The 48,844-nt window shown below is 65.8% G+C and carries 43 protein-coding genes; 25 read left to right on the top strand and 18 right to left on the bottom strand.

The genetic code is table 11. The features are described 5' to 3' along the window. Window positions 1-181: 181 nt before the first annotated feature. From QX010_RS31300 to QX010_RS31280, 5 genes are all read right to left on the bottom strand, one after another. Complete coding sequence (locus tag QX010_RS31300; RefSeq protein ID WP_315801345.1) at window positions 182-547, bottom strand: hypothetical protein; 366 nt, start codon at window positions 545-547, stop codon at window positions 182-184. A 192-nt stretch (window positions 548-739) separates the two neighbouring features. Then, on the bottom strand, window positions 740-1,402 hold the full coding sequence (locus QX010_RS31295; RefSeq protein ID WP_316183463.1) for a sulfite oxidase-like oxidoreductase: 663 nt from the start codon (window positions 1,400-1,402) through the stop codon (window positions 740-742). 26 nt (window positions 1,403-1,428) lie between these two features. Continuing rightward, window positions 1,429-2,751 carry an MFS transporter gene (locus tag QX010_RS31290; protein WP_315801343.1) on the bottom strand — a complete coding sequence of 441 codons (1,323 nt, stop codon included), beginning with the start codon at window positions 2,749-2,751 and terminating at the stop codon, window positions 1,429-1,431. Window positions 2,752-3,150: 399 nt separating this feature from the next. After that, window positions 3,151-4,572 carry an amidase gene (locus QX010_RS31285; protein ID WP_316183462.1) on the bottom strand — a complete coding sequence of 474 codons (1,422 nt, stop codon included), beginning with the start codon at window positions 4,570-4,572 and terminating at the stop codon, window positions 3,151-3,153. A gap of 79 nt (window positions 4,573-4,651) precedes the next feature. Continuing rightward, a complete protein-coding gene (locus QX010_RS31280; protein ID WP_316183461.1) occupies window positions 4,652-5,428 on the bottom strand; it encodes an SDR family oxidoreductase in 777 nt (258 codons plus the stop codon). Window positions 5,429-5,596: 168 nt separating this feature from the next. Between QX010_RS31280 and QX010_RS31275 the strand changes: the two genes are divergently transcribed. Next, window positions 5,597-6,670, top strand: a complete 1,074-nt coding sequence (locus QX010_RS31275) for a tartrate dehydrogenase (protein ID WP_316183460.1) — start codon at window positions 5,597-5,599, stop codon at window positions 6,668-6,670. 404 nt (window positions 6,671-7,074) lie between these two features. On the opposite strand, the gene QX010_RS31270 is transcribed toward QX010_RS31275, so the two are convergent. The 3 genes from QX010_RS31270 to QX010_RS31260 all read right to left on the bottom strand — a co-directional run bounded on the left by QX010_RS31270 (window position 7,075) and on the right by QX010_RS31260 (window position 10,425). Continuing rightward, the gene (locus QX010_RS31270; RefSeq protein WP_316183459.1) at window positions 7,075-7,986 is read right to left on the bottom strand and encodes an NAD(P)-dependent oxidoreductase; all 912 of its coding nucleotides are present in this window, start codon (window positions 7,984-7,986) and stop codon (window positions 7,075-7,077) included. Between the two features lie 229 nt (window positions 7,987-8,215). Then, window positions 8,216-9,466, bottom strand: coding sequence for a Zn-dependent hydrolase (locus tag QX010_RS31265; RefSeq protein WP_316183458.1), 1,251 nt, complete (start codon window positions 9,464-9,466; stop codon window positions 8,216-8,218). Continuing rightward, a complete protein-coding gene (locus QX010_RS31260) occupies window positions 9,463-10,425 on the bottom strand; it encodes a LysR family transcriptional regulator (protein WP_315801337.1) in 963 nt (320 codons plus the stop codon). The genes QX010_RS31265 and QX010_RS31260 overlap by 4 nt, the downstream gene beginning before the upstream one ends. Before the next feature lie 113 nt (window positions 10,426-10,538). On the opposite strand from QX010_RS31260, the gene QX010_RS31255 reads away from it, so the two are divergent. From QX010_RS31255 to QX010_RS31230, 6 genes are all read left to right on the top strand, one after another. Then, complete coding sequence (locus tag QX010_RS31255) at window positions 10,539-11,357, top strand: putative hydro-lyase (RefSeq protein ID WP_316183457.1); 819 nt, start codon at window positions 10,539-10,541, stop codon at window positions 11,355-11,357. Between the two features lie 96 nt (window positions 11,358-11,453). Further along, window positions 11,454-12,698, top strand: a complete 1,245-nt coding sequence (locus tag QX010_RS31250) for an ABC transporter substrate-binding protein (protein WP_316183456.1) — start codon at window positions 11,454-11,456, stop codon at window positions 12,696-12,698. A gap of 155 nt (window positions 12,699-12,853) precedes the next feature. Further along, the gene (locus QX010_RS31245; RefSeq protein ID WP_316183455.1) at window positions 12,854-13,732 is read left to right on the top strand and encodes a branched-chain amino acid ABC transporter permease; all 879 of its coding nucleotides are present in this window, start codon (window positions 12,854-12,856) and stop codon (window positions 13,730-13,732) included. Beyond that, entirely contained in the window at window positions 13,732-14,739 is a 1,008-nt protein-coding gene (locus tag QX010_RS31240; RefSeq protein ID WP_315801333.1) for a branched-chain amino acid ABC transporter permease, read from the top strand. Before QX010_RS31245 ends, QX010_RS31240 begins: the two co-directional genes overlap by 1 nt. Further along, on the top strand, window positions 14,736-15,467 hold the full coding sequence (locus tag QX010_RS31235; protein WP_316183454.1) for an ABC transporter ATP-binding protein: 732 nt from the start codon (window positions 14,736-14,738) through the stop codon (window positions 15,465-15,467). Before QX010_RS31240 ends, QX010_RS31235 begins: the two co-directional genes overlap by 4 nt. Further along, entirely contained in the window at window positions 15,451-16,155 is a 705-nt protein-coding gene (locus QX010_RS31230) for an ABC transporter ATP-binding protein (RefSeq protein ID WP_316183453.1), read from the top strand. The genes QX010_RS31235 and QX010_RS31230 overlap by 17 nt, the downstream gene beginning before the upstream one ends. A 429-nt stretch (window positions 16,156-16,584) precedes the next feature. On the opposite strand, the gene QX010_RS31225 is transcribed toward QX010_RS31230, so the two are convergent. The 6 genes from QX010_RS31225 to QX010_RS31200 all read right to left on the bottom strand — a co-directional run bounded on the left by QX010_RS31225 (window position 16,585) and on the right by QX010_RS31200 (window position 22,275). Next, the gene (locus QX010_RS31225; RefSeq protein WP_316183452.1) at window positions 16,585-17,487 is read right to left on the bottom strand and encodes an ABC transporter permease; all 903 of its coding nucleotides are present in this window, start codon (window positions 17,485-17,487) and stop codon (window positions 16,585-16,587) included. A gap of 1 nt (window position 17,488) precedes the next feature. Beyond that, window positions 17,489-18,424, bottom strand: coding sequence for an ABC transporter permease (locus tag QX010_RS31220; protein ID WP_315801329.1), 936 nt, complete (start codon window positions 18,422-18,424; stop codon window positions 17,489-17,491). Window positions 18,425-18,508: 84 nt separating this feature from the next. After that, window positions 18,509-19,798: a PotD/PotF family extracellular solute-binding protein gene (locus QX010_RS31215; protein ID WP_315801328.1), complete on the bottom strand. Its 1,290-nt coding sequence runs from the start codon at window positions 19,796-19,798 to the stop codon at window positions 18,509-18,511. Window positions 19,799-19,831: 33 nt separating this feature from the next. Next, window positions 19,832-20,869 carry an ABC transporter ATP-binding protein gene (locus QX010_RS31210; protein WP_316183464.1) on the bottom strand — a complete coding sequence of 346 codons (1,038 nt, stop codon included), beginning with the start codon at window positions 20,867-20,869 and terminating at the stop codon, window positions 19,832-19,834. A gap of 510 nt (window positions 20,870-21,379) precedes the next feature. Beyond that, complete coding sequence (locus QX010_RS31205) at window positions 21,380-21,592, bottom strand: hypothetical protein (protein ID WP_316183451.1); 213 nt, start codon at window positions 21,590-21,592, stop codon at window positions 21,380-21,382. 5 nt (window positions 21,593-21,597) lie between these two features. Further along, window positions 21,598-22,275: an aldolase gene (locus QX010_RS31200; RefSeq protein WP_316183450.1), complete on the bottom strand. Its 678-nt coding sequence runs from the start codon at window positions 22,273-22,275 to the stop codon at window positions 21,598-21,600. Window positions 22,276-22,404: 129 nt separating this feature from the next. On the opposite strand from QX010_RS31200, the gene ltnD reads away from it, so the two are divergent. The 11 genes from ltnD (at window position 22,405) to QX010_RS31145 (ending at window position 38,760) form a co-directional block, all read left to right on the top strand. Beyond that, window positions 22,405-23,319: an L-threonate dehydrogenase gene (ltnD, locus tag QX010_RS31195; protein WP_410051995.1), complete on the top strand. Its 915-nt coding sequence runs from the start codon at window positions 22,405-22,407 to the stop codon at window positions 23,317-23,319. A gap of 22 nt (window positions 23,320-23,341) precedes the next feature. Beyond that, the gene (gene otnI, locus QX010_RS31190; protein ID WP_315801324.1) at window positions 23,342-24,124 is read left to right on the top strand and encodes a 2-oxo-tetronate isomerase; all 783 of its coding nucleotides are present in this window, start codon (window positions 23,342-23,344) and stop codon (window positions 24,122-24,124) included. Further along, window positions 24,121-25,398, top strand: a complete 1,278-nt coding sequence (otnK, locus tag QX010_RS31185; protein ID WP_316183448.1) for a 3-oxo-tetronate kinase — start codon at window positions 24,121-24,123, stop codon at window positions 25,396-25,398. The genes otnI and otnK overlap by 4 nt, the downstream gene beginning before the upstream one ends. 267 nt (window positions 25,399-25,665) lie before the next feature. Further along, window positions 25,666-27,693, top strand: a complete 2,028-nt coding sequence (locus QX010_RS31180) for a methyl-accepting chemotaxis protein (RefSeq protein ID WP_316183447.1) — start codon at window positions 25,666-25,668, stop codon at window positions 27,691-27,693. 542 nt (window positions 27,694-28,235) lie between these two features. Then, window positions 28,236-29,939: a methyl-accepting chemotaxis protein gene (locus QX010_RS31175; protein WP_315801321.1), complete on the top strand. Its 1,704-nt coding sequence runs from the start codon at window positions 28,236-28,238 to the stop codon at window positions 29,937-29,939. A 159-nt stretch (window positions 29,940-30,098) separates the two neighbouring features. Beyond that, window positions 30,099-31,613 (top strand): ABC transporter substrate-binding protein, encoded by a 1,515-nt coding sequence (locus QX010_RS31170; protein ID WP_410051996.1) that lies wholly within the window; start codon window positions 30,099-30,101, stop codon window positions 31,611-31,613. 386 nt (window positions 31,614-31,999) lie between these two features. Beyond that, entirely contained in the window at window positions 32,000-33,706 is a 1,707-nt protein-coding gene (locus QX010_RS31165; RefSeq protein WP_316183445.1) for a methyl-accepting chemotaxis protein, read from the top strand. Between the two features lie 470 nt (window positions 33,707-34,176). After that, window positions 34,177-35,868, top strand: coding sequence for a methyl-accepting chemotaxis protein (locus QX010_RS31160; RefSeq protein ID WP_316183444.1), 1,692 nt, complete (start codon window positions 34,177-34,179; stop codon window positions 35,866-35,868). Window positions 35,869-36,215: 347 nt separating this feature from the next. Next, window positions 36,216-37,181, top strand: coding sequence for an MBL fold metallo-hydrolase (locus tag QX010_RS31155; RefSeq protein WP_316183443.1), 966 nt, complete (start codon window positions 36,216-36,218; stop codon window positions 37,179-37,181). A 39-nt stretch (window positions 37,182-37,220) separates the two neighbouring features. Next, a complete protein-coding gene (locus tag QX010_RS31150; RefSeq protein ID WP_316183442.1) occupies window positions 37,221-38,309 on the top strand; it encodes a tetratricopeptide repeat protein in 1,089 nt (362 codons plus the stop codon). 112 nt (window positions 38,310-38,421) lie between these two features. Continuing rightward, the gene (locus tag QX010_RS31145) at window positions 38,422-38,760 is read left to right on the top strand and encodes an antibiotic biosynthesis monooxygenase (protein WP_316183441.1); all 339 of its coding nucleotides are present in this window, start codon (window positions 38,422-38,424) and stop codon (window positions 38,758-38,760) included. Between the two features lie 15 nt (window positions 38,761-38,775). On the opposite strand, the gene QX010_RS31140 is transcribed toward QX010_RS31145, so the two are convergent. Next, complete coding sequence (locus tag QX010_RS31140) at window positions 38,776-40,287, bottom strand: acetyl-CoA acetyltransferase (protein ID WP_316183440.1); 1,512 nt, start codon at window positions 40,285-40,287, stop codon at window positions 38,776-38,778. A gap of 179 nt (window positions 40,288-40,466) precedes the next feature. Here QX010_RS31140 and yghU point away from each other — a divergent pair, with 179 nt between their 5' ends. The 3 genes from yghU (at window position 40,467) to QX010_RS31125 (ending at window position 43,406) form a co-directional block, all read left to right on the top strand. Continuing rightward, window positions 40,467-41,342 (top strand): glutathione-dependent disulfide-bond oxidoreductase, encoded by an 876-nt coding sequence (yghU, locus tag QX010_RS31135; RefSeq protein ID WP_316183439.1) that lies wholly within the window; start codon window positions 40,467-40,469, stop codon window positions 41,340-41,342. Window positions 41,343-41,871: 529 nt separating this feature from the next. Further along, window positions 41,872-43,071 (top strand): molybdopterin-dependent oxidoreductase, encoded by a 1,200-nt coding sequence (locus QX010_RS31130; protein ID WP_316183438.1) that lies wholly within the window; start codon window positions 41,872-41,874, stop codon window positions 43,069-43,071. A gap of 5 nt (window positions 43,072-43,076) precedes the next feature. Then, window positions 43,077-43,406 carry a cytochrome c gene (locus QX010_RS31125; RefSeq protein WP_410051476.1) on the top strand — a complete coding sequence of 110 codons (330 nt, stop codon included), beginning with the start codon at window positions 43,077-43,079 and terminating at the stop codon, window positions 43,404-43,406. Window positions 43,407-43,426: 20 nt separating this feature from the next. Here the strand turns inward: QX010_RS31125 and QX010_RS31120 are convergent, their stop codons facing one another. Next, window positions 43,427-44,038, bottom strand: a complete 612-nt coding sequence (locus QX010_RS31120; protein WP_315801310.1) for a flavin reductase family protein — start codon at window positions 44,036-44,038, stop codon at window positions 43,427-43,429. Window positions 44,039-44,219: 181 nt separating this feature from the next. Here QX010_RS31120 and QX010_RS31115 point away from each other — a divergent pair, with 181 nt between their 5' ends. Continuing rightward, window positions 44,220-44,510 (top strand): hypothetical protein, encoded by a 291-nt coding sequence (locus tag QX010_RS31115; protein WP_315801309.1) that lies wholly within the window; start codon window positions 44,220-44,222, stop codon window positions 44,508-44,510. Between the two features lie 69 nt (window positions 44,511-44,579). Here QX010_RS31115 and QX010_RS31110 read toward each other — a convergent pair whose 3' ends face one another. Beyond that, on the bottom strand, window positions 44,580-45,413 hold the full coding sequence (locus QX010_RS31110; protein WP_315801308.1) for an alpha/beta hydrolase: 834 nt from the start codon (window positions 45,411-45,413) through the stop codon (window positions 44,580-44,582). Window positions 45,414-45,581: 168 nt separating this feature from the next. Next, entirely contained in the window at window positions 45,582-46,361 is a 780-nt protein-coding gene (locus tag QX010_RS31105) for an SDR family oxidoreductase (RefSeq protein WP_315801307.1), read from the bottom strand. A gap of 177 nt (window positions 46,362-46,538) precedes the next feature. On the opposite strand from QX010_RS31105, the gene QX010_RS31100 reads away from it, so the two are divergent. From QX010_RS31100 to QX010_RS31090, 3 genes are read left to right on the top strand one after another with little or no spacing between them, the layout of a single operon-like run. Beyond that, window positions 46,539-47,333, top strand: coding sequence for an enoyl-CoA hydratase/isomerase (locus QX010_RS31100; protein ID WP_316183436.1), 795 nt, complete (start codon window positions 46,539-46,541; stop codon window positions 47,331-47,333). Continuing rightward, window positions 47,330-48,319 (top strand): phosphotransferase family protein, encoded by a 990-nt coding sequence (locus QX010_RS31095; RefSeq protein ID WP_316183435.1) that lies wholly within the window; start codon window positions 47,330-47,332, stop codon window positions 48,317-48,319. Before QX010_RS31100 ends, QX010_RS31095 begins: the two co-directional genes overlap by 4 nt. Beyond that, window positions 48,319-48,696: a DUF6285 domain-containing protein gene (locus QX010_RS31090; RefSeq protein ID WP_315801304.1), complete on the top strand. Its 378-nt coding sequence runs from the start codon at window positions 48,319-48,321 to the stop codon at window positions 48,694-48,696. The genes QX010_RS31095 and QX010_RS31090 overlap by 1 nt, the downstream gene beginning before the upstream one ends. The last annotated feature ends 148 nt before the right edge of the window (window positions 48,697-48,844 follow it).

The following is a 48,844-nucleotide window of genomic DNA, read 5'->3' as shown; positions in this document are numbered from 1 at the left end:
ATTTGGCGATGCTCAAGATCGCAGAAGAATCCACGCCATGCGCCTTGTCCAGCCTGCCTGAACCGGACAGCCGTGGGGTTGTCCCGGCCATGACGGAGTAACTAACTAGCCAGCTCGCGCGTTGCGACGTTGGGCTGTTGCCAGCCTAGATCCGCGATCAATCTCACCAGCCCCGCCACGATCACTCGCGCTGAGGCAGCAGCTCGATCACCTGCTCACCGTTCCGGATCGCTGTCGGCAGGTCCTGCGCGACGAGATCGGCAATCCATCGGACCAGCTCGGGAAGAGCTTCGTCCTTCGCCTGCCGGCGGAGTGGGGGCAAGTCGCGCTCGTGCGCTGTGCCCACTTTGATGTTGAGACGCTCATATGGAATGTCGCCGTCCGGCGGCCGATATCGCGCATCGAACAGACGCCGGCCGTGGCTGCGAACGAGGTGGATGCGAATGCCGCCAAGATCTCGTGCGGTCAGTGCGGCCAGGATGACGCTCGGCTTGAGAAGGTACCCATAGCCCTTGGGTATTTTGCCGGTTTCTGAGGTGAACTCCATGTTGTGTCTCTGGCACGTTCGGATATCGCGGTGGCCGCGCTTCGGTGCGGAAGCGATAACATGTAGTCCGTAGGGTGGGCAAAGCGAAGCGTGCCCACCATTCTTTTCTTTTTTGCGGGGCGAGGGTGGGCACGACGCTTCGCGTCTTTGCCCACCCTACGGCTCCGTTGGCCTGGCTTGAGCGGAGCCCGATCACTCCGAATAGCGCTGCTCGGCCCAGGGATCACCGCGGTTGTGATAGCCGCGCACCTCCCAATAGCCGGGTTTGTCGGAGTCGAGAAACTCGATCGCCTTCAGCCACTTTGCGCTCTTCCAGAAATACAGATGCGGCACCACGACCCGCACCGGACCGCCATGCTCCCTGGTGAGCGGCGCGCCGGACCAGCCGTGCGCGAGCAGCGCATCCTCGGCGGCGAAATCCTCCAGCGTCAGATTGGTCGTGTAGCCGTCGTAGGAATGCAGCACGACGAAATCAGCGCCGTCGCGCGGCCGGCAGGCGGCAAGCAGGTCGCGCGTCGCAAGCCCTTCCCATCGATTGTCGTAACGCGACCAGGTCGTCACGCAGTGAATGTCGGATGTGAACTGGCGCTGCTCCTGGGCGCGGAAGGCAGTCCAGTCCCAGAACAGGGGATTTTCCACCGCGCCGTAGACGTCGAGCCGCCAGCGCTCCGATGTGACCGACGGCGTCAGGCCGAGATCGAGCACCGGCCAGTCGCGGGTCAGGTGCTGGCCCGGCGGCAGGCGCTGGTCGTCGGGCCTGATGATGCGGCCGGTCAGGAACTTGCCTTCGCGCGCCCAGCGCTCCTTGGCTCGGCTCAGCTTGCTCTCGGGCGGCAGCCCGGACTCGTCAGCCATCGGCACCCCTCGTCAGTTCGCCTTGCTCATTCGTGCCTGTGCATCGCCGACGCATGCTTGGTATCGCGCATGGTCGCATAGATGAGCAGCGACAGGAAGATCACGCTTGTGAGATAATAATAGAACCAGGTCTCGTGCCCAATGCTCTTGAAGTAGAGCGCGATCGCCGGCGCGGTGCCGCCGAACAGCGAGACGGTGATCGCGTAGGGCAGGCCGACACCGAGCGCACGGACATTGGTCGGAAACAGCTCGGCCTTCACCACCGCGTTGATCGAGGTGTAGCCCGCCGTGAAGATCCAGGCGCCGCAGATCAGCAGGAAGGCCGTGAACGGCTCCTTGGTGCCCTTCAGCACGGTCAGAATCGGGATCGTCGCCAGCGTGCCGGCGACGCCGAAGAAGATCAGCAGCGGCTTGCGGCCGATGCGATCGGAGATCGCCCCATAGAGGGGCTGCAGCACGCAGGCGAACAGCAGCGAGCCGAAGATCACCATCGTGGTCTGGTCCGCTGTCAGGCCGACCGAGAGTTTCACGAAGGTCTGCATGTAGGTGGTGAAGGTGTAGAATGCGGCGGTGCCGCCCGCGGTCAGGCCGACCACCAGCAGGAGCTCCCGCGGATATTTGAACAGCGCGGTGATCGAGCCGGAAGGGCCGACGGTCTTCTTGGCCTCGACGAACGCCTCGGTCTCGTGCAGGTTCCGCCGCATCACCGCGACGAAGATCGCGAGGCCGGCACCGATTGCGAACGGAATGCGCCAGCCCCAGGCCCGCAATTCGTCCGGGGTCAGGAACACCTTCTGCAACAGCAGGAGCACGATGATCGCGGTGAGCTGGCCGCCGATCAGCGTGACGTATTGGAAGCTCGAATAGAAGCCGCGATGCCTGGCGTCGGCGACCTCGGACAGATAGGTGGCGCTGGCACCATATTCGCCGCCGAGGCTGAGGCCCTCGATGACGCGGGCGAGCGCCAGGATGATCGGCGCGGCGATGCCGATGGTGGCATAGGTCGGCGTCACCGCAATGATCAGCGAGCCGAAGCACATGCAGAGCACCGAGACCGTCAGCGACAGCCGCCGGCCGTGGTGATCGGCGAGATAGCCGAACAGCCAGCCGCCGAGCGGGCGCATCAGGAAGGTCGCGGCGAACACGACAGCGGCGTTGAGCTGCTCGACCACCGGGTCCTTCGATGGAAAGAAGGCCGGCGCGAAATACAATGCGAACGCCGTATAGGCATAGAAATCGTACCATTCGACCAGGTTGCCGGCCGAGCCGATCAGGATCGCCTTGATGCGGCGCTCGACGTCGGCGAGCGACGTGGTCTCGGTGGCAGGCTCGATCGCCTGGTCTGTCATATCCGGTCTCCGGCAAGCGTGATTTGCGGCCCTTCTACGGCAGCCGCAGGGATTGCCAACAGACGATAACGGACATGGGTCCCATGTTCAGCGCATGGAACTCTGGGCCGATCAAAGCAGAACTGCCGCCCTCATGGTGAGGGGCGCTGCTCCGCCTCGCTGGGAGAACCATCAGGCCAAGGTTCGGGGCCTCGCCCTTCGAGACGCTCGCCTTCGGCGAGCTCCTCAGGGTGAGGGGGAAGGTCATGCCGGGAAGAGCGAACTGTGCAGGCCAGCGAGAATCTCAACCCTCATGGTGAGGAGCCCGCCGAAGGCGGGCGTCTCGAACCATGAGGCCAGCGCCCGGGCCTCACCCTTCGAGACGCCGCTGCGCGGCTCCTCAGGGCGAGGGGGAGCATTTCACCTCGGCGCGCGCGGATCGATCGGCGTGGAGCTGGCGACTCCCAGCACGTCCTCGAGCAGCTTGGCACTCGCCAGCAAACCGGCGTCGTTGCGCGGCCGCGCGATCACCTGCAACCCCACCGGCAGGCCCGACGCGGTGAAGCCGCATGGCAGCGACAGCGCCGGGCAGCAGGCGAGCGTGATCGCGTAGACGATGCCGAGCCACTGCACGTAGTTGTCGAACTTCTGTCCGGCGCATTCGGCGACGTAGCGGTTCTCGACAGGGAAGGGCGGCACGATGGTCGCCGGCGCCAGCAGCAGGTCATAGGTCTCGAAGAACTTGACGGCGCGAGCGGTCATCGCCACGCGCTGCGCTTCGGCGCGGGTGATCTGCGCGACGGTGAGCTTCAGCCCTTCCTCGATGTTCCAGATCACTTCGGGCTTGAGCAGGTCGCGCTTGGTGCGCAGCAGCTCCTGCTTGCTCATCGCGAAGTCGAGCGCGCGCAGCACATGGAAGCATTCATGCGCCTCGCTGAAATCCGGATGCGCCTCCTCGACGATGACGCCGAGCTCGGAGAAACGCTGCGCCGCCTTGCGGGTGACCGCGATCACTTCGGGGTCGACTGGCGTGATGCCGAGATCGGGCGAATAGGCGACGCGGATCGGCTTCTTGCCGGAGCGGGCCGCGGTGAGGAAGGAGGTCGCAGGCGAGGGCAGCGAGATCGGGTCGGCGGCGTGCTCGCCGCTCATCGCGTCGAGCAGCAGCGCGAGGTCCTCGACATTGCGGGCCATCGGGCCCTGGACGCCGAGATTGCGGTCGATGGCGACGGCCGGCGTATGCGCGACGCGGCCGAAGCTCGGGCGCAGGCCGACGATGCCGCAGAAGCTCGCGGGGTTGCGCAGCGAGCCGCCCATGTCCGAGCCGTGCGCCAGCCACGCCATGCCGGTCGCAAGCGCAACCGCTGCGCCGCCCGACGAGCCGGCGGCCGAGCGCGACGTATCCCAGGGATTGCGCGTCGCACCGAACACCTCGTTGAAGGTGTTGGCGCCGGCGCCGAACTCCGGCGTGTTCGACTTGGCGTAGATCACGCCGCCATTGGCTTCGAGATGCTCGACCAGGAGATCGGAGTGTTCCGGAATCCGGTCCTTGAAGATCGGCGAGCCCTGCGTGGTCAGTACGCCCTGGACGTCGGTGAGATCCTTGATCGGCACGGGCATGCCGGCGAGCAGGCCGCGTTCAGAGGCCTTCTTCTGCATCAGCGCCTTGGCGTGATCGCGCGCGCGATCGAAGCACAGCGTCGGCAGCGCATTCACCTTGCCGTCGACGGCCGTGATGCGCGCTTCCAATGCATCGAGGCAATCGAGCGGGGTGACCTCGCCGGCCTTCAACTTGTCGACGACGGCGCAGGCGGTCTCGCGGATCAATCCCTGGTCGGCCAAAGCTTGGTTCTCCTGATTGGAAGCATCCCGGCGCTGTGTCGTAGACCATGTTTCGCCGGACGTGGAAAGGTCGCCGCGATCAACCCCACCCTGCACTGATGCCGCCATCGACGGTATAGATCACGCCCGACGTATAGCCGGCGCGGTCGGAGGCCAGGAACGCCATCAGGTCGGCGATCTCTCGTGGATGCGCGGGACGCCCGAGCGGCAGGCCTTTCTGGAATTCCGTGTAGCGGCTCTCGTCGCCGAACTGCTGCTTGGCGCGGGTCTTCAGCAAAGTGACGTGGCGGTCGGTGCCGACCGGGCCCGGATTGATGCCGACCACGCGGATATTGTCGGCGAGGCTCTTGGAGCCGAGCGCGCGGGTGAAGGCCATCAGCGCGGCGTTGCCGGCGCTGCCGCAGATGTAGTTGAAGTCGAACTTCTCGCCGGCCGCGCCGATGTCGTTGATGATGACGCCCGCGCCGCGCGCCTTCATGTCAGCATAGACAAGGCGCGTCAGGTTGATGAAGCCGAACACCTTGAGGTCCCAGGCGTGCCGCCACGTCGCCTCGTCGAGCTTGTCGATCGGCCCGCCCGGAATGTCGCCGGCATTGTTGACGAGGATGTCGATGTCCGCGGCCTCCTGAGCGAGCCGCGTGACATCCTCGGATTTGCGCAGGTCGACCACATGCGCGGCCGCATCGATCTGGTGCTTCGAGCGGAGCTGCTCGGCCAGCGCCGACAGCCGGTCGGCGCTGCGCGCCGCGAGCCGGACGTGGCAGCCTTCCTCGGCGAACGCTTCGGCCGCCGCGGCGCCGATGCCCTTGGAGGCGCCGGTGATGAGAACGCGCTTGCCGCGCAGGTGAAGATCCATGGACACTCTCGCTGAAGGGGAGGAGACCGGATTGTCTTGTGCGATTGTCTTGCGCGTCAGCCATGCGGTCAATCCCGCACCGCAGCGTTGCGCTTCCCGGTCGTTTGGTCCATTCAGGCGATCGACGATTTCAGCCGGAACACGGCGCAACACGCAAGGATCCGCTCGATGAGCAAGAAGCCCTATCGCATCGCAGTCATTCCCGGCGACGGCATCGGCAAGGAGGTCATGCCCGAGGGCATTCGCGTGATCGAGGCGGCCGCCAAGAAGCACGGCGTCGCGGTGCAGTTCGATCATTTCGACTTCTCGAGCTACGACTATTACGAGAAGCACGGCCAGATGATGCCGGACGACTGGAAGACGCAGATCGGCAGCCATGACGCGATCTATTTCGGTGCCGTCGGCTGGCCGGCCAAGATCGCCGACCACGTCTCGCTGTGGGGTTCGCTGATCAAGTTCCGCCGTGAGTTCGATCAGTACGTCAACCTGCGCCCCGTGCGCTTGATGCCCGGCGTGCCGTGCCCGCTGGCGAACCGCAAGCCGGGCGACATCGATTTCTGGGTGGTCCGCGAGAACACCGAGGGCGAGTATTCGTCGGTCGGCGGCCGCATGTTTCCTGACACCGACCGCGAGTTCGTCACGCAGCAGACGGTGATGACCCGCACCGGCGTCGACCGCATCCTCAAATTCGCTTTCGAGCTGGCGCAGTCGCGGCCGAAGAAGCACCTGACCTCGGCCACCAAGTCGAACGGCATCTCGATCACGATGCCGTATTGGGACGAGCGCGTCGAGGCGATGGCCAGGAACTATCCGGGCGTGAAGTGGGACAAGTACCACATCGACATCCTCACCGCGAATTTCGTGCTGCATCCGGACTGGTTCGACGTCGTCGTCGGCTCCAATCTGTTCGGCGACATCCTGTCCGATCTGGGACCTGCCTGCACCGGCACCATCGGCATCGCGCCGTCGGGCAACATCAATCCGGAGCGCAACTTCCCGTCGGTGTTCGAGCCGGTGCACGGCTCGGCGCCTGATATCGCGGGGCAGGGGATCGCCAACCCGATCGGCATGATCTGGTCGGGCGCGATGATGCTGGAGCATCTCGGCGAGAAGCAGGCCGCACAGGCGATCGTCGGCGCCATCGAGCGGACGCTGGCGGAACGGACGTTGCGCACGCGGGATCTGGGCGGGAATGCTGATACCGAGGCGTGCGGCAAGGCCGTTGCGGAGATGGTGGATTAGTTAGGCGCCGCTGATTATTGTCGCCCCGGCGAAGGCCGGGGCCCATAACCACCGGCCGTTGTTATTGAGCAAGGCGTCTGCCACCGTTCGCTACTGATAGATCACGCGGTATGGGTCCCGGCTTTCGCCGGGACGACAGCGGTGGTTGGAGTGATAGCTCGTGCAACAAGCCGCCATTGCGAGGAGCGCAGCGACGAAGCAATCCAGGGCCGTCGCGGGACTCTGGATTGCGTCGCTTCGCGCGCAATGACGGAGAGAGCCGTAGGGTGGGCAAAGGCGCGGCCTGCATCTCCATACGAAGTCGCGGTGGCGCCGTGCCCACCGTCTTGCCGCGGCCGCGCTGATCGACGGTGGGCACGCTGCCGCCTGGCGGCTGCTGCTTTGCCTACCCTATGCGTTCACAACTACGACTTCGCCACGCGGCGGCAGTGCTCCCACGCGGCGTGGATCAGATTCTCGCTCGCTTCCGGCGTGCGGAACGCCGAGTGCGCGGACAGCGTCACGTTGGGGATCGTGGTCAGCACGTGACCGGCGGGCAGCGGCTCGGTGTTGAAGACGTCGAGGCCGGCGTGGCGGATGTGGCCGGAGCGGAGGGCGTCGATCATCGCGGTCTCGTCGACGATTGCCGCGCGGGCGGTGTTGACGAAGATCACGCCGGGGCGCATCTGCGCGATGCGCTCGCGCGACAGGAAGCCGCGGGTCTCGTCGTTGAGCAGGAGATGTAGCGAGACGACGTGGCTGTTCTGGAGCAGCGTCTCGAGTTCGACGAACTCCACACCGGGATGGCTCTTCGGCGAGCGGTTCCAGGCGATCACCTTCATGCCGCTGCCCGAAGCGATGCGCGCGACTTCCGCGGCGATGCCGCCGAAGCCGATCAGGCCGAGCGTCTTGCCGGTGAGCTGCATGCCGTCGTCACGCAGCCAGTTGCCGGCGCGCATCTCGCGGTCCATCTGTGCGATGCCGCGGGCAGAGGCCCACATCAGCGCGATGGCGGCTTCGGCAACCGCGGTGTCGCCGTAGCCCTTGATCAGATGCACGGTGATGCCGAGCTCGGCGAGCTCCTCCGGGTTCATGTAGCTACGTGCGCCGGTGCCCAGGAAGACGACGTGCTTGAGCCCCTTGCATTGCCTCGCGACGTCGGTCGGCAGCGCGGTGTGATCGACCACGCCGATCTCGGCGCCGTCGAGGATCGCCGGCCAGTCCTCCGGCTTGATGTCGGGGTCGAGATGCACGCGCATCTCGGGATCGCCGGATTTGCGCTGCCGCTCGAAGATCTCGGCAAGCGAGTCGTTGGCGTCGATGAAAACTCCGCGCACGTTTTGAATCTCCTCTAGGAAGCGGACGAAACGGCTGCGCAGGCGGAGGTGCACTCCCTCCCCCCTTGTGGGGGAGGGCTGGGGAGGGGGGCGGCCCCGGGCGACACTGCCCGTGGGGACCCCCACCCCCAGCCCCTCCCCGCAAGGGGGAGGGGAGCTCAGTGTGCCCGCGCGAATTAGATCGGGGAAGGATAAATTCGAATAGGACCGAGTGTGAACTAACAGCCCGTCACGACGCCACGCCGGCCAGCGACAGCACCGTGTGCAGCAGCACGTTCGCGCCAGCGGCGCAGTCGGATTGGGTGGCGTCCTCGAGCTCGTTGTGGCTGATGCCGTCCTTGCAGGGGACGAACACCATGGCGGCCGGCATGATGGTGTTGAGGTTGCAGGCGTCGTGGCCGGCGCCGGAGGTGATGCGGCGGTGCGCGTAGCCGAGCGTGCCGGCGGCGCGCTCGACGGCGTCGACCAGCTTGGGATCGAAATGGGTCGGCGGCTTGCGCCAGACCTGGTCGATCGCGATCTCGACCTTGCGCTTCTTCGAAATCTCGCCCGCAGCCGCGCGCAGGCTGGCATCGAGCGCCTCCAAGGTGTCGGCATTGGCGCTGCGGCAATCGATGGTGAAGGCGATCTCGCCGGGGATGACGTTGCGCGAGGGATTGGCGATGACGGCCTCGCCGATGGTGGCGACCGCGTTCGGCCCGAGCCTGATCGCGATCTGCTCCAGGGTCAGCGCGAACTCCGACAGCGCCAGCAGTGCGTCGCGGCGCAGCGGCATCGGGGTCGAGCCGGCGTGGCTCTCGAAGCCCGTGACCTTGCCGTCGTACCAGAACACGCCCTGGCCGTGATCGACCACGCCGATGGTCTTGTTCTCGGCCTCCAGGATCGGGCCCTGCTCGATATGCAGCTCGACGAAGCCGGAGAATTTCTGCGTGCCGACCTTGGCCTCGCCGCGATAGCCGATGCCGTCCAGCGCTTCGCCGACGGTCGTGCCGTCGGCATCCTTGCGCGACAAGATGTCCTCGACGGTGAAATCGCCGACATAGGCGGCAGAGGCCATCATCGCCGGCGCGAAGCGCGAGCCTTCCTCGTTGGTCCAGTTGACGATGCACAGCGGCGCGTCGGTCTCGATGCCGGCGTCGTTGAGCGTGCGGATCACCTCGAGCGCGCCGAGCGTGCCTAGGATGCCGTCGAACTTGCCGCCGGTCGGCTGCGTATCCAGATGCGAGCCGAGTCCGACCGGGGCCTTCGACATGTCACGCCCCTTGCGCAGGGCGAACATCGAGCCGAGCGTGTCGACATGGACCTCGAGCCCGGCCTCCTCGCAGGCCTTGCGAAACCAGTCGCGGACCTGCTTATCCTCCTGGCTCAGGGTCAGCCGGCGCACGCCGCCCTTCGGCGTGGCGCCGAACCTGGCGGTCTCGTGGATGCTGTCCCAGAGGCGGGCGGAATCGATCTGCAGATTGGTGACGGCGCGGCTCATGCTTGAATTCCCTGTACTCCGGCATCCTGTCCATCGCGCGCCGCGACGGCGGCGTCAACCGACGCAGAGGGATGGCTGGCCGTCTGCGCCGTCCTCGCTGCGAGCTCGGCGACGCGTTCGATCGCGACCATCTCGGGCGACGACAGCCAGCTCGCGGTGAAGGTCAGCGGCGGAATCCGTAAATCCGTCTGCAGCTCCTGCAGGCGGCCACGCTCGATCTCATGCGCCACGATCGCCGCCGGGATCACGGCGACGCCGAGGCCCTCGACCGCCATGTGGATCACCGTCGCCAGCGAGGCGCTGGCGTGCAGCCGCATCGGCGGCAGATGCGGGCGGTTGAACAGCGAGCGCACATTGTCATAGGGCTGGGTGTTGCGCGGAAAGGTGATGATCGGGAAGCGCGCCATCTGCTCGGCGGTGACCACGCCCGTGCCGAAGCCGAGGGCAGGGCTGGCGAGGAAGCTGATCGGATAGTCGCACAGCACGCGGCTGCGGATGCCGGACTCGGACGGCGCGCCCAGTGCGAAGGCGAGCTCGATCTCCTGCGCGAGCAGGCGCGCGTGCAGGTTCGGCGTGACGTCGACCTCGATCTCCAGCGACAGGTTCGGATAGCTCTCGTTGACGCTCTTGATCAGCCGCGGCAGCCAGTCGTGCACGATGGTCTCGGCCACGCCGAGCCGGAGCACGCCGCGCATCGCCGAGCGGTCGCCGACCTCGGCCAGCATTTCCGCGCGCAGGCCGATCAGCTTCTCGGCATAGACCAGCATCTGCCGTCCGCTGGCCGTCGGCGACGCCACGCGATGATCGCGGTTGAGCAGCTTGACGCCGAGCTCGCGCTCGAGCTGGGCGATGCGCTGGGAGATGGCCGGCTGGGTGGTGTTCAGGCGCTGCGCCGCGCCGCGGAAGCTGCCGAGCTTCACCACCCAGAGAAAGGTCTCGATGGAACGGAAATCCAGCATCGCGCCCCGCTCGGATCAATTTGTTTTATCGATCCTGATTAAAAACGAAGATTAGACTTTATAGCATGGCTGATGTTCAGTGAGTTTGTCGAGATATTAGGCAAGTGGCACAAATGACTGTTTCTGCGGCACTGCAGCAATCAGCGGGCGAGACAGACCTTCTCCCGAGCCATCAGGCCCGCCTGGACTATCGCACCGGCAAGGGCTGGAGCACCGCCGGCGTCGCCAATGGCTTCGTGCAGGGCAATCTGGCGATCCTGCCCGAGCAGTACGCCGGCGCCTTCCACCGGTTCTGCCAGCTCAATCCGAAGCCGTGCCCGATCATCGGCATGTCCGATCCGGGCAATCCTCATATTCCGGCACTCGGGGCCGATCTCGACATCCGCACCGACGTGCCGCGCTACCGCGTCTGGCGCGACGGCGAGATGGTGGAGGAGCCGACCGACCTGATGTCGCATTGGCGCGACGACCTCGTCACCTTCGTGCTGGGCTGCTCGTTCTCCTTCGAGGAAGCGCTGATGGCCGACGACCTGCCGATCCGCCATATCGAGCAGGGCTGTCGCGTGCCGATGTATCGCACCAACATTGCCTGCACGCCGTCCGGGCCGTTTGCGGGACCGATGGTGGTGTCGATGCGTCCGTTCAAGCCGGCGCAGGCGATCCGCGCCGTGCAGATCACGACGCGCTTTCCGGCCGTGCACGGCGCGCCGGTGCATCTCGGTCTTCCCGAACAGATCGGCATCGCCGATATCAACAAGCCGGACTACGGCGATCCGGTGCCGGTCGGCTCAGACGAAATTCCCGTTTTCTGGGCCTGCGGGGTGACGCCGCAGGCGGTCATCGCCGCGGCCAAGCTGCCCTTCGCCATCACCCACGCGCCGGGGCTGATGCTGATCACCGATCTCAGGAACAAGGATCTCGCCGTCCTCTAATCAGGCAGCCTTTAATCAGGCAGTCTTGCTGCTTATTGAGCCTTTACCACCGATCTCAACCGCTTCATCGATGCGCTTTCATCAGAGGATCTTGCCATGACCATCACGCGCCGAAACGTCCTGCTTGGAGCCACCGCTGCCGCCGCGCTCGGCCCGATCGCCGCCCGCGCCCAGACCTCGGAAGTGAAGATCGGCGTCATCTATCCGTTCTCGGGCGCCAGCGCGCAGATCGGCGTCGACGCGCAGCGCGCGTTCGAGACGGCGGCCGAGATCATCAACGGCAAGTATGATTACGACCTGCCGCTCGCGCGCACCGAAGGGCTGCCGGGCCTCGGTGGCGCCAAGATCAAGCTGGTGTTCGCCGACCACCAGGCCGACCCGCAGAAGGGCCGCGCCGAGGCCGAGCGCCTGATCACCCAGGAGAAGGTCGCCGCCGTCATCGGCTCGTATCAGAGCGCCGTCGCGGTGACCGCGAGCCAGATCTGCGAGCGCTACCAGATCCCGTATCTCTCCGCCGACAACTCCTCGCCGAGCCTGCATCGCCGCGGCCTGAAGTATTATTTCCGCGCCGCGCCGCATGACGAGATGTTCTCGCAGGCGATGTTCGATTTCTTCGACATGATGAAGAAGAAGGGCACCAAGATCGAGACCTTGGCGCTGTTCCACGAGGACACGATCTTCGGCACCGATTCCAGCAACGCCCAGCTCAAGCTCGCCCAGGAGCGCGGCTACAAGGTCGTCGCGGACATCAAGTACCGCGCCAACTCGCCGTCGCTGTCGGCCGAGGTGCAGCAGCTGAAGGCCGCCAACGCCGACGTGCTGATGCCGTCGAGCTACACCACCGACGGCATCCTGCTGGTCAAGACCATGGCCGAGCTCGGCTACAAGCCAAATGCGATCGTGGCCCAGGACGCCGGCTTCTCGGAGAAGGCGCTGTATGACGCGGTCGGCGACAAGCTCGAGGGTGTGATCTCGCGCGGCTCGTTCTCGCTCGACCTCGCCGCCAAGCGGCCGATGGTCGGCAAGATCAACGACATGTTCAAGGCGAAGTCGGGCAAGGACTTCAACGACTACTCGTCGCGCCAGTTCATGGGCCTGATCGTGATGGCGGATGCCATCAACCGCGCCAAGTCGACCGACGGCGAGAAGATCCGCGACGCGCTCGCCGCCACCGACATGCCGGGCGAGGCGACCATCATGCCGTGGAAGCGGGTGAAGTTCGACGAGAACGGCCAGAACAACGACGCCGATCCGGTGCTGCTGCAATATGTCGGCGGCAAGTTCGTCACCATTTTCCCGGCCCAGGCCGCCGTGGCGGAAGCCAGCTGGCCGATGAAGTAACGAAAACCGGCCCGCCGGGCCGGGTGTTCGTGAGATCGTGGCGGAGCATCGGTCATGCTTCGTCATTGCGAGGAGCGCAGCGACGAAGCAATCCAGGGGCCTCAAGTCAGGTCTGGATTGCTTCGCTTCGCTCGCAATGACGGGGAGCAAGTAAAGTGACAGCAGAAACAATCATCCAAAGTCTCGCCAGCGGCCTGTTGATGGGCCTGCTCTATGGCCTGATCGCCGTGGGGCTGGCGCTCATCTTCGGCCTGATGGACGTCGTGAATTTCGCCCATGGCGAGTTCCTGATGATCGCGATGTATGCGAGCTTCTTCCTGTTCGCCTATTTCGCGCTCGATCCGCTGCTGGCGGCGCCGCTGGTCGCAGCCGCCCTGTTCGTGTTCGGGGCGGTGGTCTATCTGCTGATCGTCAGATTTGCGGTCAGGGCCAAGGCCAACACCGGCATGGTGCAGATCTTCTCCACCTTCGGTCTCGCCGTCCTGATGCGCGGCGTCGCGCAGTATTTCTTCACCCCGGACTATCGCAGCATTCCGCACTCATGGCTGGGCGGCAAGACGATCTCGATCGCCGGCATCTACCTTCCGCAGCCGCAGCTGGTCGGTGCTCTCATTGCGATCGCGGCCTTCGCCGGCCTGTATTTCTTCATCCACCGCACCGATTTCGGCCGCGCGCTTGAGGCGACGCGTGAGGATGCCGGTGCGGTGGCGCTGGTCGGCATCGACAAGAACAAGGTGTTCGCGCTCGGTTGGGGTCTTGGTGCGGCGCTGGTCGGACTCGCCGGTGCGGTCATGTCGATCTTCTTCTATGTGTTCCCCGACGTCGGCGCGTCGTTTGCGACCATCGCCTATGTCACGGTGGCACTCGGCGGCTTCGGCAGCGTGTTCGGCGCGTTCGCCGGCGGCATCGTGGTCGGTCTCGTCGAGGCCACCACCACCTTGATCATGCCGCCGTCGCTGAAGACGGTCGGCATCTACGGTGTCTATCTCCTCGTCGTCTTCATTCGCCCGCGCGGCCTGTTCGGATCCATCTGATGGACAAGGTATTCATTCAACGCCGGCGGCGCGACCTGATCGTCGCGGCATGCCTGGCACTGCTCGCGACCCAGGTGCCGCGCTACGTCACCGATGTGTACATCCAGAACATGATGATCATGACCCTGATGTATGCAGCGCTGTCGCAGAGCTGGAACATCCTGTCCGGGTATTGCGGCCAGATCTCGCTTGGGCACGCGCTGTATTTCGGGCTCGGCGCCTACGTCACCGCGCTTCTGTACACCAAGTTCGGGATGCTGCCCTGGTTCGGCATGTTCGCCGGCGGGCTGCTGTCGGCGGTCATCGCGATGGCGCTCGGCTATCCCTGCTTCCGACTGGGCGGACACTATTTCGTCATTGCCACCATCGTGATCGCGGAGATTGCGCTCGTGCTGTTCCAGAACTGGGAATGGGCGGGAGCAGCGCTCGGCATCACGATCCCGCTGTCGAAGCAGGATAGCTGGCTGACCCTTCAATTCGCCAAGGACAAGCTGCCTTACTTCTACTTCGCGCTCGCTCTGGCCTGCGTCGCCTGGTTCGTGACCTGGTGGCTGGAGGACTCAAAGTGGGGCTATTGGTGGCGGGCCGTGAAGGACAATCCGGTCGCGGCCGAGAGCTTGGGCGTTGTCGTGTTCAATTCCAAGATGGGCGCGGCGGCCGTGTCGGCGTTTCTCGTCGCCGTCGGCGGCGGCTTCTATGCGATGTACGTCACCTACATCGATCCCGAGAGCGTGATGGGCTTCCAGTTCTCGCTGCTGATGGCGCTGCCCGCCGTGCTCGGCGGCATCGGTACCCTCTGGGGCCCGATGCTCGGCGCCGTCATCCTGATCCCGCTGACCGAGCTGACGCGCTCCTATATCGGCGGCTCCGGCCGCGGCGTCGACCTGATCGTCTATGGCGGCCTGATCATCGCGATCTCGCTCGCCCGGCCGCAAGGACTCGTCAGCCTGTTCTCCCGCAAGCCGAAGCGGGGTGCCCAGCCGGTCAGAGAGGCGGTGGCGTCATGACCGCGCTGTTGGAAACGCGCAACATCACCCAGCGCTTCTCGGGACTGACCGCCAATTCGGAAGTCTCGATCTCGGTCGGGCGCGGCGAGATCGTCGGCCTGATCGGGCCGAACGGCGCCGGCAAGTCGACCTTGTTCAACCTGATCGCCGGTGCATTCAAGCCGACCGAAGGCCAGATCATCTTCGACGGCGAGGACGTCACGGCGCTGCCCGCGGCAGAGCGCTGCCAGCGCGGCATCGGCCGCACCTTCCAGGTGGTGAAAAGCTTCGAGAGCATGACGGTGATCGAGAACGTCATCGTCGGCGCGCTCGTTCGCACCACCAATATGCGCGAGGCGCGGCGGAAGGCACATGAGGTGCTGGCCTTCTGCGGGCTCGATGCGCGGGCCGACGTGCTCGCGAGCGACCTCGTGCCGTCGGAGAAGCGGCGGCTCGAAGTGGCGCGCGCGCTCGCGACCGAGCCGAAGCTGCTGCTGCTCGACGAGGTGCTGACCGGCCTGACCCCGGTCGAGTCGCAAAAGGGCGTCGAGCTCGTGCGCCGCGTGCGCGACACCGGCATCACGGTGCTGATGGTCGAGCACGTCATGGAGATCGTGATGCCGCTGGTCGACCGCGCCATCGTGCTCGATCTCGGCAAGGTGCTGATCGAAGGCAGCCCCAAGGACGTCGTCCGCGACCCCAAAGTCATTTCCGCCTATCTTGGAGACCGCCATGCTGTCGGTGCGTGACGTCACCACCGCCTATCAGGGGCTGGTTGCGATCTCGAACGTTTCGATCGACGTCGAGAAGGGCGAGATCGTCTGCGTCGCCGGCGCCAATGGCGCGGGCAAGTCGACGCTGCTGAAGTCCATCGCCGGCGCCGAGCGGCCGCGCGCGGGCAGCGTCACCTTCGATGGCAGCCGCATCGACGGCATGGCGCAGCACCTGATCACGGCCAAAGGGATTGCCTATGTGCCGGAGAACCGCCGGTTGTTCCCGCGGCTCTCGGTGCGCGACAATCTGCGGCTTGGCAGCTATCTCTATCGCAGCGAGGCCAATCGCGAGCAGCCGCTGGAGTTCGTGTTCACGCTGTTCCCGCGCCTGTCCGAGCGGCTCGAGCAGCGTGCGGAGACCCTGTCCGGCGGCGAGCAGCAGATGCTGGCGATCGGCCGCGCGCTGATGACCCGGCCGCGGCTCCTGATGCTCGACGAGCCGTCGCAGGGCATCATGCCGAAGCTGGTCGACGAGATCTTCCAGGCCGTCAAGCGCATCCGCGACGCCGGCATGACGGTGCTCATCGTCGAGCAGCGCATGGCGGAATGCCTGGAGATCGCAGATCGGGCCTACATCCTGCAGACGGGTCGCGTGCTGATGCAGGGGACATCAGCGGAGATCAGCGGCAACAAGGATGTGCGGAAGGCGTATCTGGGGCTTTGAGGCAATGACCTCGTAGGGTGGGCAAAGCGCCGCCGTCAGGCGGCGCGTGCCCACCAGCGGTGCCGATGAGGAAAGACGGTGGGCACGGCGCGGGAGATGGCGTCGTAAATCATCGGAGACTTTGGCGCGCCTTTGCCCACCCTACGCACCGAGCAAAGTCGCGAGACGACGGCGCTGCGAGATACAGCGCCCTCGCCCCTTGTGGGAGAGGGCATGTACGGCCCATCCACGTACGCGGTTGGGTGAGGGGTATCTCTCCGCGAGTGTCGCTCATAGAGAAAAACCCCTCACCCAACCGAGCTTGCTGCGCTGTCCTATATGCCCTCTCCCACAAGGGGCGAGGGCGCATTCACAGGCACCGCGCTCGCTGCTTGTTGTCAAGCTTTGCCACGATGAGTTCGATCGTGACTGCTTTTCGGCGCTGAACTTCTACACCATCCCCTTGCCGGCATCCGAGCCCTGCCGGCGCTGCCGCGCCTGCAGCACCAGAATCACCGACAATGCCGCGAAGATCACCACGAACGACACCGCCGAGGTCAGCGTGCCCAGCGCGTAGATGTCGGGCTTGGTCACCGTCGTCGTCAGGCCCTGCAACTCCAGCGGCAGCGTGTTCACCGAGCCGATCGCCTGGCTCGAACGTGCGAGCTCGTCCCAGGACAAGGTGAAGCCGAACAGGCCGATGCCGACCACGGAGGGCAGAATGATCGGCAGCACGACGTGGCGGAAGGTCTGCCAGGGCGTGGCGCCGAGGTCGCGGGCGGCTTCCTCCAGACGGCCGTCGAAGCGGTTGAAGATCGCGAACATGATCAGCAGGCCGAACGGCAGGGTCCAGGTGAGATGCGCACCTAAGCCCGAGGTGAACAGGCCCATGGCGGTGGTGTAGCCATCGGCGAGCCAGCCCAGGCCAAAGTCGGCGCCGTGCTTGTTGACGAAGTCGTCGATCAGCCGGAACTCCAGCGCGATGCCGAGCGAGGTGATGATCGACGGCATGATCAGGCTGGCGATCGCGGTGTAAAACAGCACCGATGCGCCGCGGAACGGCTTGCGGAACGCCATGCCGGCGGCGACCGACAGCACCACGGTGATGACCATCACGACGAGGCCGAGCGCCAGCGAGCGCTTGAACGCGGCGCCGATGTCGACGATGCCGCCGCCGGAAAACACCTTGCCGAACCAGGTCAGCGACACGCCGTTCATCGGAAACGTCAGGCCGCCGTCCGGTCCCTGGAACGACAGGATGTAGATCGCGATCATCGGCCCGTACAGGAACAGCACGTAGGCCGAAAAAAACGCGGCGAGGATGTAGAAGGAGCGAGGGCGCTTGTCTCCCATCTCAGAGCTCCTTGCGCACGTCGACGATCCGCGTCAGTGCGGAGATGATGATGATGGTGATGCCGAGCAGGATCACGGCATTGGCCGCGGCGGCCGGGAATTGCAGCGCCGACAGCCGGGACTCGATGATCTTGCCGGCGGAGGCGATCTGCTGGCCGCCCATCACGCCGATGGTGACGAAGTCGCCCATCACGATGGTGATGACGAAGATCGAGCCGATCACGATGCCGGGCTTCGCCAGGGGAATGATGATGTTGACCAGCGTCTGCCAGCCCGACGCACCGGCGTCATAGGCGGCCTCGATCAGGCGCTTGTCGATGCGGATCATCGAATTGAAGATCGGCACCACCATGAAGAAGGTGAACAGGTGCACCAGCGCCAGCACCACCGAGAATTCCGAGAACAGCAGCCATTCGACCGGCTTGTTGACCACGCCGGCGCCGATCAGCCCCTGGTTGACGAGGCCGTTGCGGCCGAGCAGGGGAATCCAGGCGATCATCCGGATCACGTTGGAGGTCCAGAACGGGATCGTGCACAACAGCGACAGCACGATCTGCCAGGTCTTGCTGCGGACGTGGAAGGCAAGGAAATAGGCGACCCAGAAGCCGATCATCAAGGTCAGGCCCCAGGTCAGCAGGCAGAGCTTCAGCGTCTTGAGATAGGTCTTCAGGATCGTGCACAGCTCGGGCAGGTTGGCGACGCAGCCCTCGAAGGTGTCGGTGTAGCCGCGGAAGCTGAACGCCGGGATCATCTCGTATTCGTTGTAGTCCCAGGCGCTGACGACGACAACGAGCACGAGCGGCAGCAGGAAGAACAGCGCAAACACCAGCATCATCGGGCCGGCCTGCAGCCAGGCGATCGAGCGCATGGTGATCTTGCGCAAGGCGCTCTCCGCGGGCGCTACGGTGTCGGGCGAGTTGTCGATCGTCACGGCCACGGGGATACCTGTCGTCCGGTCGCGAATGAGCGCTTAGAAAGCCTGCCGCGCCCACGATATCATGGGCGCGGCAGTATTCTCACATCAGGCGGCGATGAACTCGTTCCACTTGCGGACCATGTAGTCGTTCTCGTCCATGACGGCGTTCCAGCAGACGACGGCGCCCATGCGATCGTCGTAGGAGCCGCCGTCGCGCACCGCGCCGGCCTTCTCCATCAAGGTGCCATCCGGCGCCTTGATGTCGGCCTTGGCCGGCTTGCCTTCCATCCAGTAGCCCCACTCGTCCTCGGTCATGTTGGCCTTGGCGGTGGAGAGTACGGCCGAGTAGTAGCCCTGGCGGTTGAGATAGGCGCCGGCCCAGCCGGACAGGTACCAGTTGACGAACTCATAGGCCCAGTCGAGCTTCGGTCCGCCGGCCACCGCCTTCGAGACGCAGAAGCCCGAGGCCCAGGAGCGATAGCCTTCCTTCAGCGGCTGGAAGGTGCAGGCGATGCCCATCGAGCGCACCTTGGTGACGGCGGGCGACCACATCGACTGGATCACGGTCTCACCCGAGGCCATCAGGTTGACGGACTCGTTGAAGTCCTTCCAGAACGCGCGGAACTGGCCGGCCTTCTTGGCCTCGGTCAGCACCTTCATGGTCAGGTCGATCTCGGCCTTGGTCATGTTGCCCTTGTCGGCATATTTGTACTGGCCGGTCGCCTCGACGACGAGGGCGGCGTCCATGATGCCGATTGAGGGAATGTTGAGGATCGAGGCCTTGCCCTTGAATTCCGGGTTGAGCAGCTCGGCCCAGGAGTTGATCGGGCGCTTGATCAGGTCGGGGCGGATGCCGAGCGTGTCGGCGTTGTACACGGTCGGGATCAGCGTGACCCATTCGGTCGGGGTGGCCGAGAAGGTCTTGGAGTTCGGCCCGTCGAGATAGAGCACCTTCCACGGCGCGGTGCCCTGACCGCCGATCTTCTTGCCGTTGGGCAGCTCGCCCTTGGTGAACACCGGCGTGATGTTGTCGAACTCCTTGATCTTGCGCGCATCGAGCGGAAAGATATTGCCCGACGGCACCAGCTTCTTGAGCGAGAAATACTCGGTGTCGAGCACGTCGAACGAGTTCGGCTGGGTGATGACGCGCTTGGTCACGTCGTCCGTCGTCGCCGTGATGTATTCGATCTTGATGCCGGTGTCGGCGAGGCACTTCTTGGAGATCTCGTCGCCCTCGTTCACCGCGGTGCCGAGATAGCGCAGTACCTTGGCATCGGCGGCGTGGACGTAGGGCGCGCTGAGCAGCGTGCCCGAGCCGGCGAGACCGGCGACGCCCGCCGCGCCCTTGAGCAGCGAACGGCGGCTGATGGATGTTGTCTTCGATCGATCGGTCATGATTATCTCCTTGGGAAAAGCAGGCAAACGAAATCAGGCGACCAGCTCGGCAGCCGGCGTGGCTGTTGCGGCGGGGCGGGAAGTCAGGGCATCGGCGAGCGCCGGATTCCAGGTCACGACGACGCGCTCGCCGATCACGTGGGTCTGTGCATCGAACTGATCGTCGCTGAGCTGCGCCGAGATCTCGGGGCCACCGTCGGTGGCGACCGCGACCAGCACATAGGTGCCCTGATATTCGATCTTGCTGATCGTGCCCGACACGGCCGGACCGTCGACCGCGGCATTCGGCGCCTTGAGCTGGATGCGGTCGACACGCACGGCGAAGGTCTCGCCGTTCAGCGGAATCACGTTGTGGCCGCCGATGAAGCGGGCGGCGAACTCGGTGCGCGGGTGATTGAAGATCTCGCGCGGGCTGCCCTGCTGCTCGATGCGGCCGCCATTCATCAGCACCACGAGATCGGACAGCGCCATCGCCTCGTCCTGGCCGTGGGTGACGTGGACGAAGGTGAGGCCGAGCTCGCGTTGCAGCCGCTTCAGCTCGGCGCGCATGCGCAGGCGCAGGAAGGGGTCGAGCGCCGACAGCGGCTCGTCGAGCAAGAGGATCTGTGGCGAGGTGATCAGCGCGCGGGCCAGCGCCACGCGCTGCTGCTGGCCGCCGGACAGCTGCGCCGGCAGGCGGCCGGCATAGCTCTGCATGTCCACCAGTTCGAGCAGCTCGCGTGCCTTGGCGTGGCGCTCGGGCTTGGAGACGCCTTTCATCTTCAGCGCAAACGCGACGTTGTCGATCACCGACAGATGCGGAAACAGCGCGTAGGACTGGAACATCATCGCCGTGCCGCGCGCGGCGGGCGGCAGCTCGGTGACGTTCCTGGCGCCGACGATGATGTCGCCCGATGTCGCCGATTCATGGCCGGCGATCATGCGCAGGGTGGAGGTTTTGCCGCAGCCGGACGGGCCGAGCAGGCAGCAATAGGAGCCGGCGGGAATCCGCAGGTCGATTGCGTCCACGGCGGTGACGTGACCGTACATCTTCGTCACCTTCACCAGTTCCAAGCTCGCGCCCGCCGCCATCCGCCCTCCGTCGCCCTGTCCCTTATCGGTCATGATCGCAGCTCGCTCCGTCGCGCGGCCGCGATCCGACCCGTCTGACGTCTGCAACGGATATGCCAAGGGCCGCCGCGGGGGCGGCGCAGCCCGGGACGATTGCGCGTTGGGGGAGATGTGTATGCAATGCTCGAAAGGGCAATCCGCGGTCCCGGCGTCAGCCCGCTCGGATCCGCCGCCGATCCGGTCAAACGGCCGCGCCCACGCCGATGTGGAAGCATTTTGCCCTGTCCTTTCGTGGCTCGGGGCGTGCCATACGAAGGGGCTGCAATCGATGGTGGACGAGCGGGGCGCATCCTCGCGCCACGGCAGTGATGGGCTGCCGGTGCCGTCCTTGTTCGACCGATCCATCCCTGATGGCTGCCGCAGCCGCACTTTGCCCGAATATTAGGCATCGTTGTCCTCCTGAGGCAAGGCAGCTTGATGAGCGACAAGGCGGCGCAGGCTCCGCCGTATGCAAGCCGGGTTGACGGGACGCTAGACCCGCCGTGCCCGCGATCTGGCCTGCGCGGCGGCCACCAGCATGCGCTCGGCGATGCCGCGCAGCTCGCTGGCCGCGATCGGATCAGAGGCGGCGAACGCGTCATAGGAGTCGGCTGCGATCGGAAACCAGCGATAGAAGCGGGCCTCCTCATAGAGCACCTGGACGGCGGCATCGATCTCGGCCGGCGTTGTTGCGAAATAGTGCATGCCCATCATCCGCCGGTGGGATCAGTGTGATGATCGCTGTGAGGCAGGGTGAGGCCGAACACTTTGACCAGATCGTCGACCTGCTGCGGCGACAGATGACGCGGGTTGAGCCCGCGCAGCAACAGATAGAGCTTTGCGGTCTCCTCGAGCTCCTCCATCGCGAACACGGCGGCTTCCAGCGTGTCACCGGACACGACGGGCCCGTGATTGGCGAGCAGCACGGAGGCGTATTTGCCGGCGAGACCCTTGATGGCATCGGCGACCGCGGGATCGCCGGGACGATGATAGGGCACCAGCGCGGTCTGGCCGCAGCGCATCAAGTAATAAGGTGTCAGCGGCGGCAGCACGGCGCGCGGATCGATCTCCGGCAGCATCGAGATCGCGACCGAATGCGTCGAGTGCAGGTGCACGACGGCGCGCGCCGCGTCGCGCGTCTGGTACAGCGCCGTGTGCAGCGGCACCTCCTTGGTCGGCGCATCGCCCGAGACCAGCTTGCCCCGCGCATCGAGCCGCGACAAGCGGGCCGGATCGAGGAAGCCGAGCGAGGCATTGGTCGGCGTCACCAGCCAGCCGCCATCGTCGAGCCGCACGCTGATGTTGCCGGACGATCCCGGCGTCAGCCCGCGCTCGAACAGCGAGCGACCGAACCGGCAGATGGCCTCGCGAATCGCAGTTTCCGCCACTGGTCTTTCCTCGCATGTCGCTGTTTTGCCGCTTTGTCTCACGCTTTGGCAACGCGGCCAAGCCGTGATACCCAGAGTGCAGTCCGGGGCAACCGGACGTCTCCGGGAAACGCTTCAGGGATCTGCCACATGCCGTCGCCATCGCAATTGAAAGTCGCCGTGATCGGGCTCGGCTCGATGGGGTATGGCATGGCGACCTCGCTCAAGCGCGCAGGCTTCGAGGTGACCGGATGCGATGTCTCGGCCGATAGCGTGGCGCGCTTCGTTGCCGAGGGCGGCAAGGGTGCGAAAACTCCCGCCGAGGCGGCGCGAGGTGCCGACATCGTGGTCAGCGTCGTCGTCAACGCGGCGCAGACCGAGGCCATTCTTTTTGGTCCTGGCGGCGCGGCCGAAACCATGCCGAAGGAGGCCGTCTTCGTCTCCTCCGCGACCATGGATCCCGACGTCGCGCGGCGGCTGGCGAAGCAGCTCGAAGCCACCGGCCGGCACTACCTCGACGCGCCGATCTCCGGCGGCGCGCAGCGCGCCGCGCAAGGTGAGCTGACGATCCTGGCCTCGGGCAGCGCGGCTGCGTTTGCCAAGGCGCGGCCGGCGCTCGATGCGATGGCGGCCAAGCTCTACGAGCTCGGCGATGCCCCGGGGCAGGGCGCCGCGTTCAAGATGATCAACCAGCTGCTCGCCGGCGTGCACATCGCCGCCGCCAGCGAGGCCATCGCCTTCGCCGCCAAGCAGGGGCTCGATATCCGCAAGGTCTATGAGGTCATCACCGCCTCGGCCGGCAATTCCTGGATGTTCGAGAACCGCATGCCGCATGTGCTCGACGGCGACTACACGCCGCGCAGCGCGGTCGAGATCTTCGTCAAGGATCTCGGCATCATCCAGGACATGGCGCGCAACCACCGCTTCCCGGTCCCGGTCTCGGCGGCTGCGCTGCAGATGTTCCTGATGACGGCGGCCGCCGGCATGGGCCGCGACGACGACGCCTCTGTGGCGCGGATGTATGCGCAGGTTACCGGCACGAAATTGCCGGGCTCCTCCAAGTAACAGCACGACGAGTTCTTGCACCATGCCCCGCTTCGCCGCCAATCTCTCGATGATGTTCACCGAGCATCCGTTCCTCGATCGCTTTGCGGCGGCCGCCAAGGCCGGCTTCACCGCAGTGGAATTCCTGTTTCCCTATGATCATCCGGCCGAGGAGGTCGGCAAGCGGCTTGATGACAACGGCCTGACTCAGGCGCTGTTCAACCTGCCGCCCGGCAATTGGGATGCCGGCGAGAAGGGCTTTGCCGCACTGCCGCACCGTTTCGATGATCTCAAGGCGAGCCTCGAGACGGCGCTGCCTTACGCCAAGGCCACCGGCGTGAAGCGGCTGCATCTGATGGCCGGCATCGCCGATCGTCATGATGCGAAAGCCGTGGAGGCGTACACCAAGTCGGTCGCCTGGGCGGCGGAGTTCTTCGCGCCCCACGGGCTCGATGTCGTGATCGAGCCGATCAATTCGCGCAACGTGCCCGGCTACTTCCTCAACGATTTCGGCTTCGCCCGCGATCTCATCCGCGAGCTGAAGATTCCCAATCTCAAGCTGCAGTTCGACATCTATCACTGCCAGATCATCCACGGCGACGTCACGATGCGGCTGCGCGAGATGATGGACATCATCGGCCACATCCAGATCGCCAGCATTCCCTCGCGCAACGAGCCTGACAGCGAGGAGCTCAACTATCCGTTCCTGTTCGCCGAGCTCGACCGGCTCGGCTATGCCGGCTTCGTCGGCTGCGAGTACAATCCGCGCGGTCGCACCGAGGACGGGCTCGGCTGGTTCGCGCCCTACAAGGGAGTGAAGCCGTGACCTTGAAGCTCGGCTGCATCGCCGACGACTACACCGGCGCCTCCGACCTCGCCAATACCCTGACCCGCGCCGGCCTGCGCACGGTGCAGACCATCGGCGTGCCGGCTGATGACCTCACGCTGCCGGAGGTCGATGCCGTCGTCGTCTCGCTGAAGAGCCGCTCGATCGAGGCGTCGCTCGCCGTGGCCCGCTCACGCGAGGCCGATACATGGCTGCGCGCTCGGGGCGCTGACCACGTGCTGTTCAAGATCTGCTCGACGTTCGACTCCACCGACGCCGGCAACATCGGCCCTGTCATGGATGCGCTCGCCGGCGATGCCGGTGACGCGATCGTGCTGGTGACGCCGGCTTTCCCGGAGACGAAGCGGACCGTCTATCAGGGCAACCTGTTCGTCGGCTCCGTGCCGCTCAACGAGAGCCCGCTCAAGGACCATCCGCTCAACCCGATGCATGACGCCAACCTGGTACGCGTGCTGGCGCGCCAGAGCCGGCGGAAAATCGGCCTGGTCGATCTCGCCGCCGTCGTGCACGGGCCCGAGGCGATCGGCCGCCGGCTGCAGGAGCTGGCCGGGCAGGGCATGGGCGCGGCGATCGTCGACGCCGTCTTCGATGCCGACCTGACCGCGATCGGTGCGGCCGCCTTGAAGAGCCGGGTCTCCGTCGGCGCGTCCGGCATCGGGCTCGGGCTGGCACGCGCGCTGGTCGAGACCGGGCAGGTTCATTCCCACGGCTTGGCGCATCACGCCGATGCCCCCGTCGGCGGCCTGGCCGCCTGCCTCGCCGGCAGTTGCTCGCAGGCGACCTTGCAGCAGATCGCGCAGGCCGAGACCATCATGCCGGTGCTGCATCTCGATGCGGCGGGCCTGGTCGCAGGCCCGGACGAGGCGCGGCGAGCGCTCGCCTGGGCGCGTGAGCGCGTCGCCAAGGGACCCGTGCTGATCGCCTCCAGTGCGACGCCGGATCAGGTCAGCGCGCTGCAATCCAGGCACGGCCGCGAGGCGGCGGGGCACGCGATCGAGCAGGCAATGGCCGATCTGGCCGCGGGGCTGATCCAGGCCGGCGTGCGGCGGTTGATCGTCGCAGGTGGCGAGACCTCCGGCGCCGTCGTCGACAGGCTCAGGATTCCCGGCTTCCTGGTCGGTCCGGAGATCGCGGCCGGCGTGCCGGTGCTTCGCGCGATCGGCGCCGAGGCGGGCGACATGCTGCTGGCGCTGAAGTCCGGCAATTTCGGCGGTCCGCAGTTTTTCGCCGATGCGCTCGGGCTGTTGCGCTAGCTGCGCATCGGCTGCGTGAGCGTGTGCCGGATTCTGGAACGACGCGCAGGGCCTCGGTGCCGATTACATCATCTGCTTAGTTTGTGAGCCGTCGCTCGGCGCGGCAGCGCCGTCGTGCCGCCGTAAGCATCGGGGCGCACACAGAAAAAGCAGATGTTTTTTGCGTGTAATGCCCGATAACTCCCGTAAATTAACGGTCTCTAGGGACCTCACCGCTATACCTCCAGTACGGACCGTCGCGTGACGCGTCCATCTGTGGGTAGGGCAATGAAACTGAATCGGATCGGCTACAAACTCGGGCTTGCTGGCGCCATCGGCGCGTCTCTCGCGGTCGGCATGATCGCTAACCAGTTGATGGCGGAAAGAGCGGTCAACCATGCCAATCAGCAGGCCGAGCGCGCGCGGCGCGTGGTCGAGAGCGTGCTGTCGGCCAGCATCAACATGCAGCAGACCCAGCTCGGCGGCCGTTCGGCGCGGCTGGCGCGTGCGCCGGCCGAGGCAGAGAAGGCAGCCGCCGACATTCAGCAGTTCTCGACCGCGATGGTGACCGACATCGACGCCGCGCTCGGCAACGTATCGACCGCCGACAATCGCGCCCGGTTGACCCGGATCAAGGAGCTGATGACGAGCTATGCCGCGGGAGCGGTCGATCTCGCCGAGGCGCAGAAGAAGTTGTTGACGCAGATCGAGAAGCGCAGTGCGGTCTCCAACGAGTGGAACACCAGCCTGAAGGCGCTGCTCGCCTCGCCGTCGCTGCCGAACCTCGCCTTCCGCGAGCGGGTCGAGCGCCAGCTTCACGCCGCCGATGCCAAGTTGAACTACATGCGGTCGCAGGCGTGGCGGTTCGGCATGACTGGCGACGCCGCAACCATCCTGACCGTGAAGCAGACGGTGCCGGGGCTGAAGAGCTCGCTGACCGACGCTCGCATGCTCGCCGACAACCGCGAGATCCAGGCCACGATCACCAAGCTCAATGGCCTCGCCTCCGACTTCGTCGCCGCGAACGACGAGGTGGTGAAGACCGAGGGAATCAAGGAGGCCGTGCTGCGCGACCGCACGCTCATCTATCTCGGCGAGGCCGGCGAGCTGATGTCCTCCGCCATCCAGGACGCGCGCGCGCGCAACGCGAGCGCCCGGTTCGAGGCAGACCAGGTCGCCGCGCAGGCGAGCTATATCACGCTGTTTGTCGGATTGGCGGTTCTGTTGTCGGTGATCGGTTCGGTCGTGTTCTCGTTCCTCGGGATCGCGCGGCCGCTGACGCGGCTCAACGCGGCGCTCGGCGAGATGGCGCGCGGCCGCATCGACATCGCCATTCCCGGCGCATCGCGGGGTGACGAAATCGGCGATCTCGCCAAGACCGTCACGGTGATCCGTGGCAATGCCGAGGAGAAGGCGCGCACCGAGGCCGAGGAAAAGAGCGCGCTGGATGAGGTCGCGGCGCGCCAGCGCAAGGCCGACATGCAGCGGCTGGCCGAGCAGTTCGAAGCCGCGGTCGGCGAGATCGTGAACACCGTCTCGTCGGCCTCGAGCCAGCTCGAGCAGTCCGCCACGACGCTGACCCAGGCCGCGACGCGCTCGCAAGGCTTGACGACGGCGGTTGCGTCTGCCTCGGAGGAAGCCACGACCAACGTCCAGTCGGTGGCGTCTGCGACCGAGCAGATGGCCTCGTCGGTCACCGAGATCAGCCGCCAGGTGCAGGAATCGGCGCGCATCGCCAACGACGCCGTCGGCCAGGCCCGCACCACGACCGGGCGCGTCAGCGAGCTGTCCAAGGCCGCCACCCGCATCGGCGACGTCGTCGAGCTGATCAACACCATTGCCGGCCAGACCAACCTGCTGGCGCTCAACGCCACCATCGAGGCGGCGCGCGCGGGCGATGCCGGCCGCGGCTTTGCGGTCGTCGCCTCCGAGGTCAAGGCGCTGGCGGAACAGACCGCGAAGGCCACCGGCGAGATCGGCCAGCAGATCTCCAGCATCCAGGTCGCGACGCAGGAGTCGGTCAGCGCCATCAAGGAGATCTCCTCTACGATCGAGAAGCTGTCGGAAATCTCCTCGACCATCGCAGCCGCCGTCGAAGAACAGGGCGCGGCGACGCAGGAGATTTCGCGCAACGTCCAGCAGGCGGCGCATGGCACGCAGCAGGTCTCGTCCAACATCGCCGATGTCGAGCGCGGCGCGGCCGAGACCGGGTCGGCCTCGGCCCAGGTGCTCTCAGCGGCACAGGCGCTGTCCGGCGACAGCAATCGTCTCAAGCAGGAGGTCGCGAGCTTCCTCGGCTCGGTGCGGGCGGCATAACGCTGGGCCGCGGAAGCGGCCAACTCCTGGTCGCGCAGGGGATTGGAAGGCCGGAGCATCGAACGCTCCGGCCTTTTGCGTTTTCTGACCCGACGTTTTCTGACCCAACAGAGACACTCCGCGGCCCCGTTGCCTGCGGCTTTTCTGTTCGCGTTGCATTTGCGCCGGCAAAACTAACCTGCGTAGTCAATCTGCGTTTTTAACTTGTGTTAAGAGTCGGCGTGTAGGGTCTGGTCATTCGCGGCCAACGCGCAGTCGGGCTCCACGGGCAAACGGTGCTTCTCTCACGTGGTCGCACCACATGAGACGACGCGTCGCACGGCCAGGCCGGAGCGCGTTACCGATCTGGACGGGCAACGATCATTTTCGATCGCTGCTCCGTATTCGTACGGACATCGTCTTAACCAGACTTAATATTCGGTTCCGTAGCTTCCACGCGTGGGCTGCGGGCCCGTTTGCGTGCATACGAGGGCGAGCCCACGCCCGTCGCCGTGATCTGTCCCCGAGCGCCCCAAGCATGAGTTGCGCCCGTGGAGACTGACATGTCGTTTGCAATGCCTCATCGCCTCAAGCTCACCATCGGTATCAAGATCTATGCCCTGATCGGTCTGAGCTTCCTCGGCCTGATCGGTCTGACCGCCTTCAATTCCCGTGAGCTCGCCGCGGGCCTTAAGCAGCAGAAGCAGCTCGAGCTGCGGCATCTGACCGAGCTCGCGCTCGGCATCTTTGCCGAAGAGCATGCGGCCGCGCAGAAGGGGACGATCTCGGTCGCTGACGCGCAGAAGCGCGCGCTCGAGCGCGCCTCCCAGCTGCGCTATGGCGGAAACGAGTATTTCTTCGTCACCGACATGACCGCGAAGATGCTGATGCATCCGATCTCGACCAAGCTGGTCGGGCAGGATGTCGCGGACATGAAGGATCCGAATGGCAAGAAGCTGTTCATCGAGATGATCGACGTGGTCCGCCAGCATGGCCGCGGCTTCGTCGACTACGATTGGCCGAAGCCCGGCTCCGAGACGCCGCAGCCCAAGCTCACCCATGTCGCCGGCTTCGCCCCCTGGAATTGGCTGGTCGGGACCGGCGTCTATATCGATGACCTCTCGGCGCAGGCCTGGGCCTCGACGCGGCAGTCGTTGATGGCGGCCGGGATCGTGCTGCTGGTCCTGCTCGTCGTGTCGACGATCGTCGGGCGTGGCATCACCAGCCCGCTGCATCGCATGACCAGCGCGATGAAGAGCCTCGCCGGCGGCCGTCTCGACGTCGAGGTGCCCGGCGTGGGACGCGGCGACGAGATCGGCGAGATGGCCGGCGCCGTCGAGGTGTTCAAGAGCAATGCGGTCGCACGTCACGCGCTGGAAGCGGAGCAGAAGGAAGCCGAGCAGCGGGCGCTGGCCCGCCGCAAGGCCGACATGCACAAGATGGCCGACGATTTCGAAAGCGCCGTTGGCGAGATCGTCGAGACGGTCTCGTCGGCTTCGTCCAGACTGGAGGTCTCGGCGGATACCTTGAGCAAGACGGCGGTCCGCGCCGGCGAGCTCGCAACCACGGTGGCGGCTGCGTCGGAGGAAGCGTCGACCAACGTGCAATCCGTCGCCTCGGCCACCGAGGAGATGACGTCCTCGGTCACCGAGATTGGCCGCCAGGTGCATGAATCGGCGCGCATGGCCAACGAAGCGGTCGAGCAGGCGAAGAAGACCAACGAGCGGGTGAGCGAGCTGTCGCGGGCGGCGAGCCGCATCGGCGACGTGGTCGAGCTGATCAACAGCATTGCCGGGCAGACAAATCTGCTGGCGTTGAACGCCACCATCGAGGCGGCGCGGGCCGGCGAGGCGGGGCGGGGCTTTGCCGTCGTCGCCGCCGAGGTCAAGGCGCTGGCGGAGCAGACCGCCAAGGCGACCGACGAGATCGGCCAGCAGGTGGCCGGCATCCAGACGGCGACGCAGGAATCGGTCGCGGCGATCAGGCTGATCTCCGGCAGCATCGAACGGCTGTCGGAGGTGTCCTCGACGATCGCAGCCGCCGTCGAAGAGCAGAACGCCGCGACCAAGGAAATCTCGCGCAACGTGCAGCAGGCGGCTCACGGCACGCAGCAGGTCTCCGTCAACATCACTGACGTGCAGCGCGGCGCCACCGAGACCGGCTCGGCCTCGACCCAGGTGCTGGAGGCGGCCCAGGGGCTGTCGACAGACAGCAACCGCCTCAAGCGCGAGGTCAGCCGCTTCCTGGAGACGGTCCGCGCGGCCTGACAGACCTGCGGCGATCTCATCAGCTCACAACGATCCGACCAACATGTTTCAACGAGTTCGAATCCCGACATGATGACCTTCCTTGACCTTCGGGCCCGCCACGAGATGATGAGCCGGACGCGATCGTTCGCGACTTCCTCGGCGATCATCTTCACCCTCATGCTCACGACCTCTGTCGGGGCCGCGCCTGGCGACAACCTTGCCGTCGTGCGCGACCTCGGCGGCAGGATCGGTCCCGCCATCGGGGCGGCCCTTGCCTGCAGCGATATCCCTCGGCCGCGGATCCAGGCCATCATCGGCAAGTTCCAGGCCGTCATCCGCGAGGCGTCGAACAACGACGGCGATCGCAACGAGCTGACGCGCCAGTTCGACCGCTCCATCGCCGACGGTCGCGCGGCCGTGGCGAGTGGCCGCCAGGACTGCCGGCGGGCCGAGCTCCAGCTTGCCGACATCGAGCGATCGACGGGCACACCGGCGATGGCGGCCGGCGCGCTGCGGGACCCGACGCTCTCCGTCGCTGCGACGGGGGCAACGAGTGCCGTGGCTGCTTCGGCGGTTCGCGGCATCACGGAGCGCGACATCACGTTCGGCAGCGTCTTGCCGCTGTCGGGCGCGAACAAGGAATCGGGCCGCCTGCTCAAGGTGGGCATCGAAGCCGCATTCGACCGCGCCAACGAAGCTGGCGGGGTCAATGGCCGAATGCTCAGGCTCGCCGTGGCCGATGACGGCTATGATCCGAACCGCACGCTTGATGCCATGAAGCAGCTCTACGAGAAGGAGCGCGTATTCGGCTTCGTCGGCAGTTTCGGGACCGCGACGGCGGCCGTCGCAATTCCATATTCGCTGGAGCGTAGGATGCTGTTCTTCAGCCCCTACACCGGCGCGAACGTCTCGCGTCATGATCCGCCGGACCGCTACGTCTTCAACTATCGTCCGAGCTATTCGGAAGAGGCCGATGCGCTGGTGCATTACCTGGTCAAGCTGCGCCGCGTGCCCCCACGACAGATTGCGCTGTTCGCGCAGGACGATTCGTTCGGCGATGCAGGCTTTGCCGGCGTTGCAAAGGCGTTTCGCGTCCTCGGCCTCAACGACGCGGCGATCCTGCGCGTCAACTACACCCGCAACACCGTGGATGTGGAGCCCGCGATCAATCAGCTCAAGACCCAGAAGGTGCCGGTCCGTGCGGTCATCATGGTCGCGACCTCGCGCGCGGCCGCCAAGTTCATCGAGAAGGCGCGCGACGCGCTGCCCGGCGTCCTCTTCGTCAACGTGTCGGCGGTCGGTGCATCGGCGCTTGCCAACGAGCTCATGCTGCTCGGCCCACGCTACGCAGCCGGGGTGGTCGTGACCCAGACCGTTCCCGCCGTTTCCGGCTATTCGAGCGTGGTGCTCGACTACAAGGCCGCGCTGGCGAAGCATTTCCCCGGCGAACCGCCGGACTACACCTCGCTCGAGGGCTACATCGAGGCAAGCATCCTGGTTCAAGCCTTGAAGCAGGCCGGTCCGCAGCTCGATACCGAGCGGCTGATCGATACGCTGGAGTCGATGCGCAACATCGATCTGGGGCTTGGCGCCTCGCTCAACTTCGGCCCCGCCGAACATCAGGCCTCGCACAAGATCTGGGGCACCGCGCTCGACGAGACCGGCGCCTATCAGCCGATCGAGCTGGAATGATCCGCGGCGCGGGGGAGCGCGAGATGAAGCAACTTGCCGGCGCGCCCTCGAAGCGACGGGCTCGCGGATCGTCGGCGTGCGCGTCCTCTGCCTCCGGTGAGTTCGAAGCCTCGGTGAAGATCCCCGACCCTCGGTGGCCGAGCGCTCGCAGCGGTTGGCCACTACCGTGGCTGTCTATCGGGGCGAGCGCGCGGCGGGGAAAAATACCGTCCGCGCGTATCATTTGATCCGAATTTTTACGGTCGAGAAAATTAAGATTTTTTTCGATTCAAGCGCAACAAGGTCGGCTCACCCAACATCACCGGTGATGCAGGAGCGACTTCGATTGCGTCCTCGACGTAGTCTCGGCTTCGTTTGACGTCATCGGCCTTCATGAGAGGTTGTAGATGTCGTTTCTTTCGCGCTTTCGCGTCCTGACTAAGATTCTTACGATCGTGCTCCTGCTCAGCGCCATGATGGGTGCCCTGAGCTACATCGCCGCCGGTGCATTGCGCGATCTCAACGAGAACGCCGAGCGAATGGCGCGGGCTGCTCGGCGCTCGATGCTGGCCGCGCGAGCCAACACGAATGTGGCGTCCATCGTCGGCGCTGAGTTCCGTAGCGCACTCGATCCTCGCGACGACAACCGCAACGCAGCGCATCACATCATCGACGAGCAGATGAAGGCGTTCAAGGAACGGTTGGACGAAGTCTCAAAGACGAATGACCAGGAAACCCAGGCGATGCTCGGCGGCGTTCGAGACGCATTCGCAGCCTATCAGATAAGTATCGGCAAGACGCTGGCCGTGGTGGAGGCGGCGTCCTCCAACCAGATCAGCGACTCCGCTCAGAAGTTGCTCGAAACGGTCAAGGCCAGTGATGCCGTTGCCGAGACGCTCCGAGCCAAGATGCGGGCAGTGGCCGAGCAGGTAGATCACCGCGTCGAAGAATTGGCCAAGTCGTCGGCTGATGAGTATGTCGAAACATCACACAGGTTGATGGTCCTCTCCGCCATCAGCATCATCGCCGGTCTGTCGCTCGGCTTCGTCATCGGCCAGTACGGCATTGCCAAGCCGATGCGCGCGCTGGTCGCCGTGCTGCAGCGCATGGCAAAGGGAGAGGAGGTAGCCATCTACGGCGAGGGCCGCGGCGACGAGATCGGCGATACGGCGCAGGCCGTCAACCAGATCAAGGTGATGCTGGCCGAGAAGGCGCAGCAGGAGGCCGAGGCCAAGATCGCGATGGACAAGCTGATGGCCGAGAAGCGCCGCGCCGAGATGCATCAGATGGCCGACGGCTTCGAGCAGGCCGTCGGGCAGATCGTCGGCACCGTGTCGCATGCCTCGACCGAACTGGAGGCGTCGGCCACGTCGCTGAGCTCGACCGCCGCGCGCTCGCAGACATTGGCGACCACGGTCGCCGCCGCCTCCGAGGAAGCCTCGACCAACGTCCAGTCGGTCGCTTCCGCTACCGAGGAGATGGCCTCCTCGGTCACCGAGATCAGCCGGCAGGTGCAGGAGTCCGCGCGCATGGCCAGCGATGCCGTCGACCAGGCGCGGCGGACCAATGATCGCGTCGGCGAATTGTCGAAGGCCGCGACCCGCATCGGCGACGTCGTCGAGCTGATCAACACCATCGCCGGCCAGACCAATCTGCTGGCGCTCAATGCGACCATCGAGGCCGCCAGGGCAGGTGAAGCCGGCCGTGGTTTTGCCGTGGTCGCCTCCGAGGTGAAGGCGCTGGCCGAGCAGACCGCCAAGGCCACCGGCGAGATCGGCCAGCAGATCGGCAGCATCCAGACAGCGACGCAGGAATCCGTTGGGGCCATCCGCGAGATCTCCGGCACCATCGAGAAGCTGTCGGAGATTTCCTCGGCCATCGCCGCCGCGGTGGAGGAGCAGGGCGCGGCGACGCAGGAGATCTCGCGCAACATCCAGCAGGCATCGATCGGCACGCAGCAGGTGTCGTCCAATATCGCCGAGGTGCAGCGCGGTGCCAGCGAGACCGGCTCGGCGTCGTCCCAGGTGCTCTCGGCGGCGCAGATGCTGTCCGGCGACAGCAACCGCCTCAAGCTCGAGGTCGGACGTTTCCTGGACACTGTGCGCGCCGCCTGATCCCGGCGGACAGATCCCAACGAGACCAGGGCGTAGCCGGGAGGCCGCGCCCTTTTTCGTGGGCCGGTCGGCGCGGAAGGCGGGCGAGTCAGTCGGCCAGTCGCGCTCGACCACCGATCGCCTCGGCGAGCTGTCGAGGGCCGCGACCCGCATCGGCGACGCGCTTCCCGCAAACGGTTCGCGCCGCCTGAGATCCCGAGCGGCCAGGAGCGCAACGATCTGTGCGCTCCGTCAACGGCGGCAACATGGATGCGCCGTTCTGTCTGCACTCGTGTGGCGACACACCGGCTACAGGTCTTGCGCGATTTGCAACTGCCATCAATGAGCGCCAGCGCCCGTATTTCAACGGTGGCGGCATTTTATCTTAGGTTAATCGGCGACTGCGACGATCGATGCATCTCTTGCAACAAAATTAGTCATGCCAGTGCCGGCACGGCTCACGGCCATCATCGTCGATTGAAAGACTCGCCATGCGTAAGAATTTGCCCGTCACCAACGTCGAGTATCCGATCACGGATGACACGCTGATCGTGTCCAAGACCGACACGAAGGGCAAGTTGACCTTCTTCAACCAGGATTTTGTCGACGCGGCCGGCTTCACCGAAGCCGAACTGATGGGGCAGCCGCACAACATCGTGCGCCATCCCGACATGCCGCCTGAAGCCTTCGACAATCTCTGGACCACGCTCAAGGCCGGCCGTCCCTGGGTCGGCGCGGTCAAGAACCGCCGCAAGAATGGCGACTATTACTGGGTGCTGGCGACGGCGTCGCCGATCTGCAAAGACGGCCAAGTCGTCGGCTACACCTCGGTGCGCACCAAGCTGCCCGCCGACCAGCGCGCCGAGGCCGAGCAGGTCTATGCGGCGATTCGCGAAAAGCGGCCACATGGTTACAAGATCGACGACGGCATCGTCCGCCGCCGCTCGGTGTTCGACCATCTCTCGATGTTCGCCGGCACGATCGCGGCAAGGCTGCGAACGCTGGTTGGATTGCAGACACTGTTCCTGCTCGTGCTTGGCGTCATTTCGTTCGGGGAGGGCGGGCTCGCCGGAATGACCGCCGTGGCGATTGCTGCCGCTGGTGTCGTGCTGTGCGGCCTGGTCGGGCTGCGCACGATGAACGTGATCGTGGCGCCGCTCGATCATCTGAACGAGACGATGGAAAGCATCACTCAGGGCAAGCTCGACACCCGCATGCGCATCGAGCGCGACGACGAGATCGGCCGCGCGCTGCGTAACCTGCAGACCGTGCAGACGATGGTGCGGTTCAACGCCAGGGAGCTCGGTGAGCAGGAGCGGCGCGCAGCCGCCTCGCGCAAGCGGGAGATGTCAGAGCTTGCCAACAGTTTCGAAGGCGCCATTGGCAACATCGTCAATACGGTGTCCTCGGCCTCCAGCGAGCTCGAGAGTTCGGCCAATTCGCTGTCGAGCACCGCCGTGCGGGGGCAGGAGCTGTCCACCACCGTCGCCGCGGCCTCCGAAGAGGCGTCGGCCAACGTTCAGGCCGTCGCCTCGGCGACCGAGGAGCTCACCTCGTCGGTCCGTGAGATCAGCCGCCAGGTGCAGGAGTCGGCGCGCATCGCCTCCGATGCGGTCGAGCAGGCCCGCCGCACCAATGATCGCGTCGGCGAGTTGTCGAAGGCGGCGACCCGCATTGGCGACGTCGTCGAACTGATCAACACGATCGCCGGGCAGACCAATCTGCTGGCGCTCAATGCCACCATCGAGGCCGCACGGGCGGGCGAAGCCGGCCGCGGCTTTGCCGTCGTCGCCTCCGAGGTCAAGGCGCTGGCCGAACAGACTGCAAAGGCGACCGGCGAGATCGGCCAACAGATTTCCGGCATCCAGGGGGCCACGCAGGAGTCGGTCGGTGCCATCAGGGAGATCTCGACGACGATCGAGCGGCTGTCGGAGATCGCCGCGACGGTGGCGGCCGCGGTCGAGGAGCAGGGCGCCGCAACCGCCGAGATCTCGCGCAACATCCAGCACGCCGCCGCGGGTACACAGCAGGTGTCCGCCAACATCGCCAACGTCCAGCGCGGCGCCAGCGAGACCGGCGACACCTCGGGGCAGGTGCTCAGCGCCGCGCGCCAGCTCTCCGGCGACAGCAACCGGCTCAAGCAGGAGGTCAGCCGCTTCCTGCAATCCGTTCGCGCCGCCTGATAGGCATGACGAAGCGGGCGACAGCGGCCGAGATGGGCCGCTGTCCCATTCGATCATCGAACGACACAGCCTGCCGATAGCCGTACGCAGAACCGATGGCGCCCCCGGCGAGCCGCGCCGGCGCGGAACGCACATGCCTGCGCCGTTCGTCAGGCGGCGCCCCGCTCGACGGGATCATCCCCGACCGTTGCAGACTCCCCACACCTGACGCCCCGGCCAGAAAGGCCGTTGTCGCGCCATAATCCCGCTAAGGTGCAGAGGTTAACTTGTGTTAGATATTTATTCAACCAGCGGTACATTTAGTGGCAGGCAATGTGATTGCGAGCGGCCCTTCGCGCAGGACCTTGGTGCTATCGGCCGCGACGGCCGCGGCCGCCCTCGGTCTCGATGCGGGGCTTGCCGTCGTTGCCGCCAAGCCGCGCCGCCGCACTGAGGATCCCACGCCCGGCTATCGCCGGATCACGATCGGCGAGGCCGAGGTGATCGCCCTCTATGACGGGATCTGGGAAAAGCCGCACGAGGCCGGCTTCATCGGCAACGCCAGCATCGGCGACGTCAAGCAGGCGCTGCACGCCGCAGGCCTGAGCTCCGCCTTCGTCCCGATCCCGATCTCCACCTTCGTGGTGCGGCTGAAGGGCAAGACCGTGCTGTGCGATGCCGGCGGCGGCGGCCAGGTGCAGGGCTACAATTCCGACTCGATCTTCATTTCAGGTCGCATGCTGGACAATCTGAAAGCAGCCGGCATTCGCCCGGAGGACATCGACACCATCCTGATCTCGCACTTCCATCCCGATCACATCTTCGGACTGCTCGGCGAGGACACCAACGCGCCGGTGTTTCCGACCGCCGAGATCATCGTGGCCGCGGCGGAATACAAGTTCTGGACCGACGCATCTCTGACCAGCCGGCTGCCCCCGTGGCGGCAGTCGTTGGCGCGCCGCATCCAGAGCGTGATCCCGGGGTGGAAGAACGTGCTGCCGGTCGAGGGCGAGGACGAGGTGGTGCCGGGCATCCGCTTCGTCAGCGTCCCCGGACATACGCCGGGGCACACCGCCTTTCATCTCAGCTCCGGATCGGAGCAACTGATGATCTCGGGCGACACCGCCTATGTGCCGGCATTGTGCCTGCGCCATCCGGAATGGCACGGCGCCTATGACCAGGACGGCCCGGCTGCCGAGGTCAGCCGGCGCAGATTGCTCGATCGTATCGTTGCAGAAAAGATGTTGGTTTGTGGATCTCATTTTCCGTGGGCCGCGTTTGGCAGGCTCACCCGCGATGGCGCCCATTATGCGCTCGACCTGCTCCCCGCGTGATCCCGAACCGGCCTCGGTAGAGAGGCACGGGATCGCACCATGAAGACGCATTACGAGGTGCTCGGCGTATCGCCGCGGGCCGATCTCGACACGATCAAGCGGGCGTTCCGCCTGGCCGCCAAGGCGCACCATCCCGACCTCCGGGGCGGCGCCGATGCGGCGTCGGAGCATCAGCTCAAGATGATCATCGTCGCCTACAACGTGCTGCGCGACCCTGGCCTGCGCGCCGAATACGACGCCGATCTTGCCGCCGAGCGCGATCGCGTCCGCCGCGAGCGCTGGGACGCCATCCTGCAGTTCACCGCGGCGACCGCCGTGCTCAGCGCGATCCTGATCGGCCTCGAGATTCTGCTGTTGCCCTCCGCCGGCGACTGGATGAGCAGGCAGGCGACGCGCTCGATCGTGACACCGTCGCCGCAGGCCCGATCCGCGCCGCAGCGCAAGGTCGCAGGTGAGACCATCCCGGCGCCTGCCGTCCAGGATGCGACCGGAGCCGTGCTGCCGGTGCAGCCCCCGGCGATGGAGGCGCCTGCGCCGCAAGCCGCAGAGCCGGTCGTCCCGGCCGAACCGATGACCGCCGCATCCCTGGTGAAGCGCGCGATGGACCGCAGCCGCCAGGGCGATGTCGAAGGGGCCGTCGCCGATCTCGACGAGGCGATCCGGCTCGCGCCCCGCAATGCCGATCTCTATCGCTACCGCGCCAGGGATCTGGTCCGCATGGGCCGCTTCGACCGGGCGCTTGGCGATTATGAGCGGGCGATCCGGCTCGATCCGAACAATCCGATGCTGTTTCACGATCGTGGACTGGCGTTCCAGCGCAAGGGAGATCTGGACGAGGCCCTCGTCGATCTCGACCACGCCGTGCGCATGGGCTTCAACGATGCCGCGACGTACAGCGACCGCGGCGCGGTGTGGCTGGAAAAGGGGCGCTACGACCGCGCGCTCGCCGACTTCAACCAGGCGCTCAAGCTGGATCCGGAATCGGCGGTTGCGGCCGCGCGGCGGGATGAGGCCGTCGCGCTCAAGCGCGACCAGCAATTGGCGGGCGACAACAGCTCGCCCCCGGCGGCTGCGGAGACCACCGGCACGGTGCCTGCCGACGTGAAGCCCAGGCGAAGTGGGCGCTGACCGCCGGACCGTGATCTGCGCGCCGACATCCAGGACGCGGTGAGCAGCGTTGTGCTCACACCCGCCGGCGCGACCGTTCCCCCCGCGACGGGGTGCGATCCAGGAGCGCGCCATGAGCGTCTACGTGTCCGTCACCGGCTTCCGCCCGCACCGCGGCCTCACTCGGCTGGCGCGATTCTGGTGGCACACGCTGCGCGCCGTCCGCCAGGCGCGCGCCGCTCCCGGAAATCTGCGCGTCGAGCTTCGTCCGGTGAATGGCATCTATCACACGCTGACGGTCTGGACCGACGAAGCCAGCATGCGCGCTTATGTCAGGAGCGGCGCGCACCGGCGCGCCATGATCGGCTTCCGCAACCTCGGCGGCGGCCGAACGCTCGGCTTCGTGGCGGAGCGCGATCCTGATTGGGATACGGCCTATGCACGCTGGCAGCACGAGGCGCGGGAGGTGTGAGGTGACGGAAGTGGACTAATTCGCCCGCCACTCCGGCACGCCATCGGCGGCCATCGTGATCGTGCCGAGCAAGCCGACCGGCGACCTGTCCTGATCCATCAGCCGCGCCAGCGTGGCTGCGTCCTGCGCCGGCACGCGCGCCAGCGTGCGCGCGTCCTGCTCGGTGCGCAGCATCACCACGCCATGCTCGACCTCGCCGTTGCGATCGAACAGCGCGGTGAAGCTCTCGACCCTGCCGCCGCCGCTGGCCTCGCTGACGAACTCCGGCGCGACGGCGCGGTGCCGGTCCGCCTCGGCCTGCACGCTCACCTCCTGTGACAGGGACGACGGCGGCTCGCGCGAGATCACCAGCGCATGATGCTTGGTGACGAAGCCGCCCTGGCCGTACAGCAGGCCGCGCTTGGCGCCGCCGCGCAGCCGCCGCACCATCGCGCAGGCGGCATGCGTCATGTAGGTGTTGAGCGGCGCGCCGAAGAAGGTCAGCCCGCCGGTGACGGTGGGCTCGACGTCGGCGCCGAGGCCGAGGGTTCGCCGTGCCATCTTCGGCACGCAGGGAAAGCAGCTGTAGAGCTCGATGGCGTCGAACGCGGCGCCGCTGCCACCGGCGATGTTCATCGCGGCCCGCAATACAGCGTTCTGCGGATGGCTCTCGGCGAACTGGTCGCGCGTGAGATAGTCGCGCGGATCCTCCGCCGATGCGCCGCCGAGCGGATAGATCATGCGGTTGTCGGCGATGCCGGCGGCGCGCGCCTTGGCGAGGCTGGTCAGGATCAGCGCCGCGCCCATGTTGACCATGGGATTGGCGACCATCAGCTTGGTATAGGGCCAGGCGATCGGGCGATTGTCGGCCGACGGCGTCGTGATCTCGTCGGGCGCGAAGTGCCGCTTCAGCCAGGCGTTGGGATTGTAGGCGGCGACCGCCGAAAAGCGCGACCACAGCTCGCCGGATTCGGCGAGCGCCTGCCGCGGCGTCTGGCCCCATTTTGCCGCGCTCGCGACCTCGTAGAACGGATAGACCGAGACCGGACGGAACACGCCGAGCTTCACCGCCAGCGGCTTCTGGAAAGCGGCGCCGCGTTTCGGCTCCTCGACATCATGGGCGAACGGCGTCCACGGCAGAGTGATGCCGGCACGCTCGGCCTTGGTCGCGGTCGATTGCGCCTCGGCGCCGCAGACCACGGCGACCTCGCATTCGCCGCGCGCGATGCGCAAGGCGGCCTCGTGCAGAAAGCGGATCGGGCTCTCGCCGCCGACCGGACCATAATGGCAGTGCGCCGGCGCGACGCCCAACCGCTGCGCGAGAAGCTGCTCGGGGGCGCGGTAGCGCCAGCTCAGGAAGTTGACGACGTCGAGCGAGCCGGTGTCATGGACGAGCTTGGCGCCCGCGTCATTTTCCGCGCGGCGGATCGCCTGTTCGAGCAGCGCCAGCGGCTCCAGACCGTCGCGAATGTCCTTCGGGCGATCGACGATCTCGCCCACGCCGACGATCACGGGAATGCGGTCGGGGGGCAGGGTAGTTGCAGTCATCGGCGTTTCCAGGAACGGGCCCATGACGGACCGTCATTGTTGTCTTGTCTCCGTTCTGTCATCGCAGGTTCGACCGCGCAATGCAGAAAATGCTGATGGCGCCCGCGCGCGGTGCGGCTTCCGCTCGACGGTATATGCGCCTAAAACGCTCGCTCCTGACGCTCATGCCGGAGTCTGCCGTGTCCGAACAGAACAGCTATGTGCCGCCCAAGGTCTGGACCTGGAACAAGGCCAGCGGCGGCCGCTTCGCCAACATCAACCGGCCGATCGCAGGTCCGACCCACGAGAAGGAATTGCCTGTCGGCCGTCATCCCTTGCAGCTCTATTCTCTGGGAACGCCGAACGGCGTGAAGGTCACCGTGATGCTCGAGGAGCTGCTGGCGCTGGGCCACAGCGGCGCCGAATACGATGCCTGGCTGATCCGGATCGGCGAGGGCGATCAGTTCGGTTCGGGCTTCGTCGCCATCAATCCCAATTCCAAGATCCCGGCGCTGCTGGATCGCAGCGGGCCCGAGCCGATCCGCGTGTTCGAGTCCGGCGCGATCCTGGTCTATCTGGCCGAGAAGTTCGGCGCCTTCCTGCCGACCGAGCCGGCCAAGCGCGCCGAATGCCTGTCCTGGCTGTTCTGGCAGATGGGCGCCGCGCCGTATCTCGGCGGCGGCTTCGGCCACTTCTATGCCTATGCGCCGACCAAGATCGAATATGCCATCGACCGCTTCGCGATGGAGGTCAAGCGCCAGCTCGACGTGCTCGACCGCCGTCTCGCCGAAAGCGAGTATCTCGCCGGCCCCGACTACACCATCGCCGACATCGCTGTGTGGCCGTGGTACGGCGCGCTCGCCAAGGGTTTGCTCTACGAAGGCGGCGAATTCCTCTCGGTGCAGGACTACAGACACGTCCAGCGCTGGACCGACCAGATCGCGCAGCGCACCCCGGTGAAGCGCGGCCGCATGGTCAACCGCGTCTCCGGCGATCCCAAGAGCCAGCTCCACGAGCGCCACGACGCCGGCGATTTCGACACCAAGACGCAGGACAAGATCGGGCAGGGCGGGTAGTTCGGTCGTCGTGTCGTAGGGTGGGCAAAGGCGCGCCTTCCATCATTGTTGGCGTTCACATCTGTGCGACGCGCCGTGCCCACCGCGCTCCCTCACATCAACCGCCGGTGGGCACGCGCCGCCTGATGGCGCCGCTTTGCCCACCCTACGGACGTCAGCCGCTCATCCGGGCTACAAATCCGCGACGATCCAGGCACCCGGGCTAACACCCGTCATTGCGAGGAGCGCAGCGACGAAGCAATCCAGAGTCGACGCGGGACTCTGGATTGCTTCGCTCGCAAGGACGACGCGACCCACTAACCGCCCCTTTCGCCGGCACGACTCGCGTGCGCGCTCCGTCGCCCGCGCGCGGTCTTCATTTTTGCCGCAGTGCGATGAATCGCGATGGTTTGATCTCTGACATCACGTCTTTTCTTGTCACGAGAGAATCGTGCAACAATCATCTGGCGCCGCAATGCATGCCGTGTGCTGACCAACTCGTCCCGAGGTGATGACCCCTGGCGAGAACCACCACTCCGGAGGGAGACCCATGATCGACAGACGTGATCTGCTCAAGGGAGCGGGGATGGCTGCTTTGCTGGGCAGCTTCGGCGCGACCCGTGCGCTGGCCGGGGAGACGGTGACGTTGCCCTTCGCCAACGGCGAGCGGCCGCTGATGAAGTATCCGCAGAAGCGGCCGATGATCGGCCTGACCAGCCGGCCGCCGCAACTCGAAACGCCATTCGGGGTGTTCAATGACGGCGTGATCACGCCGAACAATGCCTTCTTCGTCCGCTATCATTTGGCGGGCCTGCCTTACGATCTCGATCCGGACAAGTTCACGCTCGCGATCAAGGGGAAGGTCGACAAGCCGCTCAAGCTGTCGCTCAAGGACATCCGCAAGATGAAGGCGACCGAGATCGTCGCCGTCAACCAATGCTCCGGCAACAGCCGCGGCTTCTTCGAGCCTCGCGTCGCCGGCGGCCAGCTTGGCAACGGCGCCATGGGTAATGCGCGCTGGCGGGGCGTGCCGCTGAAGACCGTGCTCGACATGGCGGGTGTCCAGGCCGGCGCCAGACAGGTCACCTTCGGCGGCATGGACGGCCCGGTGATCGACAAGACGCCGGATTTCGTCAAGGCGCTCGACCTCGATCACGCCATGAATGGCGAGGTGATGCTGGCCTACGGCATGAACGGCGAGGATCTGCCGTTCCTCAACGGCTTTCCGCTGCGCCTGATCGTACCCGGCTACTACGGCACCTACTGGGTCAAGCACCTCAACGAGATCACCGTCGTCGACGGCGTGTTCGACGGCTTCTGGATGAAATCGGCCTATCGCATCCCGGACACGCCGAACAATGCCGTCGAGCCCGGCACGACGCCGAAAGCCACCATCCCGATCAACCGCTTCACGGTCCGCTCGTTCATCACCAGCGTGGCCGATGGCGCGAAGCTGAAGGCAGGCAGGGCAACGCTGCGCGGTATCGCATTCGACGGCGGGGCCGGGATCAGGCAGGTTGCCGTTTCGACCGACGGTGGCCAGAGCTGGACCGATGCCCGGCTCGGCAAGGACCTCGGGAAATATTCCTTCCGCGAGTGGAAGCTGCCGGTGAAGCTTGCCGCGGGATCCCACGATCTCAAGGTGCGGGCCACGAGCAATTCCGGCGAGACCCAGCCGGAGACGCCGCGCTGGAATCCGGCCGGCTATCTTCGCAATGTCGTCGAAACCGTCCGCGTCACGGCGGCCTGAGGAGGATGACCATGCAACGGATGTCGTTCCTCATCGCCTCGCTGGCTGCCGGGCTTGGTTGCCTGGCGGGTAGCCCCATCGCCCTCACCGCAGCCCCGGTGAACTATCAGGTTCCGCAGGAGACCGCGGCGTTCAAGCCGGGGCCCGACCTCGCCGTCGTGCAGGGCAACTGCACGGCCTGCCACTCCTCCGACTACATCAAGACGCAGCCGCCGATGCAGAACAAGAAGGAGTTCTGGCAGGCCGAGGTCACCAAGATGATCAAGGTCTATGGTGCCCCGATCGACGCGGCCGATGTCGACAAGATCGTCAGCTATCTGGCCGCGACCTACTGACGGCGTCCGGCCGGGAGCGCTCAGCCGGCGCCCTTCGCCGGCGGGAAATCCATGCGGTCGTCGGTGCGGCAATAGCGGTCGGCGAACATGCGCCCCACGGGGTGGAACAGCTCCATCTCGACCCGCATCTTCTCGGTGTCCCACAACTCGTCGCGGATGTGGAAGGCGAGGCCCTCGCCGAGCACCAGCACGCGGTCGCCGTTGACGTCGATGAGCTGCCAGGTCCTGCACTCCATCGCGAACGGTGCGTCCGCCAGCCGCGGCACGCCGATCATGCGCGAGGGTGCGAGCTTGAGTCCGAGATGATCGGGCTCGCCGATCTCCGGCGGAAAGTCGCCGCCGGTCTCGTGCATCGCCTGCGCCAGGGGCTCGTCGGTGATGTGGACCACGAACTCGCCTGAGCGGCGGATGTTGACCAGGGTGTCCTTGGTCCGGCCGTCCGGCCGCAGGTTGATCGCGAACACGCAGAGCGGCGGGTCCTCGCCCATCACGTTGAAGAATGAGAACGGCGCGGCGTTGACCACCCCGGTCTCGCCCCTGGTCGTGACCCAGGCGATCGGCCGTGGCAGCACGAAGGAGGTCAAGATCTTGTAGCGCTCGCGCGGGCTGAGATCGGTGGAGAGGTATTCCATGTAGGGGCCTCTGGTGCGTCGGTTCCCCGACCGTAGTGGTCCGTGACGCGATCCGGAAGCCAATAAAGCGGGCAGGGGGTGCGCACATCGGCGTCCTCGCGCGGGAAACTCCATGTTTCCGGGAACGGCTCCGCCAGCGTCACGTTCGGACAGCACAGCAACTACAAATGGAGGTCGCGCCATGAAACCAATGATCAGTCTGATTGCTTGCGCGTTCGCCGTCTCGGCTACGTCCGCGCTGGCGCAGGGCAGCCCGCAGACCACGCCGCCGCCGAGTGTGCAGAATTCCGGAGCAGGCATCCAGGGCGCGCCCGGCAACAAGAACGGACCGGGCACTGAGACGACAGGCGGCACGGTCGGCTCGTCCACGATCAACCGCCACAATCCGGACGTCAGCGCTCAGGATCCGTCGAATATCAAGGGAATGCCGGGGAATAAGAACGGCCCGCCGGCCAAGAAACCGCAGAACTGACGGCTGCGATGGCGGCTGCGCGATTGCGCCGCTGCCATGCGCATGCCGCCCCGCCGACGTATCGTCAGATCAGGGCAGGGCCGCTGCGCCGTTGGTGACGATCAGATTGTCGGTGTCTGCCGGTGCGAGCTCGCTGGTGGTGTCGCCGCCGAGATATTTGTCGAGCGTCGCCTGGATCCGCTCCCGCGCCGTATAGGGACCGCGATCGCTCATCCAGGTGTGCTGGAACTCGGTCTTGATGATGTCGATGCCGCTCTTCTTGCCGACCTGCGATGGCAACACGCCGGGATCGGTCTTGAACTGCGGATCGTCGGAGCGGAACGACAGGATCTTCAGCTTGTCCCGGATCACGAAAGGCACCCGCAGATTGTCGAGCGTCACCACCTGCGAAACGATGTTCGGATGCTCCTTGGCGAAATACATCGCGGTGTCGCCACCATTGGAATGGCCGACCAGGGTCAGATGTTCATAGTCGGCATTCGGATGGCGCTTCTTCATCTCCTTGAGCACGCACAGGATGTTGGCCTCACCCTTCTTGTAGACGTCGAGCCGGCCGACATAGGGCATGCCGACCTTGGTGACGAGCGGCGGATCGGTCGGCAGGTCCTGCTGAACGCTGGCGACGAGATAGCCGCGCGCGGCGAACACGTTCGCGAGGAAGGAATACTCGGTGTTCTTGACGGTGTTGCCGTTGCTGATGATCGCCACCGGGAGCCGCCACAGCCCGGCATTGGCCTTCATCTCGTAATCCGTGCGCACGGCCACGTCGACCGTGATCGGCCGCTGCCGCTCGGCATCGAAAAACTCACGGCTCTCGTGCTGGATGCCCCACTTCGCAATAGCGAAATAGCCGGCCACAGTCAGGGCAGACACACAGGCCAAAACCGTCACGCCTCGCTTCATGGCTTCCTTCCCCTCGGCTTCTCCTCGTTATGTGATGAGGGACAACGCCGAGGTCACGAGGGCGTGGCAGCCTGGACAGCATTAAATTTCGGAAATCTTGGAATACGGATGTGGAACAAATCCGGGTTCGGCAGACCGGCGCACCGGCCCACCGGTCGCTGCTGCCGGTCAGAAGGCGGTATAGCCGCCGTCGATCACGAAGCAGTCTGCGGTGTGATAGGACGACGCCTTGCTCATGAGGTAGACGGCGATGCCGCCGAAATCCGACGGCTCGCCGAAGCGGCGCACCGGGATGCGCGGCATGACGTTGGCGACGAACTTCTCATTGCCCATGATGCCCGCGGTCATGTCGCTCCTGATCCAGCCGGGCAGGATCGCATTCGCGGTGACGCCGTGGCGTGCGAGCTCGACCGCGAGCGCGCGGCACAGCGCGTTGATCGCGGCCTTGGTCGCGGCATAGTGCTCGTTGCGCGCGGTGCCGAACAGCGAGGCGAGGCTCGAGGTGGCGACCAGGCGGCCGAACGCATCACCGGCCTCCGCCCGGGCCGTCATGTGCCGCGCGGCAGCCTGGAAGGCGTGGAAGACGCCGTCGAGATTGGTCGCGAACATCGTGCGCCATTCCTCCTCGCTGCGCTCGATGAAAGGCTTGCGGCCGCCGCCGCCGATGCCCGCATTGGCGAAGCAGCCGTCGACGCGGCCGAAGGCGTCGAGCGTCGCTTGCATCGCGTCGTTGACGGAAGCAGGGCTCGTCACGTCGCAGACGCGGGTGTCGACCTTGCCGGGACCAGCCGCCATCGAGGCCGCGGCTGCCTTGTTCTTCTCGGCGTTGCGGCCCCAGATCGAGACGTTGCAGCCACTGGACGCAAGTGCCTGGGCGATTCCGAGGCCTATGCCTCCATTGCCGCCGGTGACGACGGCCACGCGGCCGGTGAGGTCGAACATGTTCATGGGGTTCTCTCGGACGTTTCCGTGATGATGTGAGTGCGCTGCGCGCCGCTTCAGTTATTGGGATGATCCAACCATGGACAAGCGCAGCGCAAAAATCAAATATGCTGCACGAACCGGCGATGCAGCGAATTTCCGCCGTAAAGAATGCAGCGCTCGAAAAGCTCTTGAGAGGAAACCATGCAGTTCAAGCACGTCACGCTCGATTTCGACGGGCCCGTCGCCGTCCTCACGCTCGATCATCAGGAGGTGATGAACGCGGTCTCGATCGACATGCTGGGCGGGCTCGCCGAGGCACTCGACGAGATCGAGGAGAAGAAGGCGGAGGTGCGTTGTCTCGTCGTCACCGGCGCGGGACGCGCGTTCTGCACCGGTGCCAATCTGCAGGGCCGCAACACGCAGGCCAAGCCCGGCCGCAGCAATGCCGGCGCCGCGCTCGAGACCGCCTTCCATCCGTTCCTGCGCCGCCTGCGCAACCTGCATTGCCCGATCGTGACGTCGGTCAACGGCCCGGCCGCGGGCGCCGGCATGAGCTTCGCGCTGATGGGCGACATGATCCTGTGCGCCAAGTCCGCCTACTTCCTGCAAGCCTTCCGCCGCATCGGCCTCGTTCCCGATTGCGGCTCGACCTGGCTGCTGCCGCGCCTTGTCGGCAAGGCGCGCGCGATCGAGCTGTCGCTGCTCGGCGAGAAGCTGCCGGCCGAGACGGCACTGCAATGGGGGCTCGTCAATCGCGTCTATGACGATGCGGCGCTGAAGGAGGAGACCATGAAGCTCGCGCATGAGCTCGCCAATGGCCCGACGGTCGCATTGTCTCAGATCCGCAAGCTGTATTGGGACAGTCCCGAGAACTCGTTCGAGGAGCAGCTCAACGCTGAATTCCAGGCGCAGCGCGTCGCCGGCAGCACGTCGGATTTCAAGGAAGGCGTCACCGCGTTCCTCGAGAAGCGGCCGGCCAAGTTCAAGGGCCAATGATCGAGGCCGAGCTGTACCGCTGCGTCGCCTCGTTCATGCCGGGGGCGGCCGGCGTGCACGGCGCCGCAAAGCTCTCCGGCGGCGCCAGCCAGGAGACGTGGCGCTTCGACATCGTCCATCCCGCGGGCGATGTCGGTGCGATCTTGCGCCGCTCGCCGAAGGGCTATGGCGCCGCGCCTGGCCGCGCCGCCGGGCTCGACAACGAGGCGGCGCTGATGCGGCTGGCGCGTGCCGCCGGGGTGCCGTCGCCCGAGGTGCTGCACCTGCTGACGCCGGAGGACGATCTCGGCGCCGGCTTCATCATGCGCCGCGTCGAGGGCGAAACCATCGCGCGCAAGATCCTGCGCGATGCCGAGTTTGCCGAGGCGCGCCCCCGTCTCGCGCGCCAGCTCGGCGGCATCGCCGCCGGCATCCACGGCATTCGGCGCGAGGCACTGCCGGCGTTGCGCGAGATGAACGCGGTCAGGGAGATCGCGGAGCTTGCGCGCGAATATCAAAGCTTCGACTGGCCGCGCCCGGTGTTCGATCTCGCGTTGCGCTGGCTGTCGCACAATGATCCCGGCCCCTCGGCGGAGGTCACGCTGGTGCACGGCGATTTCCGCAACGGCAATCTCATCATCGGCCCCGACGGGGTGCGCGCCGTGCTCGACTGGGAGCTCGCCCATCTCGGCGATCCCATGGAGGATCTCGGCTGGATCTGCGTCAACTCCTGGCGCTTCGGCGAGATCGACAAGCCCGTCGGTGGATTCGGCTCGCGCGAGGAGCTGTACGCGGGCTACGAGGCCGCTGGCCGCAAGGTCGATGCCGGCAGGGTGAAGTTCTGGGAGGTCATGGGCACATTGCGCTGGGGCGTGATGTGCTGCGGCATGATGCAGCGGTTTCGCTTGGGTCCCGACCACTCGATGGAACGCGCCATGATCGGCCGCCGCGCGTCGGAGACAGAGATCGATCTGCTGCGGCTGCTGGCGCCGCGGGGAGAGGGCTGATGCAGGACGAACCGACTCCGACCGAGCTGGTACAGGCGGTGGCCGATTTTCTGCGCAACGATGTAGCCCCGCTGATCTCGGGACATCAGGCGTTCAAGCTGCGCGTCGGCATCAACGCGCTCGATCTGGTCGTGCGGCAATTGACACAGGCGGCGCCCGCGGAGGCTGCAGAGCATGCGCGTTTGAAGGATTTGCTGGGACAGGACGGTGCCTTGCTCGACCTCAATCGCGCACTGGCGGAGCAGATTGCGAGCGGTGCTGTCGATCTCGCGACGCCGGGTCTGAAGGAGCATCTCTGGCAGACCACGCTCGACAAGCTCGCCGTCGATCAGCCGAACTACGCATCCTACAAGCGCGAGGCGGGGAGGCACGAATGACGTGTAACTCTCCGTCGTCATGCCCGGGCTTGACCCGGGCATCCATCCTCTCACGAATCTGCCGCAGGACGTGGATGGCCGGGTCAAGCCCACGGCTGTCCGGTTCAAGACAGACTGGACATGGTGCATGGCGTGGATTCTTCTGCGG

The sequence above is a fragment of the Bradyrhizobium sp. SZCCHNRI1009 genome (assembly GCF_032487575.1).
In the GTDB taxonomy this organism is placed as follows: domain Bacteria; phylum Pseudomonadota; class Alphaproteobacteria; order Rhizobiales; family Xanthobacteraceae; genus Bradyrhizobium.
This window is presented reverse-complemented; position numbering and strand designations above follow the sequence as displayed.

Coding starts and splice junctions, on each gene's coding strand:
- QX010_RS31275 (WP_316183460.1), top strand. CDS start 5,597: ATGAGCAAGAAGCCCTATCGCATCGCAGTCATTCCCGGCGACGGCATC.
- QX010_RS31115 (WP_315801309.1), top strand. CDS start 44,220: ATGAAACCAATGATCAGTCTGATTGCTTGCGCGTTCGCCGTCTCGGCT.
- QX010_RS31260 (WP_315801337.1), bottom strand. CDS start 10,425: ATGCTGGATTTCCGTTCCATCGAGACCTTTCTCTGGGTGGTGAAGCTC.
- otnI (WP_315801324.1), top strand. CDS start 23,342: ATGCCCCGCTTCGCCGCCAATCTCTCGATGATGTTCACCGAGCATCCG.
- QX010_RS31095 (WP_316183435.1), top strand. CDS start 47,330: ATGATCGAGGCCGAGCTGTACCGCTGCGTCGCCTCGTTCATGCCGGGG.
- QX010_RS31255 (WP_316183457.1), top strand. CDS start 10,539: ATGACTGTTTCTGCGGCACTGCAGCAATCAGCGGGCGAGACAGACCTT.
- QX010_RS31180 (WP_316183447.1), top strand. CDS start 25,666: ATGAAACTGAATCGGATCGGCTACAAACTCGGGCTTGCTGGCGCCATC.
- QX010_RS31170 (WP_410051996.1), top strand. CDS start 30,099: ATGCTCACGACCTCTGTCGGGGCCGCGCCTGGCGACAACCTTGCCGTC.
- QX010_RS31125 (WP_410051476.1), top strand. CDS start 43,077: ATGACCATGCAACGGATGTCGTTCCTCATCGCCTCGCTGGCTGCCGGG.
- QX010_RS31235 (WP_316183454.1), top strand. CDS start 14,736: ATGACCGCGCTGTTGGAAACGCGCAACATCACCCAGCGCTTCTCGGGA.
- QX010_RS31120 (WP_315801310.1), bottom strand. CDS start 44,038: ATGGAATACCTCTCCACCGATCTCAGCCCGCGCGAGCGCTACAAGATC.
- QX010_RS31175 (WP_315801321.1), top strand. CDS start 28,236: ATGTCGTTTGCAATGCCTCATCGCCTCAAGCTCACCATCGGTATCAAG.
- QX010_RS31210 (WP_316183464.1), bottom strand. CDS start 20,869: ATGGCGGCGGGCGCGAGCTTGGAACTGGTGAAGGTGACGAAGATGTAC.
- QX010_RS31240 (WP_315801333.1), top strand. CDS start 13,732: ATGGACAAGGTATTCATTCAACGCCGGCGGCGCGACCTGATCGTCGCG.
- QX010_RS31100 (WP_316183436.1), top strand. CDS start 46,539: ATGCAGTTCAAGCACGTCACGCTCGATTTCGACGGGCCCGTCGCCGTC.
- QX010_RS31300 (WP_315801345.1), bottom strand. CDS start 547: ATGGAGTTCACCTCAGAAACCGGCAAAATACCCAAGGGCTATGGGTAC.
- QX010_RS31250 (WP_316183456.1), top strand. CDS start 11,454: ATGACCATCACGCGCCGAAACGTCCTGCTTGGAGCCACCGCTGCCGCC.
- QX010_RS31165 (WP_316183445.1), top strand. CDS start 32,000: ATGTCGTTTCTTTCGCGCTTTCGCGTCCTGACTAAGATTCTTACGATC.
- QX010_RS31205 (WP_316183451.1), bottom strand. CDS start 21,592: ATGCACTATTTCGCAACAACGCCGGCCGAGATCGATGCCGCCGTCCAG.
- QX010_RS31295 (WP_316183463.1), bottom strand. CDS start 1,402: ATGGCTGACGAGTCCGGGCTGCCGCCCGAGAGCAAGCTGAGCCGAGCC.
- QX010_RS31110 (WP_315801308.1), bottom strand. CDS start 45,413: ATGAAGCGAGGCGTGACGGTTTTGGCCTGTGTGTCTGCCCTGACTGTG.
- QX010_RS31130 (WP_316183438.1), top strand. CDS start 41,872: ATGATCGACAGACGTGATCTGCTCAAGGGAGCGGGGATGGCTGCTTTG.
- QX010_RS31265 (WP_316183458.1), bottom strand. CDS start 9,466: ATGAGCCGCGCCGTCACCAATCTGCAGATCGATTCCGCCCGCCTCTGG.
- QX010_RS31280 (WP_316183461.1), bottom strand. CDS start 5,428: ATGGATCTTCACCTGCGCGGCAAGCGCGTTCTCATCACCGGCGCCTCC.
- QX010_RS31225 (WP_316183452.1), bottom strand. CDS start 17,487: ATGGGAGACAAGCGCCCTCGCTCCTTCTACATCCTCGCCGCGTTTTTT.
- QX010_RS31215 (WP_315801328.1), bottom strand. CDS start 19,798: ATGACCGATCGATCGAAGACAACATCCATCAGCCGCCGTTCGCTGCTC.
- QX010_RS31160 (WP_316183444.1), top strand. CDS start 34,177: ATGCGTAAGAATTTGCCCGTCACCAACGTCGAGTATCCGATCACGGAT.
- QX010_RS31230 (WP_316183453.1), top strand. CDS start 15,451: ATGCTGTCGGTGCGTGACGTCACCACCGCCTATCAGGGGCTGGTTGCG.
- QX010_RS31150 (WP_316183442.1), top strand. CDS start 37,221: ATGAAGACGCATTACGAGGTGCTCGGCGTATCGCCGCGGGCCGATCTC.
- QX010_RS31290 (WP_315801343.1), bottom strand. CDS start 2,751: ATGACAGACCAGGCGATCGAGCCTGCCACCGAGACCACGTCGCTCGCC.
- QX010_RS31105 (WP_315801307.1), bottom strand. CDS start 46,361: ATGAACATGTTCGACCTCACCGGCCGCGTGGCCGTCGTCACCGGCGGC.
- QX010_RS31090 (WP_315801304.1), top strand. CDS start 48,319: ATGCAGGACGAACCGACTCCGACCGAGCTGGTACAGGCGGTGGCCGAT.
- QX010_RS31145 (WP_316183441.1), top strand. CDS start 38,422: ATGAGCGTCTACGTGTCCGTCACCGGCTTCCGCCCGCACCGCGGCCTC.
- ltnD (WP_410051995.1), top strand. CDS start 22,405: ATGCCGTCGCCATCGCAATTGAAAGTCGCCGTGATCGGGCTCGGCTCG.
- QX010_RS31140 (WP_316183440.1), bottom strand. CDS start 40,287: ATGACTGCAACTACCCTGCCCCCCGACCGCATTCCCGTGATCGTCGGC.